The organism is Marinobacter alkaliphilus, from assembly GCF_055394375.1.
On sequence record NZ_AP043751.1, the window covers coordinates 288357 to 345878 of the forward strand.

General features: G+C 56.6%; 51 protein-coding genes, 1 tRNA gene and 1 pseudogene (2 of these 53 running past the window's edge). 34 read left to right on the top strand and 19 right to left on the bottom strand.

Annotated features, from left to right (window positions below; translation table 11 throughout):
• The 4 genes from ACZ5Q2_RS01370 to ACZ5Q2_RS01385 form a co-directional block, all read right to left on the bottom strand.
• Positions 1-294, bottom strand: the start of a protein-coding gene (locus ACZ5Q2_RS01370) for a tetratricopeptide repeat protein (RefSeq protein ID WP_061333552.1). The gene continues 1029 nt to the left of window position 1, outside the view; 294 of the gene's 1323 nt are visible here — the first part of the coding sequence; the start codon lies at positions 292-294; the stop codon falls past the left edge of the window.
• Positions 295-378: 84 nt separating this feature from the next.
• Positions 379-777: a hypothetical protein gene (locus ACZ5Q2_RS01375; protein WP_061333551.1), complete on the bottom strand. Its 399-nt coding sequence runs from the start codon at positions 775-777 to the stop codon at positions 379-381.
• Positions 774-1475 carry an anti-sigma factor family protein gene (locus ACZ5Q2_RS01380; protein WP_227510288.1) on the bottom strand — a complete coding sequence of 234 codons (702 nt, stop codon included), beginning with the start codon at positions 1473-1475 and terminating at the stop codon, positions 774-776. The genes ACZ5Q2_RS01375 and ACZ5Q2_RS01380 overlap by 4 nt, the downstream gene beginning before the upstream one ends.
• A 10-nt stretch (positions 1476-1485) precedes the next feature.
• Positions 1486-2073 (bottom strand): RNA polymerase sigma factor, encoded by a 588-nt coding sequence (locus tag ACZ5Q2_RS01385; RefSeq protein ID WP_082780644.1) that lies wholly within the window; start codon positions 2071-2073, stop codon positions 1486-1488.
• Between the two features lie 304 nt (positions 2074-2377).
• Between ACZ5Q2_RS01385 and ACZ5Q2_RS01390 the strand changes: the two genes are divergently transcribed.
• Entirely contained in the window at positions 2378-3208 is an 831-nt protein-coding gene (locus ACZ5Q2_RS01390; protein ID WP_432210529.1) for a DUF4382 domain-containing protein, read from the top strand.
• A 57-nt stretch (positions 3209-3265) separates the two neighbouring features.
• Here ACZ5Q2_RS01390 and ACZ5Q2_RS01395 read toward each other — a convergent pair whose 3' ends face one another.
• Both ACZ5Q2_RS01395 and mrcB read right to left on the bottom strand, forming a co-directional pair.
• The gene (locus tag ACZ5Q2_RS01395) at positions 3266-3847 is read right to left on the bottom strand and encodes a tetratricopeptide repeat protein (protein WP_061333549.1); all 582 of its coding nucleotides are present in this window, start codon (positions 3845-3847) and stop codon (positions 3266-3268) included.
• On the bottom strand, positions 3844-6162 hold the full coding sequence (gene mrcB, locus ACZ5Q2_RS01400) for a penicillin-binding protein 1B (protein WP_432210528.1): 2319 nt from the start codon (positions 6160-6162) through the stop codon (positions 3844-3846). The genes ACZ5Q2_RS01395 and mrcB overlap by 4 nt, the downstream gene beginning before the upstream one ends.
• A 133-nt stretch (positions 6163-6295) precedes the next feature.
• On the opposite strand from mrcB, the gene ACZ5Q2_RS01405 reads away from it, so the two are divergent.
• The 3 genes from ACZ5Q2_RS01405 to ACZ5Q2_RS01415 are packed head-to-tail and all read left to right on the top strand — an operon-like array spanning position 6296 to position 8662.
• Entirely contained in the window at positions 6296-7882 is a 1587-nt protein-coding gene (locus tag ACZ5Q2_RS01405) for a bifunctional aminoglycoside phosphotransferase/ATP-binding protein (protein ID WP_197463884.1), read from the top strand.
• Between the two features lie 43 nt (positions 7883-7925).
• Entirely contained in the window at positions 7926-8294 is a 369-nt protein-coding gene (locus ACZ5Q2_RS01410; protein ID WP_061333546.1) for a pentapeptide repeat-containing protein, read from the top strand.
• The gene (locus tag ACZ5Q2_RS01415) at positions 8291-8662 is read left to right on the top strand and encodes a Rieske (2Fe-2S) protein (RefSeq protein WP_061333545.1); all 372 of its coding nucleotides are present in this window, start codon (positions 8291-8293) and stop codon (positions 8660-8662) included. Before ACZ5Q2_RS01410 ends, ACZ5Q2_RS01415 begins: the two co-directional genes overlap by 4 nt.
• On the opposite strand, the gene sfsA is transcribed toward ACZ5Q2_RS01415, so the two are convergent.
• Positions 8646-9377: a DNA/RNA nuclease SfsA gene (gene sfsA / locus ACZ5Q2_RS01420; RefSeq protein WP_061333544.1), complete on the bottom strand. Its 732-nt coding sequence runs from the start codon at positions 9375-9377 to the stop codon at positions 8646-8648. The two genes, ACZ5Q2_RS01415 and sfsA, sit on opposite strands and share 17 nt — an antisense overlap.
• Before the next feature lie 178 nt (positions 9378-9555).
• On the opposite strand from sfsA, the gene dksA reads away from it, so the two are divergent.
• The 11 genes from dksA to pgi all read left to right on the top strand — a co-directional run bounded on the left by dksA (position 9556) and on the right by pgi (position 21555).
• Complete coding sequence (dksA, locus tag ACZ5Q2_RS01425; RefSeq protein ID WP_058090703.1) at positions 9556-9996, top strand: RNA polymerase-binding protein DksA; 441 nt, start codon at positions 9556-9558, stop codon at positions 9994-9996.
• Positions 9997-10043: 47 nt separating this feature from the next.
• Positions 10044-10961: a tRNA glutamyl-Q(34) synthetase GluQRS gene (gene gluQRS / locus ACZ5Q2_RS01430; protein ID WP_432210527.1), complete on the top strand. Its 918-nt coding sequence runs from the start codon at positions 10044-10046 to the stop codon at positions 10959-10961.
• Between the two features lie 4 nt (positions 10962-10965).
• Entirely contained in the window at positions 10966-11142 is a 177-nt protein-coding gene (locus tag ACZ5Q2_RS01435; protein ID WP_058090701.1) for a hypothetical protein, read from the top strand.
• Positions 11132-14095: an ATP-binding protein gene (locus tag ACZ5Q2_RS01440; RefSeq protein ID WP_058090700.1), complete on the top strand. Its 2964-nt coding sequence runs from the start codon at positions 11132-11134 to the stop codon at positions 14093-14095. The genes ACZ5Q2_RS01435 and ACZ5Q2_RS01440 overlap by 11 nt, the downstream gene beginning before the upstream one ends.
• Before the next feature lie 7 nt (positions 14096-14102).
• Complete coding sequence (locus ACZ5Q2_RS01445; RefSeq protein ID WP_061333541.1) at positions 14103-15500, top strand: sigma-54-dependent transcriptional regulator; 1398 nt, start codon at positions 14103-14105, stop codon at positions 15498-15500.
• 396 nt (positions 15501-15896) lie between these two features.
• On the top strand, positions 15897-16220 hold the full coding sequence (locus ACZ5Q2_RS01450; RefSeq protein WP_286253614.1) for a hypothetical protein: 324 nt from the start codon (positions 15897-15899) through the stop codon (positions 16218-16220).
• On the top strand, positions 16213-17583 hold the full coding sequence (gene pcnB, locus ACZ5Q2_RS01455; protein ID WP_432210526.1) for a polynucleotide adenylyltransferase PcnB: 1371 nt from the start codon (positions 16213-16215) through the stop codon (positions 17581-17583). Before ACZ5Q2_RS01450 ends, pcnB begins: the two co-directional genes overlap by 8 nt.
• Entirely contained in the window at positions 17580-18080 is a 501-nt protein-coding gene (folK, locus tag ACZ5Q2_RS01460; protein WP_061333539.1) for a 2-amino-4-hydroxy-6-hydroxymethyldihydropteridine diphosphokinase, read from the top strand. The genes pcnB and folK (ACZ5Q2_RS01460) overlap by 4 nt, the downstream gene beginning before the upstream one ends.
• A gap of 119 nt (positions 18081-18199) precedes the next feature.
• A complete protein-coding gene (gene panB / locus ACZ5Q2_RS01465; RefSeq protein ID WP_061333538.1) occupies positions 18200-18994 on the top strand; it encodes a 3-methyl-2-oxobutanoate hydroxymethyltransferase in 795 nt (264 codons plus the stop codon).
• The gene (gene panC / locus ACZ5Q2_RS01470; protein ID WP_061333537.1) at positions 18991-19839 is read left to right on the top strand and encodes a pantoate--beta-alanine ligase; all 849 of its coding nucleotides are present in this window, start codon (positions 18991-18993) and stop codon (positions 19837-19839) included. Before panB ends, panC begins: the two co-directional genes overlap by 4 nt.
• 54 nt (positions 19840-19893) lie before the next feature.
• Positions 19894-21555 carry a glucose-6-phosphate isomerase gene (gene pgi / locus ACZ5Q2_RS01475; protein WP_432210525.1) on the top strand — a complete coding sequence of 554 codons (1662 nt, stop codon included), beginning with the start codon at positions 19894-19896 and terminating at the stop codon, positions 21553-21555.
• Here the strand turns inward: pgi and folK (ACZ5Q2_RS01480) are convergent.
• Positions 21538-22053: a 2-amino-4-hydroxy-6-hydroxymethyldihydropteridine diphosphokinase gene (gene folK / locus ACZ5Q2_RS01480; protein ID WP_106694478.1), complete on the bottom strand. Its 516-nt coding sequence runs from the start codon at positions 22051-22053 to the stop codon at positions 21538-21540. The genes pgi and folK (ACZ5Q2_RS01480) overlap by 18 nt on opposite strands.
• Positions 22050-22421 carry a dihydroneopterin aldolase gene (gene folB / locus ACZ5Q2_RS01485; protein WP_106694477.1) on the bottom strand — a complete coding sequence of 124 codons (372 nt, stop codon included), beginning with the start codon at positions 22419-22421 and terminating at the stop codon, positions 22050-22052. Before folB ends, folK (ACZ5Q2_RS01480) begins: the two co-directional genes overlap by 4 nt.
• Positions 22422-22566: 145 nt before the next feature.
• Here folB and plsY point away from each other — a divergent pair, with 145 nt between their 5' ends.
• Complete coding sequence (plsY, locus tag ACZ5Q2_RS01490; RefSeq protein ID WP_058090724.1) at positions 22567-23160, top strand: glycerol-3-phosphate 1-O-acyltransferase PlsY; 594 nt, start codon at positions 22567-22569, stop codon at positions 23158-23160.
• A 12-nt stretch (positions 23161-23172) separates the two neighbouring features.
• On the opposite strand, the gene tsaD is transcribed toward plsY, so the two are convergent.
• Positions 23173-24228 carry a tRNA (adenosine(37)-N6)-threonylcarbamoyltransferase complex transferase subunit TsaD gene (gene tsaD / locus ACZ5Q2_RS01495; protein ID WP_106694534.1) on the bottom strand — a complete coding sequence of 352 codons (1056 nt, stop codon included), beginning with the start codon at positions 24226-24228 and terminating at the stop codon, positions 23173-23175.
• A gap of 234 nt (positions 24229-24462) precedes the next feature.
• On the opposite strand from tsaD, the gene rpsU reads away from it, so the two are divergent.
• The 7 genes and pseudogenes from rpsU to secD all read left to right on the top strand — a co-directional run bounded on the left by rpsU (position 24463) and on the right by secD (position 33727).
• Positions 24463-24678 (top strand): 30S ribosomal protein S21, encoded by a 216-nt coding sequence (rpsU, locus tag ACZ5Q2_RS01500; RefSeq protein ID WP_007153483.1) that lies wholly within the window; start codon positions 24463-24465, stop codon positions 24676-24678.
• A 153-nt stretch (positions 24679-24831) separates the two neighbouring features.
• Positions 24832-26568, top strand: a complete 1737-nt coding sequence (dnaG, locus tag ACZ5Q2_RS01505) for a DNA primase (RefSeq protein ID WP_138436774.1) — start codon at positions 24832-24834, stop codon at positions 26566-26568.
• 150 nt (positions 26569-26718) lie between these two features.
• The gene (rpoD, locus tag ACZ5Q2_RS01510; RefSeq protein WP_058090688.1) at positions 26719-28566 is read left to right on the top strand and encodes an RNA polymerase sigma factor RpoD; all 1848 of its coding nucleotides are present in this window, start codon (positions 26719-26721) and stop codon (positions 28564-28566) included.
• Positions 28567-28626: 60 nt separating this feature from the next.
• Positions 28627-28703, top strand: a tRNA-Ile gene (locus ACZ5Q2_RS01515).
• A gap of 466 nt (positions 28704-29169) precedes the next feature.
• Entirely contained in the window at positions 29170-30102 is a 933-nt protein-coding gene (locus ACZ5Q2_RS01520; protein ID WP_197463860.1) for a calcium/sodium antiporter, read from the top strand.
• 333 nt (positions 30103-30435) lie between these two features.
• Positions 30436-30600: pseudogene (locus tag ACZ5Q2_RS01525) on the top strand (transposase domain-containing protein); the annotation flags it as partial.
• A gap of 604 nt (positions 30601-31204) precedes the next feature.
• On the top strand, positions 31205-33727 hold the full coding sequence (gene secD / locus ACZ5Q2_RS01530) for a protein translocase subunit SecD (protein WP_058091248.1): 2523 nt from the start codon (positions 31205-31207) through the stop codon (positions 33725-33727).
• Between the two features lie 168 nt (positions 33728-33895).
• Here secD and ACZ5Q2_RS01535 read toward each other — a convergent pair whose 3' ends face one another.
• The 3 genes from ACZ5Q2_RS01535 to ACZ5Q2_RS01545 all read right to left on the bottom strand — a co-directional run bounded on the left by ACZ5Q2_RS01535 (position 33896) and on the right by ACZ5Q2_RS01545 (position 38107).
• Positions 33896-34162: an EAL domain-containing protein gene (locus ACZ5Q2_RS01535; RefSeq protein ID WP_081496573.1), complete on the bottom strand. Its 267-nt coding sequence runs from the start codon at positions 34160-34162 to the stop codon at positions 33896-33898.
• 133 nt (positions 34163-34295) lie between these two features.
• Complete coding sequence (locus ACZ5Q2_RS01540) at positions 34296-35456, bottom strand: NAD(P)/FAD-dependent oxidoreductase (RefSeq protein ID WP_041654924.1); 1161 nt, start codon at positions 35454-35456, stop codon at positions 34296-34298.
• Positions 35457-35488: 32 nt separating this feature from the next.
• On the bottom strand, positions 35489-38107 hold the full coding sequence (locus ACZ5Q2_RS01545) for a helix-turn-helix transcriptional regulator (protein ID WP_058091247.1): 2619 nt from the start codon (positions 38105-38107) through the stop codon (positions 35489-35491).
• 222 nt (positions 38108-38329) lie between these two features.
• Here ACZ5Q2_RS01545 and ACZ5Q2_RS01550 point away from each other — a divergent pair, with 222 nt between their 5' ends.
• From ACZ5Q2_RS01550 to ACZ5Q2_RS01575, 6 genes are all read left to right on the top strand, one after another.
• Positions 38330-39553 (top strand): alkane 1-monooxygenase, encoded by a 1224-nt coding sequence (locus ACZ5Q2_RS01550; protein WP_197463861.1) that lies wholly within the window; start codon positions 38330-38332, stop codon positions 39551-39553.
• 137 nt (positions 39554-39690) lie between these two features.
• On the top strand, positions 39691-40209 hold the full coding sequence (locus tag ACZ5Q2_RS01555; RefSeq protein ID WP_011783984.1) for a rubredoxin: 519 nt from the start codon (positions 39691-39693) through the stop codon (positions 40207-40209).
• A 51-nt stretch (positions 40210-40260) separates the two neighbouring features.
• Entirely contained in the window at positions 40261-41715 is a 1455-nt protein-coding gene (locus ACZ5Q2_RS01560) for an aldehyde dehydrogenase family protein (protein ID WP_058091245.1), read from the top strand.
• Between the two features lie 27 nt (positions 41716-41742).
• On the top strand, positions 41743-43341 hold the full coding sequence (locus tag ACZ5Q2_RS01565) for a GMC family oxidoreductase (protein WP_058091244.1): 1599 nt from the start codon (positions 41743-41745) through the stop codon (positions 43339-43341).
• A 37-nt stretch (positions 43342-43378) separates the two neighbouring features.
• The gene (locus tag ACZ5Q2_RS01570) at positions 43379-45064 is read left to right on the top strand and encodes a long-chain fatty acid--CoA ligase (protein WP_236040830.1); all 1686 of its coding nucleotides are present in this window, start codon (positions 43379-43381) and stop codon (positions 45062-45064) included.
• An 84-nt stretch (positions 45065-45148) separates the two neighbouring features.
• Positions 45149-45820, top strand: coding sequence for an OmpW/AlkL family protein (locus tag ACZ5Q2_RS01575; protein ID WP_008170303.1), 672 nt, complete (start codon positions 45149-45151; stop codon positions 45818-45820).
• Positions 45821-46718: 898 nt separating this feature from the next.
• Here ACZ5Q2_RS01575 and ACZ5Q2_RS01580 read toward each other — a convergent pair.
• From ACZ5Q2_RS01580 to ACZ5Q2_RS01600, 5 genes are all read right to left on the bottom strand, one after another.
• The gene (locus tag ACZ5Q2_RS01580; RefSeq protein WP_008170306.1) at positions 46719-47744 is read right to left on the bottom strand and encodes an IS110 family RNA-guided transposase; all 1026 of its coding nucleotides are present in this window, start codon (positions 47742-47744) and stop codon (positions 46719-46721) included.
• A 286-nt stretch (positions 47745-48030) separates the two neighbouring features.
• On the bottom strand, positions 48031-49281 hold the full coding sequence (locus tag ACZ5Q2_RS01585) for an NAD(P)/FAD-dependent oxidoreductase (RefSeq protein WP_041654915.1): 1251 nt from the start codon (positions 49279-49281) through the stop codon (positions 48031-48033).
• 88 nt (positions 49282-49369) lie between these two features.
• A complete protein-coding gene (locus ACZ5Q2_RS01590; protein WP_225316732.1) occupies positions 49370-51007 on the bottom strand; it encodes a GMC family oxidoreductase in 1638 nt (545 codons plus the stop codon).
• Between the two features lie 17 nt (positions 51008-51024).
• Complete coding sequence (locus tag ACZ5Q2_RS01595; RefSeq protein ID WP_041654913.1) at positions 51025-52437, bottom strand: cytochrome P450; 1413 nt, start codon at positions 52435-52437, stop codon at positions 51025-51027.
• A gap of 14 nt (positions 52438-52451) precedes the next feature.
• Positions 52452-52772, bottom strand: coding sequence for a 2Fe-2S iron-sulfur cluster-binding protein (locus ACZ5Q2_RS01600; RefSeq protein ID WP_008170311.1), 321 nt, complete (start codon positions 52770-52772; stop codon positions 52452-52454).
• Positions 52773-52901: 129 nt separating this feature from the next.
• Here ACZ5Q2_RS01600 and ACZ5Q2_RS01605 point away from each other — a divergent pair, with 129 nt between their 5' ends.
• Positions 52902-53969 (top strand): AraC family transcriptional regulator, encoded by a 1068-nt coding sequence (locus ACZ5Q2_RS01605; RefSeq protein WP_014422290.1) that lies wholly within the window; start codon positions 52902-52904, stop codon positions 53967-53969.
• Positions 53970-54014: 45 nt separating this feature from the next.
• Here ACZ5Q2_RS01605 and ACZ5Q2_RS01610 read toward each other — a convergent pair whose 3' ends face one another.
• Positions 54015-54629 carry a TetR/AcrR family transcriptional regulator gene (locus ACZ5Q2_RS01610; protein WP_014422289.1) on the bottom strand — a complete coding sequence of 205 codons (615 nt, stop codon included), beginning with the start codon at positions 54627-54629 and terminating at the stop codon, positions 54015-54017.
• A 258-nt stretch (positions 54630-54887) separates the two neighbouring features.
• Between ACZ5Q2_RS01610 and ACZ5Q2_RS01615 the strand changes: the two genes are divergently transcribed.
• The 4 genes in view from ACZ5Q2_RS01615 to ACZ5Q2_RS01630 are tightly spaced (at most 46 nt apart) and all read left to right on the top strand, a layout consistent with a single transcriptional unit that may run on beyond the window.
• Complete coding sequence (locus ACZ5Q2_RS01615) at positions 54888-55373, top strand: PaaI family thioesterase (protein WP_014422288.1); 486 nt, start codon at positions 54888-54890, stop codon at positions 55371-55373.
• On the top strand, positions 55370-55861 hold the full coding sequence (locus ACZ5Q2_RS01620) for a PaaI family thioesterase (RefSeq protein ID WP_014422287.1): 492 nt from the start codon (positions 55370-55372) through the stop codon (positions 55859-55861). Before ACZ5Q2_RS01615 ends, ACZ5Q2_RS01620 begins: the two co-directional genes overlap by 4 nt.
• Entirely contained in the window at positions 55851-56753 is a 903-nt protein-coding gene (locus ACZ5Q2_RS01625; protein WP_014422286.1) for an alpha/beta fold hydrolase, read from the top strand. Before ACZ5Q2_RS01620 ends, ACZ5Q2_RS01625 begins: the two co-directional genes overlap by 11 nt.
• 46 nt (positions 56754-56799) lie before the next feature.
• On the top strand, positions 56800-57522 hold the 5' portion of the coding sequence (locus tag ACZ5Q2_RS01630) for an efflux RND transporter periplasmic adaptor subunit (RefSeq protein ID WP_227510245.1). Its footprint extends 321 nt past the window's final position; the window shows 723 of its 1044 coding nt (coding positions 1-723); its start codon is at positions 56800-56802; its stop codon lies beyond the right edge, outside the window.

Here is a 57522-nt window from a genome sequence, read left to right on the forward strand (position 1 = left end):
AAGATTGTAACGGGCAAGAGCCTGATTCGGCCCTTCCAACAAACGGGAAAAGAGAGCTTCGGCGGCCGGGTAGTCACCGGTTTTATAATAGGTAACCGCCAGGTTGTAGGTCAGTGCCGGGCTGTCGTAACCCAGCGCCTTGGCCGCTTCAAACTGCTGCCGTGCGGCGGGATAGTCGCCCTGTTGAAACTGCTCAATGCCAAGGGCCATGGCCTGCTGCGCGGATTGATCCGGCTCGGCAACAACGACAGCGGAGATGGCCAACAGGCCCACGAAACGAAGGGTCTTGAACAACCGAAAACCTCAGGCTCGACATCAACGAAACCGGCCGGGGCAGCCCCGTTCCGGGCGAGCACTGAGGTTAACACAGATAACAGGTCAGGGCCGTGACGGTGGTGAAGGTAGCTCAGGCCTCAGTTCGTCGAGATCCCGTACGGTTTCAGGCAGACTGTCGCGCCCGATCTCCGGTTTTCCACCCCGACCTTCCCGGGCACGTTCAGAGACAGACTGGCCAAAATCCCGCCCCCGCTCTCTGGCGTCCTCTGCCGTTTCCCTGCCTGGCGCCAAGGTATTACCGCGCTCATGGCGACGCAAGCCAGGCAGCTCCGGCAAGCGTATTTCCCGGGTAACGGCACCGGTCAGATCTTCGCTGTCGTCCACCATTCTCATGGTCACATCAAGGTCGTCAGCCAGCGCCAAAGGGGCGCTCACTACCAGCACGGCCGCCAGCATCAAGCGGGAAGAGCTGGCCCGCCACCAGGATTCACAAAAGCTCATGTTGCAGGCTCCTCGTGATTGGTCCGACTGCTGGAGGCTGCCGGGCCATCATCGCTCGGGTACTGGGGCACCATCGCCCTGAAGACTTTCTGACGGCCGTTCGCATCGAGTTCTGCAATCAACTCGCCGGCGCCGGGAAACAGAATCGTCAGGGGTAATTCCAGCACGTTGTCGCCCTGTACAAGACTTACCTGCCAGCTGACCCGATGCTGACCGGGCAAGCCTGACAACTCTACATGGGGCGGAAGATCCAGTGTCAAGGTGACATCATCCAGGGCTTCACCCGCATTAAAGGCCAGCCGTACCGTCCGTTCCACCGGCACCATCTCTGATGGAGCCGCCTCTTCAGTCAGGTCCGTGGCTGCCACTTCCGGCTCAAGCCCGGGCTTACCTCCCCCCTGGCCGAGCATCAGACCCAGCACCAGTGCGGCCGCAACGGCACCGCCCCAGGCCAGATGAACCTTGCGATTGGAAGCCTGCGCGGGGAGCTGGCCGAACACCCGGTTTTCAAAGCCCGGCGACGGTTCTGGGAGCCTGCAGCGGGAAGCCAGTTCGGACATCAGCGAGCGCTCGAACGCCTCGTGCTGCTGGCACGGAGCACAACTCTCCAGGTGCACGCGCACCACCTGCGACTCATCGGCGGGCAGCTGGCCCCGAACATAGTCGGGCAATTGTGATTGGATTTGCCGACAGGACATAGTTATCACCTCAATGTTCCAGACGCCCGGAATCATCATCCGGTTCCATTGCCAACTGAAGATGCTTCCTCAAGGCAGCCCGACTGCGATGCAGCCGGGATTTGACGGTTCCGATGGGCACGCCCAACACTTCCGCCACATCTTCCTGGCGCCAGCCATCCACATCGTGAAGCAACAGCAGGGTGCGCTGGTCCGGTGACATCTGTTCCAGCGCCCGGTCGAGCATTGGGCCAAGCCGTTCTTTGTTTAGCTCCAGCTCGGGCGACTGATCGTCCGACATCTGGCTGTCGAGCCAATCAGACTGACTATCCGCCTCCATCAATTCGCTCACCGGACGATCGGCCTGGCGCCCCTTCTTTCTGACGGAATCGATGAACTGACGGTACAACACCCGGTTTAACCACGGCCTAAGCTGATCCACGGATTCCAGCTCATCCAGGCGCGGGTAGAGCTTCACCACCACATCCTGCACCAGATCCTCGGCGTCCTGAAGGCTACCGGTTAATCGATAGGCAAAGCTGTGCAACGCCGTCAGGTGCGGCTGCACCAGGCGCTGAAATCGCTTTTGGGCGGATGGGCGAAACGGAAGAATGGCCAAAAAGTACTGCCTGATGACGGTTTACGGAAGCGCGCAGTCTATAACAGCCCTGCCCTTATCGGCGAATTATGACCAACTCATGTGTAAATATTAATCAAATCGAGGGGAACTCGCAGCGATTCCGGATCGTGAAGTCATTACTGGCGATTGCAACGCCGGATAAACAACGAAACGGATACGAACCGGAGGATTTATGAAGCGTTCAACCCAAGTTTTCGCGGTCTCCGCCCTTGCGGCCGCATTGGCCGCCTGTGGTGGGAGCGGTGACGGCAGCCTCTCTTCTGGGCAAACAGGGACGGTATCCATGGGGCTCACTGATGCTCCCACCATGGATCTGAGCAGCGTGAACGTGGCGTTCAATGCGATCCGGCTCAAACCGGTGGATGGACAGTGGCAGGAGTTCAGCCTGGACGAAGTCGGGATTATTGACCTGCTCACCCTGCAAGGCGGCGTGACCGAGCCTCTGATTACCGACGAGGAAGTACCTGCCGGTGAGTATGAGGAAATCCGCCTGATCGTCGATACTGAGCAGTCTTGGGTGACCAAGGAATCCGAAGGTGATGCCCGCTATACCCTGGCGGTGCCCTCCGGCGAGCAAAGCGGCCTGAAACTCAAAGGCAGTTTTGTTGTTGCCGCCGACACCAGCCAGAGCTTCACCATCGATTTTGATGTTCGCAAATCCATTGTGAACCCTCCCGGAAAGGCGCTGGCGGATTACATGCTCAAGCCGGTACTTCGCCTGGTCAACAACCTGGAGGTGGGCCAGCTGACGGGCGAGGTGGATTACACCACAATCCTGCAAGCTCGCAGTGAAAACCCGGAGCGGCTTGACTGCAGTCCGAACTATGAAGGTGCAGTCTATGTCTACGAAGGTGAGATTGACGAACCGGTAGACCTGAACGTCGAACGGGACGGCCTCAATCCGCTGATGGTGGTTTCGGTCACTGAGCAGGAAGATGGCAGCCTGTATGAGTGGACCGCCGCCTTCCTCACCGAAGGCACCTACACCATCAGCTACAGCTGCCAGCTGGATGATAACGAGACCGACGACGAGATCGAGTTTGAGGGTACCCAGACCCTCGACGTTATCGCTGGCGAAACCACCGTGGCTGACCCCATCCCGCTGCAGCCTTAATAGCGCTGCATTGACGCAAAGGCCAGGGACGGCCTTTGCTCTCCTGACACTCTTCTATCACAACGCTCCTGCACGGGCCTCAGCCTGATCGGCCCCGGCCACATTACCCCTGGCCCGACGAATATCCGCCAGCAGCAACCAACCCGAGCGCTGCATTCTCGAATCGTTTCCCGCCAGCGACAGACCTTTCAGCGTGAACTGTTCCGCCGCCCCCAGATTGCCACCAGACACGTAGGCTTCCGCCAGCTTGAAATAGACCTCTGAGGAACGCGGCGCTATGCGTTGTGCCCGCTCCAGACGGGCGACAGCGCCGGCAGAGTCCCCCTGCGCCAGGCGCTGGTCGGCATCACGGATCAGGCTGACCGCTGCGGCCGGCAGTTCGTCACCGGACTCCCGATAACTGGGCGAGCGGGTAGCGGGCGCCTCCGGCTCACTCACCTCGGGCTGCTCGCTCTTGCGCCATACCCGGGGCTCAGACTCTTCTTGCGGTTCTGCGGTTCTTGGCGGTTCCGGCGCACTCGAGCGATCATCGCCGCCCATAGGTACGTAGATGGAGCCACCGCCGGGGCCGCTGGCGCAGCCTGCAAGGCCCAGCGCCATAGCCAGGCAACCGGCGCGGGTAATCGTTGTTTTATTCATCGGAACAATCCTTCAAACCAACTGCGTATTTGCCGGCCGAACTGCCCTTCGCAGTCCAGGCGCTGCCGGGGCTCACTGCCGGCGATAAATGGCACCAGACGGGCATCCTCACACCGCTCTCCCGTCAATGCCTGCTCCCGGGCATTGACCCAATGATACTGGACACCGTCCGGCATGACCGGTGAAAAGCCATGCTGTGGCAACTGCGCCATCATTGCAGACCACACCGGCAAGGCGCCAGAGGCGCCGGTCAATACCGTGGGGCCGTTATCGTCACGCCCCACCCAGGCCACCGCCAGATAATCACCACTGAACCCGGCGAACCAGGAGTCCCGACCCTGGTCTGTTGTACCGGTCTTCCCAGCCAGTGTCAGTCGATCTGGCAGGGTCCGATAAGCTGAGCGGCCGGTGCCCTCCTGCATGGTTTCCTGCATGGCGTACTGCACCAGGTGCACCGCAGCGGGGTCGGCAACCCGGTCGACTTTCAGGTTATAGCGCGATAACGGCTCGTTGCGGGCATCGGTCACTTCCCGGATGGTCCGCAAGGGTGTGTTGAAACCGGAGGTAGCCAGCCCCTGGTAGAGCTGGGCTACTTCCACCGGCGCCAACGACATGGAGCCAAGCAGCAGCGAGGGATAGTCCGAAATCGGTGTGGCCACCCCAAACGCCCTTAACACTTCCTGCACGCGCGGGATGCCGACATCCAGCCCTACCCGCACTGCCGGGAGGTTGTAGGACCGGGACAGGGCCAGGTGCAGGGGCACTTCGCCACGCTCCTCACTATCAAAGTTCTTGGGCTGCCACAACCGGCCGTCGTCAAACTCCAGGGTAAACGCGCGATCCTGTACCGGCGTAATCAAGGTATACCGGTCGGCCTGCTCCAGAGCTGCCAGGTAGGTAAACGGTTTGATCAGCGAGCCAATCGGCCGGCGGGCGTCTACGGCACGGTTGAAGCCGGCAAACTCAGGGTCTTTGCCGCCCACCAGCGCCAACACCTCGCCGGTGTCCTTGGCGGTGACCACCAGAGCCGCCTCCAGGGCCTCGCGGGTGTCACCACGGGCAAGTCTCGGCAAGGTATCGCGAACCGCCTTTTCCGACGCATCCTGAACCGCTGGGTCCAGAGTCGTGAAGATGCGCAAACCTTCGCTTTGCAGGTCTTCTTCCCGGTAATCCCGCGCCAGATGCCGGCGTACCAGATCTATATACGCCGGGTAACGGTTGTCGGTATAGGACGGCCGGGCGCTCACCCCCAAGGGCTGGCGGGTGGCTCGGGCCAACTCGTCAGCGTTGATCAGCCCGGCTTCGGCCATTTCCGTCAGTACCAGGTCTCGCCGAGCCTTGGCGCGCTCCGGATGTCGGCGCGGATTGTAGTAACTGGGGCCTTTGACCATGCCGATCAACAGGGCAATCTGATGAACGTCCAGATCTTTCAGGGGCTCCCCAAAGAAAAACTGGCTGGCCAGGCCAAAGCCGTTGATGCTGCGGTTGCCTGCCTGGCCAAGGTAGACCTCGTTCAGATAGGTTTCCAGAATGTCGTCTTTCTCGTAATGCCATTCCAGCAGGATCGACATCAAGGCTTCATTGCCCTTGCGTACCAGGGTCTGGTCGCGGGTCAGGAAGAAGTTCTTCACCAACTGCTGGGTCAGGGTACTGCCACCCTGCACAATCTGCCCCGCCTTTATGTTTGCCAGCATGGCCCGGGCAATAGACAAGGGCGCAACGCCGTAATGCTCGTAGAACTGTCGGTCCTCAATCGCCATCAGCCCAAGGGGCAACAACTCCGGCACCTCATCCAGCCGAACCAGCACCCGGTCCTCCCGGTGGGAGGGATAGATACCGCCGATCTGGGCCGGTTCCAGCCGGACAATCGGGGAATCCGGGCCGGCGACCACCGAAAACGACTGAACACGGTCTCCCGACACCACCAATGACAATCGGCGCCTGGGCTCTTCACCATCGGGGAACCTGAAACCACGGGCGCTGATCATAAACCGCCCGCCATTTCGCTGATAAGTCCCGGCCCGAACGCCATCTCCGGCCCGGTAGCCGGCCAATTCCAGCTCCCGGGCAAGGCCTGCCGCGCTCACGCTCGCGCCATCATAAAGCTCCAACGGCCGGGCGTAGACACGGGACGGCACTTCAAAACGGCGGCCCTCAAAACGGGAGGTTACAACCGCATCCAGGTACACCATCCAGCCGGCCAGAAGCACCAGGCCCAGGGCCCCGACACGAAACATGAAACGCCAGAAACCGCTGCGTTTGGCCGCTGGCCTGGATTTGGACGATTTTTTACGGGGGGAACGAGATTTGGTCATGGCCGGATTATAACGAAGCGGGCGACCCCTTCGGCAGGTCTGTTGTGTGTTATTTCTGTAATCCGCCCGTTATAGTAGGCCAATCAGAACAGAGCGATAAAAATCAATGAGTTCAGGGAACCAGGAGCACACCGTGAGCGCGACCCCATCGGAAACACTGATCAAGGCACTGCAAAACCCGGCACTGTATGACCACCCGGTACAGGGCTTCCAGGTCATTGAAACCCATATTTCACAGGTGTTACTGACCGGCAGCTACGCCTACAAGATCAAAAAACCGATGGATTTCGGCTTTCTGGACTTCTCCACCCTGGCGCGCCGTAAGCACTTCTGCGAGGAAGAACTCCGACTCAACAGCCGCCTGGCCTCGGAACTATACCAAGACGTTTTGCCCATTACCGGCACACCGGAGCAACCTGTTATCGGCGGCGAGGGAGAAGCCTTTGAATACGCCATCCGCATGCGCCAGTTCGACCAGGACCAGCTGTTCGACAAGCGCCAGGAGCGCGGTGACCTGCCACCGGAGATGCTCACCAACCTGTCCCGCCAGGTAGCGCAGTTCCACGATAGCTTGCCTGCCGTTGCCGAAGATAAACCCCTGGGCACCCCGGAAGCGGTGTACGCCGCGATGCAGGAAAACTTCGACCAGATTCGCCCGATGCTGGACGACAACACCCTGCTGCTGCAGCTGGACAATCTGGAAGAATGGACCCGGACCACCTTCGAGCGGCACCGGGAGCTGATTGCCAGCCGCAGGGCCAAGGGCATGGTGCGGGAATGCCATGGCGACTTGCACCTGGCCAATATTACGGTGTTCAACGATCAGGTCACGGTGTTCGACTGCATCGAATTCAATGAGCCGTTCCGCTGGATTGATGTCATCAACGATCTGGCGTTTCTGCTGATGGACCTGGAATCCCGCCGTGAACCGCTGCTGGCCAACCTGGTACTGAACAGCTATCTGGAATACCGGGGCGATTTCGAAGCCTTGGCGCTGCTCCCGCTCTACAAGGCTTACCGGGCGATGGTCCGGGCCAAGATTGCCTTGTTCACCATGGCTAACCCCAGCCTGGGCGAGGGCGAAAAAGCCGGCCTGATGCAACGCTACCGGGATTACGCCCAGTTGGCGGAAGATTACGGCGAGATCCCCAACCATTACCTGCTGGCCACCACCGGGCTTTCAGCCAGCGGCAAAACCTGCGTCAGTGCCGCCATGGCCGGCGAGCTGAACCTGATCAGGCTGCGCTCAGATGTTGAGCGCAAGCGGTTGCACGGCCTTGGACCGCTGGACGACAGCAAATCCGGCGTTGGCACGGACCTGTACAGCCCGGAAGTCACCGAACAGACTTACCAGCACCTCGCCAATCTGGCCCAGGACCTGCTGGCCTCCGGGCTTTCTGTCATCGTGGATGCCGCCTGCCTGAAAGAACGCGAACGCACCCTCTTTGCCAAGGTGGCCGAGGCCCAGGGCGTGCCCTTTGCGCTGCTGCACTGCGAGGCCCCGGAACAGCTAAGGCGGGAGTGGGTGCGCAAACGCAAAGGCGATGCCTCGGAAGCCACCGAAGACCTGCTGGATGCACAGCAACGCTGGTTCGAGCCACTGACGGTGGAGGAGAAAACCCACACCGTGCACCTGCATACCGACCAGGAGCATGTAGCAGAAGCAGTTGCAGACCGAATTCGGCAGCACTTTGGCTTGCCACCGAGCCAAAGCGTCTAAACTTACCTGCGTACGCTTGGCATCATTCCATTCGAGGTGTGAGATGGACGACATTCAGGAACACGAACTGCATCAGATTGATCACCCGCTGTATGACATACTGCGCAGCGAAGACATCAAGGCGTTCAATGCCGAGAAAGCAAAACTGAGCGACCTGCCCAGTTTTGCCCATGGCGACTTCCGGGGGCTGGATTTACGCGGCCTCGACGCCAAGGGGCTGGATTTGCGCCACGCTTACTTCCGGGGCGCCGACCTGCGCGGCATCGACTTTTCCAAATCCCGGATGGAGGGTGCCAGCATCGCTAGCGCCAAGATCTCCGGCTGCTATTTCCCCCATCGCCTGGAGGCCGATGAAATCGTGATGTCACTGAACCACGGCACCCGCATGCGCTACGCCCTGCTGCCAAAATGACGGAACAGAACCATCCCTGGGAGACCGTTTGCCCGGCAACGGAACTGGTTCCAGGCCGGTTTATTGAATTCCGGCTGAAACAGAAAGCCCGTGAACCGGAAGGCATGCCCCTGACCGGTTTTGTGTTTCTGGATGGTAGCGAGCCGAAAGCCTACCTGAACATCTGCCCGCACCTGGGCATCGAACTGAACTGGATGCCGGGCAAATTCATGGACGCCGACAACCTGTTTATCCAATGCTCTACCCACGGCGCGTTGTTCAAGCCCGGCACCGGTGAATGCATTGCGGGCCCTTGCCAGGGCGATGCCTTGACCGCCCTGGAGGTACGCCAGAACGGTGACCAGATCGAAATCAGGCTTGAAGACTGACCGGCACCGCTTCGGTCAGGTCCAGCCTGCCTCCCGGGTTGCCATCCGCTCCCGACAGCGCGGCGCGATAAGCCAGCACCTCGACCCCGGCGGCCTTCGCCCGGCGTAACAACTCGCCATAGTGGGCATCAATATGATCCGCCGGGCGCACCCTTTCGATTCCTGTGTGGTTAACCACAAAGAAGAGTACCGCCCGGTCGCCTTTTGCAACCTGCGCCATCAGTTCCCGAAGGTGCTTCTGGCCCCTTTCGGTCACCGCATCCGGGAAATAGCCGCTTGAACCGTCCGCCAGCGTGACATTCTTCACCTCAACCCAGGCGTCTGGCCGCGCCGGATGGCCCGACAACAACAAATCTATCCGGCTTTTCTCATCACCGTAACGCACTTCTGCCCGGCACTCTGTGTAACCGGCCAGCTCCGGCACCCGCCCGGCTTCAATGGCCTCCCGTGCCTGGGCGTTGGGACGGGCGGTATTCACGCAGGCAAATACCGCCGGGGCGGTTTCCACCAGCTCCCAGGTGTACTTCAACTTGCGCTTGGGATTATCGCTACGGCTCAGCCAGACCCTGGCGTTATCGGGCTGGCAGCCCAGCATGGAGCCGGTGTTCGGGCAGTGGGCCGTTACCTCCTCGCCATCGGGCAATCGCACATCGGCAAGGAAGCGTTTGTAGCGGCGAATCAGCCGCCCTTCCACCAAAGGTTCAGCAAACTTCATGTGATCTCCGCAAAAAGTCGTTGTCACAAGGCTGGCCACCCTGAGACTAATCTGCTATTTTCCGCAAATTCCCGTTTCAGGACGAATGCTTTTATCCAGGGTTAAACCGCGCAGCAACCGTGCTGGCGCGGCGGAAGCAAAGCGTTCTTGTAGTAGTACAAACAAGAGGCCGGGTTCAATGGCAAACACTGCAGAACAACCACGCGAACGTTTTACCAATTTCACCCCTTATGAAATGAAAAAGGGTGAAGACTACATGAGTGCTGACATGCTGCAGCACTTCAAAAATCTGCTCCTTCAATGGAAACAGGAGCTGATGGAAGAAGTGGACCGCACCATGCATCACATGCAGGAAGACGCCGCAAATTACGCGGATCCCAGTGACCGTGCAACCCAGGAAGAAGAATTCAGCCTGGAACTGCGCACCCGGGATCGTGAGCGCAAGCTGATCAAAAAGATTGACCAGACCATCGACCGCATCGACAAAGACGACTACGGTTTCTGTGATCAGTGCGGCGTGGAGATCGGCATTCGTCGCCTGGAGGCTCGCCCGACGGCTACACTGTGCATTGACTGCAAGACCCTGGCGGAAATCCGCGAGCGCCAGACTGGCATCTGAGCCCCACCGAGAGCCGGCCGCATAAGCAGCCGGCTTACTGAGTCTCTATGGAGCAACCACGGTACCGTGGGCGTTTTGCCCCTTCCCCGACAGGACCGCTGCATTTCGGCTCCCTAGTAACCGCCCTGGCCAGTTGGCTGGAAGCCCGCACCGCCGGTGGCGACTGGCTGGTTCGCATCGAAGACCTGGACCCGCTACGGGAGCCCCCCGAGGCCACCGGCCAGATTCTCCATTCCCTGGACTGCCACGGACTGTTTCCCGACGAACCGGTACGATTTCAATCCCGGCGCCACGACGCCTACCAGGCCGCCATTGACCAGCTCCTGGCGCAGCATAAAGCCTATCGATGCCGGTGCTCCCGAAAACTGCTCCAAAAGCACGGCGGTTATCATCCGGACCACTGCCGAGATGGCCATCCAGCACCTGGAGATACCCCCTACGCTATTCGATTTGCCCTGACCGACGAAGTCAGCCACTGGCAGGATCTGCTGCTGGGCGATCAGCAACAGAAAGTAGCGGCAGAACTGGACGACCCGGTGCTACTGCGTAAGGAGGGCTTCTATGCCTACCAACTGGCAGTGGTGGTGGACGATATCGACCAGAACATCAGCCACGTGGTGCGGGGCTCCGACTTATTGGACATGACCGCGCAGCAGCAACAGATTTTCCGTGCTCTTGGCGCCCAGCCACCGCAGTGGCTGCATATACCGGTCATCGTGAACGATCGGGGCCAGAAGCTGAGCAAACAGACCCATGCTCCGGCGTTGGATGACCAACAGCCCACCGCCAACCTGGTCAACGCACTGGCAGCCCTTGGCCAACATCCGCCGTCCGTGCTTCTGAACGCAACGGTGGACGATGTGCTCGCCTGGGGCCGGGAAAACTGGCGCCGGCACGCTATCCCCCTGACATCCCGGCAGGCCCGTGGTATAACCCCAAACACACACTTGCGTCCGGACCACTGAGCCGATGTATATCTACCGCCTGGTCTTTTTGCTGGTACTGGCCATTTATATTTTTTCTCCCAACATTCTGGACTGGTGGACCTCACCAGATAACGCCTGGTACAGCCCCTACGTGATCTGGGGAGGCCTGATTGCCATCGGCTTCTGGCTCGAATGGCGGCGAGACCCCAATGAGTTTTAGCGCCAGCGGCCTGCTACTGGCCAGCCTCCTGTACCTGATTCTGTTGTTCGGCATTGCCTGGAGTACCGAACGGGGCACCCTGCTGCGCCAGTGGGTGCGGCATCCTCTGGTTTATACCCTGAGCCTTGGCGTCTACGCCGGCATCTGGGCAGTCTACGGCGCCATCGGCATGGCGGCGGAATCCGGTTACGGCTTTCTGGCTTACTATCTGGGTATCTCCGGGGCCTTTCTGCTGGCGCCGGTGTTGCTGAACCCGATCTTGCGCATCGGCCGCGCTTATCAACTGACGTCCCTGGCTGACCTCTTTGCCTATCGTTATCGCAGCCAGTGGGCCGGCACCCTGGTGACACTCTGCTCAGCCGCCGCCATTCTGGCGCTGCTGAGCATGCAGATTCAGGCTGTTGCGGTATCGGCGTCCCTGCTCGCGCCTGACACCTCGCCCAAAGCCATCAGCGTGATGTTCAGCCTGATCGTCGTGCTGTTCACCATGCTCTTTGGCGCACGCCGGCACCAGAGCTCTGGCAACCATCAGGGGCTGGTGCTGGCCATCGCCTTTGACTCCCTGGTCAAGGTGGTTGCCCTGCTGGTGCTGGGTGGTGTGGTGTTATTCGGTGTGTTCGGCGGCACCGACGGGCTTGAAGAATGGTTGGCCCGGGCCTCACACCCCGAGGCAACCATGACCATGGCGATCAATGATGGCAGCTGGCGGGCCCTGCTGCTGATGTCGTTTGCCGCCGCGCTGGTCCTCCCGCACATGTACCATATGACCTTCAGCGAGAACCCCTCGCCAAGGGCCCTGGCGAAAGCCAGCTGGGGCCTGCCCCTGTATCTGCTACTGCTTGGCCTGCCAGTGCCCCTGATTGTCTGGGCCGGCCAGGCCCTGGGTGTTGTTGTGCCCCAGGCGTTTTTCAGTATCGGGGTGGCCCAGGCACTGGAGAGCCCGGCGCTAACACTGTTGATGTATATCGCAGGGCTTTCCGCCGCCAGCGGGCTGATGATCGTCAGCACCCTGGCGCTGTCGGGCATGGTTCTCAACCATGTGGTGCTGCCCCTGAAAACTCCCAAAGACCAGGGCGACATCTATCAATGGCTGCAGTGGGTAAAACGCCTGCTCATTGCCGTTATCCTGTTTCTGGCGCTGCTGTTCCACGAAACCATTGGCCAGAACCTGGACCTGTCCATCCTCGGAGCCATCTCGCTCTCCGGCACCTTGCAGCTGCTACCAGGCGCCCTCGGCGTTATCTACTGGCCGGAGGGCAACCGGCGCGGTCTGATCGCCGGACTGCTGACCGGCCTGGCCATCTGGATGACCACCCTGGTGCTGCCGTTTTCCTACGCCGCCGACCTGCTGTCCTGGCTGGATCTTCCGGTCACCCCGGGTTATGACAATTGGCACCTGTTCACTTTCATCAGCCTGACGGCCAACATTTCGGTGTTTGCACTGGTCTCAATCCTGAGCCCCGCGTCTCCGGAAGAAACCAGCGCGGCACAGGCCTGCTCCCTGGGTGCGCTGTCTCGCCCACAGCGCAGGGAACTGCTGGCAACATCCTCCAACGACTTCGTTCAACATCTGACCGACCCGCTGGGCCCGACCGTGGCCCGACGGGAAGTAGAGCGTGCACTGGGGCAATTAAAGCTGCCCAACGTGGAGTTTCGCCCCTACCAGCTCAGGCGCCTGAGGGATCAGGTTGAAATCAACCTGTCGGGCTTGCTGGGCCCCGCCGTAGCCAGGGATATTGTCAAACGCCATCTGGGCTTCAAACCCCTGACCCACGGCGGCACCGGCCAGGACATCCGCTATGTGGAGCGGGCGCTGGGCGACTACCAGAACCAGCTTACCGGCTTGGCCGGGGAGCTCGACAACTTGCGGCGCCACTACCGGCAGACCCTGCAGAACCTGCCGATACCCGCCTGCTCTGTCGGTGAGGATGGCGAAATCCTGATGTGGAACCACGCCATCGAATCGCTCACTGGCATTTCTGCCGACGAGGTGGTCGGCGCCAAACTGATGGCCCTGCCGGAGCACTGGCATACCCTGCTGGACGACTTCAACCGGGGCGACGACCTGCACCGTTACAAGCACCGGCTCGACCTGCGCGGCAAGCCCCACTGGCTGAACCTTCATAAGGCTGCCCTGAGCGGGCCGGACCATCCGGAAGGTGGCTCGATCATTCTGGTGGAAGACCAGACCGAAACCCGATTACTGGAAGACGAGCTGATGCACAGTGAACGGCTGGCCTCCGTGGGCCGACTGGCCGCCGGTGTTGCGCACGAGATTGGCAACCCGGTCACCGGTATTTCGTCGCTGGCCCAGAACCTGAAACTGGAAACCGACGACCCGTCCATTCTGGAAACCGCAGACCAGATACAGCAGCAAACCCGACGCATTTCCGCCATTTTGCAGTCACTGATGAACTTTGCCCGAACCGGCAACCACGCCCATGCCAACCGCTATGAGCCGGTCAGCATCCACCGCTGCGTGGAAGAATCCATCAACCTGTTGTCGCTGAGTGACAAGGGCATGGGCATCCAGTACCGGAACGAGTGCCCGGAAAACCTGCAGATACTGGGGGATGAGCAACGCCTGGTGCAGGTCTTCGTCAACCTCCTGGCCAACGCCCGGGATGCCTCGCCAGACGGCGGTACCATCCGGGTCAGTGGAAAGGGCGATGGCTACTCCGCTATCATCGAAGTGATTGACGAAGGCACCGGCATTCCCGCTGACCAGCTGGACCATATCTTTGAACCGTTTTACACCACCAAAGCACCGAACAAAGGTACGGGCCTTGGGCTTTCACTGGTGTACAGCATTGTTGAAGAACACTATGGCAACGTACAGGTGGAAAGCCCGGCAGATACCGAACGCCAGCGGGGAACCTGTGTAAGGTTACGCCTGCCCGCCTACGAGCCAGACACCGATACCGGCAACAGCACCCCGAACGAAAGGTCGTGAACGCGATATGCCCCGTATTCTGATAGTTGAAGATGAAGACATCATCCGCTCTGCGGTCCGCAAGCTTCTGCAGCACGCCGGTTACGAAGTGGCGGATGCCGTCTCCGTTGAGGAAGCGGACAACCTGGAACCCGACGGCTTTGACCTGATCATCACCGATCTGCGCCTGCCCGGCGCCGCGGGTACCGAGATGATCAACCGGGCGCCCAACACCCCGGTGCTGATCATGACCAGCTATGCCAGTCTGCGCTCAGCCGTGGACTCCATGAAACTCGGTGCCGTGGACTACATCGCCAAGCCCTTTGATCACGATGAAATGCTCGCAGCCGTTGAGAACATCCTGGCTCGCCAGAGTGCGCAGCCTGATGAGCCCGGCAGTGGCGAGAGCGCCGGGCAGCACCAGGCGACCGAATCCGACCCGGCAGCCATCATGTATGGCCAGTGCGAGCCCATGCAGAAGGTGTTCACGCTGATTCGCAAGGTGGCCCCGACCGAAACCACCGTCCTGATACAGGGCGAGTCCGGCACCGGTAAGGAACTGGCGGCCAGGGCCCTGCATCTGCTCAGCCCCAGGGCCACCAAGCCGCTGATTTCAGTAAACTGCGCAGCCATCCCCGAAAGCCTGATTGAATCGGAGTTGTTCGGCCATGAGAAAGGCGCATTCACCGGTGCCGTTTCCGCCCGTACCGGCCTGATTGAAGCCGCCGATGGCGGCAGCCTGTTCCTTGATGAGATCGGCGAACTGCCAGCGGAAGCCCAGGCCCGGCTGTTGCGTGTGCTGCAGGAAAGCGAGATCCGCAAGGTCGGCTCCACCCAGAGCCGGAAAGTGGATGTGCGCATGATTGCCGCAACCCACCGAAACCTGAAAGCCATGACCCGCACCGGAGAATTCCGGGAAGACCTGTATTACCGCCTTAACGTAATGCAAATCCGAATTCCGCCCCTGCGAGAACGCCGGTCAGACATTCTGGGCCTGGCCCGCCGTTTCCTTAAGCGGCAGGCAGAGAAGCTCGGACGGCCGGAGCTCAGTCTCAGCCCGGAGGCCATGCAGGCGCTGGAGCGGTGCCGCTGGCCAGGAAACGTACGGGAGCTGGAGAATGCCATCGAACGGGCGTCCATTCTCACCGACGGCGACATCATTACCCCCGCAGTGCTGGACCTCGATAACGAGGGTAGTGACGAGTACATTCCGGAAACCCTGGTAGAAGGCAACAACGAGCAGACCCGCACCCGTGAGCCGGACTCCGCCAACGACCTGTCTCTGGAAGACTACTTTCAGCATTTTGTGCTGGAGAACCAGGACCGGATGAGCGAAACCGAGCTGGCCCAGAAACTGGGCATCAGCCGGAAATCTCTGTGGGAACGTCGCCAGCGTTTGGGTATTCCCCGCAAGAAAAGTTCCTGAACAAAGAAATGAACCCGAAATCATTTGTTACCCAGCGTTCCCCAAGGTAACACTTCCGACTCAGGTTACGTGAGACAGGTAACACTTTAGACGTATACGGGGTAACACTTATTTCTCACAAAAACATAACCCCATGTTAATTAAAGGTTTTCAAAAACTGGCACAGCCTTCGCACTCTTATTAGCGCACAACAACAAAAACAAAAGTGACAACGCAGCGGCAAAACAAAAACAAAAAGCTGCATGAGCATCCAGCAACAAAAACAAGAACAGGATGCAAGCGAACTGAGTGTTTTGGGTACTTTGCTTTTTAGTGGTCCCCAGGCATGTGCGAGTTGTAGATGTAGAGAAGAATCGCTCCTGAAGCGGCACTGCAACTACCCCGATAACCCGCACCTTGCTCCTGACCGCTCTATGTATTCAAAGCTTTCCGTTTGCGTTATTTGATGTCCTTACTGTTGGGACAACACGGTGGGGTAGAAAAATCAAAAAGAATCCCGGCAACAACAAAAACAATGCAGATCGTCAACGCTTTCAGGGCGGGTTCGTGAAAACGAATCCGCCTTTTGATTATCTGGCCTACAGACTCACCCTGACCGCCCCAACCCCTGAACAAAAATCACCTTTTCTATTTCCGTTTCTGCCTAAACATGTGCAATTCCTGCGCAAACCGTTAAAATCCCCGTCTTTGCGCATCGCAATCACGGAATTTCATGCCTAAACGACTTGTAGAAAAACTACGCTCCTTCATTCCCGGCAACGGGAAAAAGAAAGCCCGACGCTACCAGCGGCAGGAGATCCCCCGGGATCAGCACACCGTGTCCCGCTCGATGATCAGCGAGCCCGCACGAAAAGTCCTGCATCGGCTTAACAAAGCCGGCTATGAAGCTTATCTGGTGGGCGGTGGCGTGCGCGACATCCTCCTGGGCGGGCAGCCAAAGGATTTCGACATTGCCACCGACGCTACCCCTGAGGAAGTTCACGACCTGTTCCGGAATTCGCGACTGATCGGGCGCCGGTTCCGGATTGTGCATGTGGTATTCGGCCGGGAAATCATCGAGGTGACCACTTTCAGGGGCAACGCCCGGGACACCGAAGACGAACCGGCAGCCGATGAGCACAGAACCAGTGAGCATGGCCTGCTGTTGCGGGACAATGTCTACGGCAACCAGGAAGAAGACGCCCTGCGCCGTGACTTCACTATCAACGCGCTTTACTACTGCATCCGCAACTTCACGATCATCGACTACGCCAACGGCGTTGACGATCTGAAAAATCGCCAGATCCGCCTGATCGGTGACCCGGAAACCCGCTACCGGGAAGATCCGGTTCGCATGCTTCGCGCCATCCGCTTTGCCGCTAAACTGGGTTTCGAAATTGAACCGGACACCGAAGCTCCCATCCGGGAACTGGCGCCATTGCTGACTCACATCCCCTCGGCCCGGCTGTTTGATGAAGTGCTCAAGCTGTTCTCGGCGGGCCATGGCGAAGCTACCTACGACTTGCTCAGCGAGTACGGCCTACTGGCGCCCTTGTTCCCGGAAACCGCCAAGGCCATCGACGCCGGGGAATCCGACGAACTCATTCGCCAGGCACTGCGCAATACCGACGCCCGGATTGCCCAGGGCAAATCCGTCACGCCTTACTTCCTGTTTGCCGCCATGCTCTGGCCGGCCCTGCAAGTGGAATGGCGCCGCCGCCAGGATAATGGCGACCCGGTGCAGCCCGCCCTTCATGGCGCCATCGGCAAAGTCATTGGCCGGCAGGTGCAGGCCACAGCCATTCCGAAACGCTTCTCAGGCCCGATGAAAGAGATCTGGGAAATGCAGATACGCCTGCCCAGGCGCCAGGGCAAGCGAGCTTTTGGCACGCTGGCCCACCCGCGCTTCCGGGCTGCGTACGATTTCCTGCTGGTACGTGAATCCGCCGGCGAAATCGAACCGGGCCTCGGCGACTGGTGGACGGAATTCCAGCGCCTGGATGAACGCGGGCAGGAAAAAATGCTGTCTGAGCTAGGCTCCGCCAGCACCCCGCGTAAACGGCGCCGCAAACGCAGCCCAGTCAAAAGGCCACCCCAAGCATGACGGTAGTGGCCTATGTTGGGCTGGGCAGCAATCTGGAAGACCCAACCGCCCAGCTGGCACGCGCGGTTGCCGAACTGGCCAGCCTGCCCAATACCACCCTGCTGGCACAGTCTGCCTTCTATGCCAGCCGGCCGGTTGGCCCCCAGGATCAACCGGACTTCGTGAATGGCGCCGTGCAATTGTCCACGGAGCTGACGCCGCACCAGTTACTGGATCATCTTCAAGCCATCGAACAGGCTCACGGCCGGGAGCGACTGCGCCACTGGGGGCCCCGAACCCTGGACCTTGACCTGCTGCTTTACGGCAACGACAGCATCCACGACGAGCGACTGACCGTACCCCATGCCGAGCTGGCCAACCGGGACTTCGTGCTGCAGCCCATTCTCGACCTGAATCCCGAGCTGACGCTGCCTGATGGCCGAAGCATTGAAACACTGCGACAAGCATGCCCGGACAACCAGCTTCGATTATTGCCCCCAAAGGCCGGAAGTCACTGACCCCAAGCCAGACTCCCATGCTACTCTTGTGTCAGATATACCCCGGCATTAATCTATCGTTCTGAACTCGGACGACCCCGAGCCAGAACCGGCCCATCCACCCAAAAGGCAAGGATCTTATGGCAGTTACCATCAATACCCTGCGGGAATACAAGCAAAAGGGCGAAGCCTTCTCTGCCCTGACCTCCTACGATGCCACCTTCGCACATGTGGTCAGCGAGGCCGGCGTTGACGTTATCCTGATTGGTGATTCGCTGGGCATGGTTCTGCAGGGGCATGACAGCACCCTGCCAGTCACAATGGAACAGATGGTTTACCACACCAGCTGCGTTGCCAAAGGCAACCAGGGTTCACTGATCATGGCCGATATGCCCTTTATGTCGTACGGCACCGTGACCGACGCCCTGGACAACGCCGCAGAACTGATGCGAGCCGGTGCCCACATGGTCAAGCTTGAGGGTACTGACTGGATGAAAGACACCATCGAAGCCCTGAGTGAGCGCGGTGTACCGGTTTGCGCCCACCTGGGGCTGACGCCACAATTCGTTAACAAGTTTGGCGGCTACAAGGTTCAGGGCCGTGACGAAAAGGCTGCCGAAGCCATGATCGAGCATGCCTGCGAGCTGGAAGCGGCCGGCGCCGATGTCATCCTTCTGGAATGCGTACCCGCCCCTCTCGCTGCCCGCATCACCCAGGCCGTCCGGGCCCCGGTGATCGGCATTGGCGCAGGCGCAGACACCGACGGCCAGGTGCTGGTGCTCCACGATATGCTGGGCATCACCACCGGTCGCAAACCCCGCTTCGTGAAAAACTTCCTGGCGGAAACCAACTCTATTCCAGAGGCCATCGCCGCCTACGCCCAGGCCGTCAAGGCGCGTTCATTTCCGGCCGAGGAGCATACGTTCAAGGCATGAGAACCGTACATTCACTTAAAGAACTCCGAACCATTCTGCGCAGCTACCGGCAGCAGGGTAAAACCATTGGCCTGGTGCCCACCATGGGCAACCTGCACGAGGGCCACGTTTCGCTGGTACGGAAGGCGGCAGAGGCTGCAGATATCGTTGTCACCAGCATTTTTGTCAATCCGATGCAGTTCGGCGCCAACGAAGACCTGGACACTTACCCCCGCACACTCGCCGACGACCAGGACAAGTTGGCCGCCGCTGGCAACACCCTGGTGTTCGCGCCTTCGGCGGACGAGATTTACCCCGAGGGCCTGGCCCGACAAACCAAAGTGGTTGTGCCGGAAGTCAGCGAGGGGCACTGCGGTGCCAGCCGGCCAGGGCACTTCGAAGGTGTGGCAACGGTCGTTACCATGCTGTTCAACATGGTTCAGCCCGACCTGGCCGTGTTCGGCGAGAAAGATTTCCAGCAATTGGCGGTCATCCGCAAACTGACCCGGGACCTGATGATTCCGGTTGAAATTATTGGCGCCCCCACTGTTCGCGAAGAGGACGGGCTGGCGAAAAGCTCCAGAAACGGCTATCTCAATGAAGAGGAGAGAGCCATTGCGCCGGTGGTGTATCAGACGTTGACCAGCGTGGCTGCGCAGCTGGAACAGGGCCGCTCCGATTTTGACGATCTGGCACGGGAAGCGAACGACACGCTGGCCAAAGCCGGGCTACGCCCGGACTATTTCAACATTGTGAACAGCCAGACGCTGAAACCCGCCAGCGAAGCAGATCGGGAGCTGACGCTTCTGGTCGCGGCGTTTTTAGGGACGACCCGGCTAATCGACAACCTTAGCGTCACCCGATAACACCAGGAACCACCGCCTGAAGACTGCCCGGCGGCGAACAGAAAGGAACCTCTGATGCCCGACAAACCGGCACCACTGACTCATCTCCCGGAATGGCGGGTTCTGGCCCAACTCAAGGATCTGCTGGCCGGAACGCCGATACGGGATCTGTTCAGGGACGACCCGCAGCGAGCCCAGCGGTACCTGGTGAGCGGCGCAGGCCTGACCCTGGACTTCTCCCGCAATCGGCTTACCGATGCGACCTTCAACGCGCTGATGGACCTGGCCCAGGCCTGTGGCCTGGAGCAGCAGCGAAACGCGCTGTTTGATGGCGGCATCGTCAATCGAACGGAAAACCGCCCCGCCCTGCACACGGCATTGCGCCAACCCCGCGGCCAGGACGTTCGGGTACACGGTGAAAACATTATTCCGGAAGTGCACGCCACACTCGACAGAATGGCGGAGCTGGTGTCTTCCATCACCGAGGGCCGCCATACCGGCTATACCAACAAACCCTTTACCGACGTGGTGAGCATCGGTATCGGCGGCTCGTTCCTCGGCCCGAAACTGGTGGTGGAAGCCCTGAAACCCTTCTGGCACGGCCAGTTGAACTGCCACTTTGTTGCCAACATTGACGGCACCGATATCGCCGAAACCTTGAGGTCGCTGAACCCGGAAACCACCTTATTCCTGGTGCAGTCGAAGTCGTTCCGCACCCAGGAAACGCTGGATAACAGCCTGCTGGCCCGCCAGTGGTTTCTCGACAAGAGCGGCAGTGAGCCCGCGGTGGCCCGGCATTTCCTGGCGGTTACCGCCAACGTGGACGAAGCCATCCGGTTCGGCATCGACCGCAACAACGTCTTCCCCATGTGGGACTGGGTCGGGGGGCGGTACTCCCTCTGGTCGGCCATCGGCCTGCCCATTGCCCTGACCATCGGTATGGAGCACTTCCGGGCACTGCTTGAGGGTGCTCACGCCATGGACTGTCACTTCCGTGAACAGCCAGCGGCCAGCAACCTGCCGGTGATCATGGCCATGCTGAGCGTCTGGTACAACAACTTCTGGGATGCACAGAGCCACGCCGTTCTACCGTATGACGAATACCTCAAGCATCTGCCGGAGCACTTGCAACAGCTGGATATGGAAAGTAACGGTAAGCGGGTAACGCAGATCGGCACCGCCGTGGATTACGAAACCGGGCCAATCCTGTGGGGCGGCGTTGGCGCCAATGGCCAGCACGCTTACCACCAGCTGATTCACCAGGGCACACGGCTGATCCCGGCTGACTTCATCATCCCCTTGCAGTCCCACAATCCGGTGGAACATCACCACGCTACCCTGTTTGCCAACTGCCTGAGCCAGGCCAGCGCGATGATGGCCGGGAAAACCCGGGCCGAGGCGGAACAGGAACTGTTGCAGGCGGGCTTGGCCTCGGCTGACGCAAAAGCCCTGGCACCCCACAAGGAAATCCCAGGCAATAAACCCAGCAATATTCTGGTGATGGACAAGATTACCCCGACAACCCTTGGGGCCGTGATCGCGCTGTATGAGCACCGCACCTTCGTGCAAAGCGTGATCTGGGATATCGATTGCTTTGATCAGTGGGGCGTGGAACTGGGCAAGCAAATTGGCAACCAGATCCTGCCCCGGCTGCTTGGGGATAAATTCGAAGGCACCGCCGGCGACAGTGCCACCGACCAGATGATCCGCCTATTCAGGTCAGCCAACCGCCCGTGAAATCTGGCACCCCTGCCAGCTGAAGTCGACCGGCCAGAGCTTCTGGTCACGCTGGTAGTCCTGCCAGAGCTGCTGGTAAGTTTGCCGGCAGGCCGGATGCATTTCTGCCCCGGCAATGTCTGCCAGCGGCCGCAACACGAAAGCATTCTTGAGGATCTCCGCCCTCGGCAGCTCGACACCGTCGACCACCCCGACAGAATCATCATAGGTCAATATATCCAGGTCCAGGGTTCGAGGGCTGAATTTGGGCGCAGATCGGGTTCGGCCGTTGTCGGCTTCCAACTGCTTGAACCGGCGGGACAGCTCACCCACCGAAAGCCCGGTGTCGATTCCCACCACAAGATTGAGGAAATCGGAACCTTCAAAACCGACGGATTCACTCTCGTAAACCGGCGAGATGGTCAAATCTCCAAACCACCCGGCCAGCGCGTCCAGTGCAACAGTGACATGGCGGTAGCGCTCGATGTTCGTGCCAATACTGATGTAAACCCGGCTCATGCCCGCGTTCCCCGCTCAATCCGGACGCCCACGGAGCGCGCAGCCGGCACGGCCCCGGGCTTGTTCAGGGTCAGCCGTAGCCAGCGCACACCAAATTCCGACTGCAACAGCGCAGCAATCTCTTCCGCTGCCCGTTCCAGCAGCTGGGGTTTCAGGGTTTGCAGGCATTCACTCACCCGCTCACTAACGGCCGCGTAATCCAGTGCATCGGCGACATTGTCGCTGGCCCCGGGCACACGGTTGTCCCAGGCCATTTCCAGATCCACCAGTATCCGCTGGGTGATTTCCCTCTCCCAATCGTAAACGCCGATCACGGTGTCCACTGCCAGGCCCTCGATGAGCACTGTGTCTACCAAACCTTCTGCCAAACCGGACTCCCAGTGTGTTCCACTCAAGGCTGATTGAATAATGTGCAGGCAAACGATAGTGTGGGAGTTTGCCTGTGTACTGAGCTTCAGGGCGGGCATTTTCTCACAGAACACCCGGCGCCGTCTGCGCGCCCGTGATATGGCCATGAACCTGACCAGTAACCCAGTTCTGATTGTCGCACTCTGCTTCGGCGCCTACCTGGCCGGCTCCGTGCTGTTTGCCATCCCGGTATGCAGGCTCTGGCGCCTGCCTGACCCAAGAGCCCTGGGCTCCGGCAACCCCGGTGCCACCAACGTATACCGGGCGGGTGGCTGGCAACCGGCGGTGGCTACACTGGTACTGGATGCCTTCAAAGGCTGGCTGCCAGTGTGGCTATCACACGTTGCGGGTATGTCGATACTGGTTCAGGCCATGGTGGCACTGTGCGCGGTCACCGGCCACATGATTCCCCTGTTCTATCGTTTCAAAGGCGGCAAGGGCGTGGCCACAGCGCTCGGGGCCGGTTTGGCGTTGGCGCCGGTGACCACCGGTATCATGGCGCTGCTTTGGCTGCTGATCATGTGGCGCTGGCGCATTTCAGCGCTGGCCTCCCTGGTAGCGGTTACCAGTGGGCCGGTTATCAGCGCGCTGATTGAGCCGGAAACCCTGCCACTGTTCGGGCTGCTGACCCTGCTGATCGTGGTGCGCCACCGCAACAACCTGATCCGCCTCGCCCAGGGCCGGGAAACCGGGCTTTAAAGCCCGGCCGGGTTAATCGACCAGGCCATTCGCCCGCGGCTCGTTAACCGGCGGCAATGTATTCATCGGCCAGCGCGGCACCGAAACAATGCGCTCACCGTCCCTTTGACCGCTCTGGAGCCGCTGGGCACCGGCATACGCAATCATCGCGCCGTTGTCAGTACAGAACTCTGGGCGGGCGTAAAACACCGAGCCATTGAGTTTCGCGGTCATCTTTTCCAGCCCTGCCCGCAACCGCTTGTTGGCGCTTACTCCACCGGCAATAACCAGGCGCTTGCAACCGGTTTGCTCCAGCGCCCTCCGGCACTTGATGGTCAGGGTATCCACTACAGCCGCCTCAAAGGCCAGGGCGATGTCTGCTTTTACCTGCTCATCGAAGGCATCGTTATCTTTCGCATCGTTCACCGTGTTCAGGGTAAACGTTTTCAAACCGCTGAAGCTGAAATCCAGCCCGGGACGATCCGTCATTGGCCGGGGAAAACGGTAGATTCCCTCCCGGCCCTTCTCCGCCAGCGCCGCCACCCGGGGGCCTCCGGGGTAATCCAGCCCGAGCATCTTGGCGGTTTTATCAAAGGCTTCGCCGGCGGCGTCATCCACCGATTCACCCAGCATCTGGTACTGCCCGATACCATCCACCCGAACCAGCTGGGTGTGACCACCGGACACCAACAGAGCAACAAAAGGAAACGCTGGCGGATTGTCTTCTAACATTGGCGCCAGCAAATGCCCTTCCATGTGGTGAACACCCAGCACCGGAATGCCCAGCGCGAAACCCAGAGCATGGGCCACGGAACCACCCACCATCAGCGCCCCAACCAGCCCGGGGCCGGCGGTGTAGGCTATCCCTTCAAGATCGTTACGATCCCTGCCAGCCTTGGCCAATACCTGGTCACACAGCGGCAACAGCTTGCGAACATGGTCACGGGACGCCAGCTCAGGCACTACCCCGCCATAATCCGCATGCATAGCAATCTGGCTGAACAGCGCGTGGGCCAGCAAGCCCTGCTCGGTGTCATACAGGGCAACGCCGGTTTCGTCACAGGAGGTTTCAATACCAAGAATCAGCATAGTCTGGGCCGCGTCCGAAATGGGAATGAGGAACTGGCGGCATTTTAGCAGAAACCCGAAAGGCTCCGGCAGTTTCATTGAACAGTCATTGACCTGAACATATCCAACGGCTATCATTGCCGCCCTAAATTATGCACTGGTCGAGTTTTAGCCAATCTGACCAGGTATCGAGCCCGCGTGGCCAAGGCCGGCGGAACCAATTGAAACCGAATCTATCAGGTAGGTGATTTTCGAATGCCAGCTGTTAAAGTGAAAGAGAATGAGCCGTTTGATGTAGCACTGCGTCGCTTCAAGCGTTCCTGCGAGAAGGCCGGTGTACTGTCTGAAGTACGTCGTCGTGAGCACTACGAGAAGCCGACCGCTGTTCGTAAGCGTAAAGCAGCTGCCGCCGTTAAGCGTCATCTCAAGAAGCTTCAGCGTGAGCAGCGTAAGTTCGAGCGTCTGTACTGAGTTCAGCGCGCATCGACAGCAAGACTGATTGCCGGAACGGCGTTTCGCCTTCTCCGGCAAACTGAAAATGCCGCCGAGGCCTGGCTTCGGCGGCATTTTTGGCTATGGCGAATACCGGTTTGTATCAGGCACCCCGACTGAAGTGGAGCCACCATGAGCGGACTGATCCCTCAACGATTTGTTGAAGACCTGCTTGATCGGATTGATCTGGCAGAGCTGATCGGTAGCCGCATCACCCTCAAAAAGGCTGGCGCCAACTACAAGGCCTGTTGTCCGTTTCACGACGAAAAAACACCGTCGTTCAACGTTCGGCCAGATAAAGGCTTTTACCACTGTTTCGGGTGCGGCGCTCATGGTGATGCCATCAGCTTTATCCGCGAATTCGAGGGGCTTGGCTTTACCGAGGCTGTCGAAGAGCTGGCCAAACGGGCAGGTCTTGAGGTGCCCTATGATAAAGCCGCGCGCCAGGAAATGCAGCAGGCCAGATCCCTGACCGACGCCCTGGATTTCGCCAGCCGCTTCTACCACTCGGCTCTGGGCAGCCAGCAAGGCGCTTACGCTCGGGACTACCTGAAACAGCGCGGCCTGGACGATGCCATCATCGAGCAGTACCAGATCGGCTTTGCGCCCGGCACCGGAACGGCGCTTTTTGACGCGGCGCCGAAAGACCTGAAAGAGCCATTACTGGAAACCAAAACGGTTTCAGACAAGTACGGCCGGCCAAGAGATCTGTTCCGCAATCGGGTGATGTTTCCGATCCGGAACACCCGGGGCAAAACAGTGGCCTTTGGCGGCCGAACCCTTGGAGACGACAAGGCCAAATACATCAACTCCCCGGAGTCGGATGTATTTCATAAAAGCCGGGAGATCTACGGCCTTTATGAGGCCCGGCAAGCCATCCGCCAGCTGGACAAATTGCTGGTGGTTGAAGGCTACATGGACGTGATCGCGCTGGCCCAGCACGGCATACACGATGCCGTTGCAACCCTGGGCACCGCAACCAACCAGGACAGCCTGACCGCCCTGCTAAGGCAAGTCCGGCACATTGTGTTCTGCTTTGATGGCGATCAGGCCGGTTTCCGTGCTGCAGACCGCGCCATGGAGAACGCCCTGGAACTGATGGCCGACGGCCTGCATCTGCAGTTTCTGATGCTGCCACAGGGTGAAGACCCGGACACACTGATCCGGAAGGAAGGCGCAGACGCCTTCAGGGAGCGGATTGAAGCGGCAACGCCCCTGTCGCGTTACCTGTTCGACCGGCAGAGCGAGGGTTTGAACCTGGAGCTGCCGGAACACCGGGGCGAACTGAGAGCCCGTGCAGAACCGCTTCTGAACAAGATGCCCCGCAGCACACTGCGGGACGCCATGTGGCACGAAATGATGCGCCTGTGTGGCGGCCGGAAGCCCTGGCAGGAACGGCCCAAAGGCAATGACTTCAAAGCCCGCGGATGGCGCGGCGAGCGGCAGAACCGGCCGACAGAAGAACGGATAGATGTGAAGCTGAGCAAAGACAGCACGCTTTGCCTGGCACTACTGGAAGCACCGGAAATGGCGGCGGAAGTCAAAACATTGGCTGACAGCAACCGCCAGCTGGAGCAGGCCGGGCGGTTCGCCCGCTGGCTGATGGAACAGAATATCAGTACCCGCAAGGCATTAGTCTCGGGGCTGGCAACGGACAAACAGGCCAGAGACAGGTTCTACAACCTGTTTGATGGACTGGAGCACATACCGGCCCGGGAAAGCATACTGGCAGCCGCCAGAGAACTGCTGAGCCCGAACGAAGAGGCCGCGCGCCAGCAAAGACTGGCAACCCTGCTCCGGAATCTGGCCACGCTCACCCCGGAACAGCGGGAAGAGCTGAGAACGCTCAGCAAGGGCAACGTAGATTGAAATCTGCGTTATATCCCGTTGCTGGGGCATGACCACTTGAAACTGACGCCACTGATCACCATCTAACCATTCGGTGGCACAGCAGATACGCGGCAGCTATAATGGCTGTTTAACTTTTTTCCTCTTTAAAAGCGAGTTCACAGGGTGTCTATGTCAGGCAATTCGCAGAAATCACGTTTGAAAGACCTCATCGCACGAGGCAAGGAACAAGGTTACCTGACTTACGCCGAGGTAAACGACCACCTACCGGAAGATATCGCAGATCCGGATCAGGTTGAAGACATTATCCGGATGATCAACGACATGGGTATCCAGGTGTGCGAAGAAACACCCGACGCCGATACCCTGTTGATGACCGAAGGCGACTCCACCGCCGACGAAGCCGCCGCCGCTGAAGCCGCCGCCGCTCTCGCCGCCGTGGAAACCGATGCCGGCCGCACCACCGACCCGGTGCGCATGTACATGCGTGAAATGGGCACCGTTGAACTGCTGACCCGTGAAGGCGAAATCGTGATCGCCAAGCGCATTGAGGAAGGCATTCGCGACGTCATGGCGGCCGTAGCCCACTTCCCCGGCACCGCCGGCACCGTGATTCAGGCTTACGATCGCATCATCGAGAACGAAGGCCGCATCAGCGACATCGTTACCGGCTTCCTGGACCCGGACGACGCCGAGCCGTTCATGGGCGAAGACACCAGTGAAGACACCTCTGCTGACGACAGCGACAGCAGCGATGATGACGACGACACTTCAACCGAGGAAGAAACCGATAACGGTCCGGACCCGGAAGAAACCCGCCTGCGTTTTGAGTTGCTGAAAGAAAAACTGGATGCCGCCGACAAAGCCTTGGCCAAGCACGGCCGCAGCCACAAGAAAACCCAGGAAGCCCTGAACGAACTGGGCCAGGTGTTTGCACCATTCAAGCTGGGCAACAAGGCGTTTGACGAACTGGTGAACGTGGTTCGCTCCACCAACGATCTGGTGCGGGAGAACGAACGGGCCATCATGCAGATCTGCGTACGCGACTGCAAAATGCCGCGCAAAGATTTCATCAAATGGTTCCCGGGCAACGAGACCGACCTGGAATGGGCGAAAGAAATCGCGGCCACCAAGAAGCCATACGCCGCCGCCATTGGTGAACGCATCGACGAGATCGTGCGCCTGCAGAAGCGCATCCAGAACGTCCAGACCGAAGTGGATCTGGACGTAGTCGACATCAAGGAAATCAACCGTCGGGTGTCCATCGGCGAAGCCAAGGCCCGCCGCGCCAAGAAAGAAATGGTCGAGGCTAACCTGCGACTGGTAATTTCCATCGCCAAGAAATACACCAACCGTGGCCTGCAGTTCCTGGACCTGATTCAGGAAGGCAACATCGGCCTGATGAAGGCCGTGGACAAGTTTGAATACCGTCGCGGCTATAAGTTCTCTACCTATGCCACCTGGTGGATTCGCCAGGCCATTACCCGCTCCATCGCGGACCAGGCCCGTACCATCCGGATTCCGGTGCATATGATTGAGACCATCAACAAGCTCAACCGTATCTCCCGCCAGATGCTGCAGGAAATGGGCCGCGAGCCCACGCCGGAAGAGCTGGGCGAGCGCATGGACATGCCGGAAGACAAGATCCGCAAGGTACTGAAGATCGCCAAAGAGCCGATCTCCATGGAAACCCCGATTGGCGACGATGAAGACAGCCATCTGGGCGATTTCATCGAAGATATCCAGGCCCTGTCGCCGGTGGATTCCGCCACTGCCGAAGGCCTGCGCGAGGCGACCCGCTCGGTGCTGGCCGGGCTGACCGCTCGCGAATCCAAAGTCTTGCGCATGCGCTTTGGTATTGAAATGAACACCGACCACACCCTGGAAGAAGTCGGCAAACAGTTCGACGTAACCCGGGAGCGTATCCGTCAGATCGAAGCCAAGGCCCTGCGCAAACTGCGCCACCCTTCCCGCTCCGATCACCTGCGCGGCTTTATTGACGACCAGGGCAACGGTTAATCCGCAAGACAGTAGCGGGCGCCACCCCTCGTGGGTATAATGGCGCCCGCTTCCCTTTTAGGGCCTATAGCTCAGTTGGTTAGAGCAGAGGACTCATAATCCTTTGGTCCCTGGTTCGAGTCCAGGTGGGCCCACCATACTTCAAGCAGTTACATCACTTCCTGGTCATGCCACCATAAGTTGGCCGGAACGGCCACATTATGGTGACTTATGTCGGGAGTTTTGGCCGCTGTTCCGTTGTTACGCAGCTCTTGATGGTCACGAAACCATAAGGTTGCCTTAGATTGATTCCATAAATTGGTCGCTCGGGTCGCAAAGCGAACATTCAGGCGGATAGACCAGCACTCACCTTTGGAGAAATTCAGCCTCTTTTTTGGCATGTCCGCAGTAATGGGGTAGAACCCATGATCTAACCTGAAAGTATCAGTTTTGCCGTTGCCAACTACAGTGCTGTTTTCGTCGTTATTCCGGCGCCCGGTATACGAGCGGGCTGAACAGACACGGCAACAGCTTTTGTGTAAGGTAACCGACGATTGGACACAGAACGAGCCGTGATTAAGCCCCCAGTAATATAAGTGGTCGATCAAATTGCTAGCCAACCTTGTGTATATCGCGTTCGCACTTGTCCTCCTTTTCGTTGGGGCAGAGGGCCTTGTCAGGGGCAGTTCATCACTGGCACTGCGGGCGGGTCTCAATCGCCTGATGGTGGGCTTGACCATCGTTGCATTTGGAACCAGCTCACCGGAACTGGTGGTAAGCGTGGAAGCTGCGCTTTCCAACCAGGGAGATATCTCGGTGGGCAATGTGGTGGGCTCAAATATTTTCAATATTGCTGTGATTCTTGGAATAACAGCATTGGTGTGCCCTATTCCGGTTCACCGCCAGGTTATCAAGATAGACGCTCCTGTCGCCCTGGGAGTCGCCCTCCTGTTGGTTTTGCTACTACTGAACCAAACTCTCAGCCGCCTTGAGGGCGTGCTTCTGTTTTCAGGAATTGTCGCCTACACATGGATGAGCGTCATTTTGGCCCGCAGAGAACCTCCCCCCGCCAGTGCGGATGAGGAAAACATTCTGGCAGTCAATACATCACGTCATTGGTGTGTCGATATTGCTCTGATCCTGGTTGGGCTGGCGATTCTTGTGGCTGGCTCCCGCCTACTGGTTGAGAATTCTGTGGCATTGGCGGTCAGTTTCGGAATCAGTGAAGCGGTGATCGGTCTGACGATTGTCGCGGCGGGGACCAGCATGCCGGAATTGGCAACCTCGCTGGTTGCAGCTTTCCGAAAGCAGCCTGACATCGCAATAGGCAATATCGTTGGCTCCAATATATTCAACGTCCTTGGAATACTGGGGGTGGCGTCGATTGTTTCGCCTATAGAAGCACCCGGGATTTCGACTCTGGATTACGGAGTGATGATTCTCTTTACGGTTTTGCTGATCCCGCTTCTGTATACAGGGCGCATGCTGCACCGGGTAGAGGGTGCTGTGCTGCTGGCGCTGTATTTCGGTTATCTTTTTCTCCTCTGGCCCGACTGATGGCCGAACAGGTGACTACGGATCGACGGCATGCCTAAAACAAGTTGAATCGCGTCACGGTGGACTTTCATTGGAGCTGAGCGTGTAAATCAGTTTTATCCACAGCAGGATAAGCCAGCCCCGGTGACCATCTACCTCTTAGAGTACGATCTTGCTGAAAAATCGTTCAATCCACTTTAACCGGGTCGTCGGCAAGGGAAAGTCGGCCCCGACTGAGCAATGGGAATATTGAGTTATTAAAAGGTGCGAGCCCTCGGCCTACATTTAAGGAGATAGAGAAGACCGGCGGTCGCAAAGCGGACATTCAATCATATTGGAGCAGATTCACTTTTTGGCTTTCTTTCTAGTAGTCAGCGTGCTGCTGCTGTTATGACACTGATCCAGCCAGCAAAGCTGAACGGGCATGATCCCTATGCCTACCTGAAGGGTGTGCTGACTCGACTGCCGACGCAGAAGAACACTGCCATCGTCGAGCTATTGCCCCACAACTGGAAGCCGACTATTTCCGACAAGGTATGGTGGCTTGACGCTGACGCTACTCCATCCTCCAACCCTGCCAGGCAACTTCTTCAACCGGCCACATAAACTCGTTGACTTCGGTTAGTCCGCGTTTCAAGATTCATTCGACATTTTGAGATAGCAGCATGACCAACGACAATCACCCTCTCCCTCGCGGACGGTTCCAAGTGCCTCTTGTAGTGCTTTCACTACTGGCATTGCTGCTTGTCTTTATCTCCTCAATTACCCACCAGCAAGCCTCAGCTACTAAGGCCAACCATGGTTTTATCGGAACCGTGGATCATCTGGTTGTTGCGAGTCATAACGAGTCCATCAGGGTACTAGGTGGCAATTCTGAGAACGATGCCGCAGTGGGTGGTGATCCGGACCTTTCCGACTGGTGGCCTGCCAGTCCGATGGTGCTAGGCGTCGGTCTTTGCCGCAGTAACTGCATCATCACCGCAGGAGCGGGACATCCCCCTGCATCTCCTCGTTTTTTAATCCCGCTTCTTCGCGCACCCCCTCTGGCGTAGTCCTCCGCTTTATCATGGCTGTGCATCTGGGCAGTCATACCGGTTAGTGAAGTTTTCTTCGAGGATTACCCATGAAATCGTTGCATACACGGGCCGTCGTTTACGGCCTGGTGATTGTGCTCGGGTTGTTGAGTGCGTTGCCGAACCTTCTTTCCCCTACAATGTCCGGGAAGCTCCCGGATTGGTACCAGCAGAATACGGTCTCCCTGGGGCTTGACCTTCAAGGTGGCTCACACCTGCTTCTGGAAGCGGATATCCAGGAACTGTTTGCCAGCGAGCACGAAGCGATGGCCGGCGAGTTGACCAACTCCCTGCGTGAAGCGGACATTCGATACGGGCGCATCCAGATGACTGATAGAGGCATCGAGCTACCGGTGCGCCAGCCCGAACGGGTGTCTGAAGCAGCCAGCCTTGCTCGAAAACTGGCAACGGATACTCCGGATGGCACGCGTCGGTTCGACGTTGATATCAACGGCGGACGGCTGGTGCTGACGCTGACCGAGTCCTGGCGTGCAGGTATTTCCCGAGATGCGGTGGAGCGAAGCCTGGAGGTAGTCAGACGGCGACTGGATGAAACCGGACTGGTGGAGCCCAGCATCACTCGCCAGGGTAGTGACGGCATTCTGGTACAAATGCCGGGCGTCGCCGACCCGAGCGAGATTCGTGAATTGCTCGGTACCACCGCGAAAATGACGTTTCACTGGGCAGCCCGGGCAACGGCGGAGGAAGATATCGCAACCATTATTCTGCCGGGTGCCTACGAAGACAGAGACTACAAACTGGAAGAACGGGTTGCCATAGCAGGCGAGCACATCCGTGACGCACGCATGGCTTTCAATCCGGATACCAACGAGCCGGTGGTCAATTTCAAACTGGATGACAAGGGTGCCCGGCTGTTTGGGGATATGACCCGGAACAACATTGGCCGGCCCCTAGCCATTGTACTGGATGGTGAAGTGATTACAGCGCCGGTAATCCGCAGCGCCATTGGCGCTAGTGGAGAGATCAGCGGTGGATTTACCACAACAGAAGCCAGTAACCTGGCTCTGCTACTGCGAGCTGGTGCCTTGCCCGTGCCCCTGTATGTGGTCGAGGAACGTACCGTGGGCCCTGACTTGGGCAGTGACGCCATCGCCATGGGGCTGACCACCGGTTTGCTGGGCGCAGCCATGGTGATTGCCTTCATGATCGGGCTTTATGGACGTTGGGGACTAATTGCCTGTGTCGGGTTGACGGTGAATATTGGGCTGGTGTTCGGGATATTGAGCTTGCTGGGGGCTACCCTGACTCTGCCAGGTATTGCTGGAATTATCCTCACCATTGGCATGGCGGTGGATGCCAATATTCTGATTAACGAGCGTATCCGTGAAGAATCCCGCCAGGGCAAGCCTGCCTGGATGGCCCTCCGAGAGGGGTTCGGCAAGGCCTACAGAACGATTCTGGATTCCAACTTCACGACACTGATCGCGGTCAGCCTGTTGTTCCTGTTTGGCAGCGGGCCGGTCCGGGGCTTTGCCGTCACAATCGGCATAGGCCTGGTAACGTCGTTGTTTACGGCAATAGCGGTCACCCGCCTGATCATGGAGTGGCGCATCCGGGGCCGTGCACGGGAACCGTTAGTGATTTCTGGCATAGCCCTGCTTGACCGCCTGAGTGAGCGGGGCGTGAACTTCATGCGCGGTCGCGTGATCGGTCTCATGGTATCGGCGGTGTTCTCCATTGCGGCAATCGCTCTGTTTGTGCAGCCGGGACTGAAATACGGCGTCGATTTTACCGGCGGTACGGTAGTGGAGGTACAGGCCCAGGGAGTCACTGTTGATAAGTTGAGAACCACGCTTCAGGCGAAAGACCTAGAGGACGCCGCCATTCAGGAAGCAGGCGCGGATGGGCGCTTCCTTATTCGCCTGCCAGCAGAGCAAGGAGTACCGGGGGCGACCGCGGAGCAAGTGGCATTGCTCAAAACCGCTGTTACCTCTGTCGAGCCAACGGCGGAATTCCCGAAAGTGGATATGGTAGGGCCTAAAGTCAGCGGTGGCTTTAGTGATGCCACCATTCTGGCTATTCTGTTGGCCGGTGTTGGTATGTTGGCGTACCTATGGTTCCGATTCGAGTCCCATTTCGCCTGGGCCGCCACACTGACCATTGCGCTGGATCTCACCAAAACCATCGGTTTCTTCGCCCTCGCCGGCGTGGAGTTCAACCTGACGGCAGTTGCGGCACTGCTCGCGCTTATGGGATATTCGGTCAACGATAAGGTGGTAGTGTTTGACCGCATCCGGGAAAACATCCGCAAGACGCCGGACCGCCCCATGCTGGAACTGCTGAACGATAGTATTTCATCGACGCTTACCCGCACTGTGTTTACCTCGGTAACGACCTTTCTGGCGCTGCTACCCATGGGCATTGCGGGTGGAGCCGCCGTTGCGAGTTTTGCCTTGCCCATGCTGTTCGGAATTGTAATTGGCACCAGCTCCTCGGTCTTTATCGCGTCGCCAATCCTTTATTATCTGGGGCAGCGACGGTCGAGGAAAGGGCTTGCTCAGTTGCGGCCGACTGCCGAGGAAATTCGCAAGGAACTGGAACTCATACCCTAGGGAGGTTACTGATGCCAGGGCAGACGCGTTTACAAAGGGGGATGATGAATGTTCGCCATTGTTTAGGTGCCCCTGGTCGCAAAGCGAACGTTCAGATGGTGCGATAACGCCGGCGCACACTAAGCGTTCGGTGATCCCAAATTGATTCGATGACCACCATCGGGCCAATTAAACCCAGTCAGTAACTTGTAGGTACTCCTCGCACCTTTTGACTGAGAGCGGCTTAGCATATAGATAGCCTTGTCCCGCATCACAGCCAAGGATTCGGAGATGGTTTTCTTGCTCTTTGGTCTCAATTCCCTCGGCCAGTACATCGAGTCCTAGGCTATGTCCCATCTGAATAATCGCTTTGGCAATTGCTCCACTTTCCTGGTCGTTAGGTAAGCCCCGGGTGAATGACTGGTCACTGTGGCCATCACAGCTGGGCTGGGCGATTCTGTATCTCCTGCTCTACAGCAGAGCTTGTGGGAGGGCCAGAATCCCCCTGCAGCTGGATATGCTCAGTCACGAGGCTCGACACATAGAAATCTCAGAGATGAGAATGAGTTGCATCCCATCTCGCTTACACTTACCCGGAGAGAGCTTTAGATAGCTTGGCTTGCCGGGTGGGAAGATTGACCGTTTCAGCTGCGATCATCCGGTCTCCGGAAAAGAGCCAGAATTCACAGGCATTGTCACTCTCTGTGGGACGCCGCTGAATTCGGTCGTATCCAGTGGCGATTCCAATACACTGGACTTTCATGCCGTTGAGATCTGACCAAAAACGAGGAGGAGAGGCAGGCGGAGACGGTTTACCACAAATATGAGCCGCCGCAATTTGTGCTTGAAGCATGGCATTGTGAATAGTTTCTATTCGGATGGGTGTATTGGTGGAAACGTTGACGGCTTTAGCGCAATCTCCGATCGCAAATATGTCAGGGTCAGAGCTACGCATGCCGCTGTCTACTATAATACCACCGTCGCAATCCAGGTTTGCGTCTTGCGCAAGTTCAGCATTGGGGATGGCTCCTATACCGATAACAACGACGTCTGCGGGTTTCGTAGTGCCGTCGGACAAACGGATACCGGAAACTCGGTCTCCCTCAGTGAGAATCTGGTTGACGCTAGCATTGAAGTAGAACATTACGCCGGCGGAGGCCATGCGGTTTCTGACAAAATTACTTGTTAATGGTGACGCTACTCGACACATCGCTCGGCTGTTGGCCTCAAACACAGAGACTTGTTTTCCCTGTAGATTGGCAGCGGAGGCGACTTCAAGCCCGATAACACCCGCGCCGAGAATGGCCACCTTCTCGCATTCCGGGGCTAACAGGGCATTACGTAATGCGGCGGAGTGGTCAAGATTCCTGAGATAGAAAACATTTTTTGCGCTCTCACCAGGTAAATCAATAGGACGTGGCCTCGCTCCTGTTGCCAAAATCAGCGTGTCGTATTTAATTTTCCTGCCGCCTTGAATCACTACTTGCTTTGCCGATCGTTCAAGCGCTATTACTTTACCGCCTTGTTCAAATTCAACTTTGTTGTCCCGAAAGAAATTAGGAGAACGGATCGGAGTTGGCGAGGGCAACTCATCTGAGGTCAAATAGGCTTTGGACAACGGGGGACGCTGGTAAGGCAGCGTGTTTTCCTCGCCCAAAATGGTAATCGTTCCGTCGAATCCATTCTGGCGGAGAGCCTCTGCGGCGGTCAGGCTGGCTATTCCAGCGCCAATGATAACTATTTTTTGCATATTCGCTCGATTCCTCTTTTGTTTTTGTAGCACTATAAAAGTCCGCGCAGTCGAGCTTCAGTGACTGCCTGAACCCGGTTGGTTACTTTAAGTTCGCTGAAAATCTTCTTCATATGCCATTTGACGGTATCCTCCGTCACGAGAAGCCGTTCAGCGATCTCTCTGTTGGTCATTCCGTTGCTTACGCATTTCAACAGAGAAATCTGCTTTATCGTGATAGTTGAGTGGGCATTGCCGGGCACAGGTGGCACGCTGGAGTCTTCTATTCTGACATCGGGATCCTTCGTAGCTTTAGCTTCAGAGTCGTCTGGCAGATCGTTAAAAAGATCCTGAGCAAGGGGGCTAAGAGAAAGTAGCGCTTCTTTGATCCAGAGCCGTGTGAAGTGACAGTTCAAATGTTCCGAAAGTAGGTTTGCATCAAGAATCATGCGCTTCGCCGATTTTGATGAGCCGAGGGCAAACGCTGCCAGGGCCTGACAATAGTGGGCGGCGATCCTGGTTCTAGCGTCTGAAATTGCGCTGGCGCTTTGTAGTGCTTGTTTGGCATATTTTTCGGCGACACCAAACTGTTTCCCAAGCCGTAGTCTATACATTGAGGTTACCAGGGCCATACGTGCTTGAATGGCCTGGTTTTGATTTGGCAGGAACGTCAGCTCACATTCATCGGGGAGTATGGGTGGACCCAATTCCTCGTTGTTCAGGAGAGTAAACTCAGCTAACTGAACTTTAGTCAGGATATTTAGACGAGAGAGCTCTCGCTCGCAGGAGGCTAAGCGGGATTGTTCCAACAAGGCCATGGCTCTATCTCGGAACCCTTGGTGGTACAGAAAACGGCTGTAGGCCTGTGTACACCCCCACAGAATATCTGTAACGCCATAGTTCAAAGCGAAATCGAACGAAGCCTGTGCAGATTCCTGGGTAACCAGGTGATGGTTCTGTTCGTGCAGGATTTGTAACTCAAGGGTGCCAAACATTTTATTTAAAAAAGTTTTTGGCACCTGAATCTTTTCTGCTGTTTTATTCGCCTGGATCAACACACTCATTGCTCGGGCGATGTCACCCTTGAACAGTTCAGCCTGAATTTCTGCAGTTTTAAGCCAGATAAAAGCGTAATGTTGATTGGATGACTGGATGGCCACAGCCGCTCGATGGGACAATCGCTCCAACTCTTCAAAATGGCGTCCACTGGAGGCAATGAATGCCTGGCAAGTAAGTGCTGCGCCTTTGCCAACCATGTTACGGTCGCCAAAGGCGTCTATCCATTTTTGACAGAGAACCTGACTCTCCAGTAATTCATCCTGTGTAGCTTTGCCTATCGCATTAACCAATTCCCGCCATCCTTCCTCATCAAGATTGCTCGCCCCCCTGGAGCTCGGATGAAGCGAACTAGCCAGTATTTCGTCTGCTTGACGAGCTTGTTGGCTGAAATACAAAATCCACGCGTAACCTATGCTCAAGGCGGCAATTTTTTTTATCGTGCGAGCCGGTACTTTTCCAAACCAGGTGCGAAGTACTTCGATTTCACCCTGTCTGAGTGCCACGTCCAGGATAATGCTGTCACTTACGACGCGAGCCCATCGATGGTCACTGGCTTCCAGAGCTGCATTGATTGAATGGAGGTACTCTCCCCTACGCCAATGCCAGAACGCGACCCGTTTCAGTACATACGAGCGACGTTCTCGTTGGGTGGTGTTAAATAAACTACGCAAATACTCTCGCAGCACAGGGTGCATATCCATACGATCAGCAGAAGTCCCGGTGGGAGCTAAAAGAGCATAATGTTCGTTAAGAAACGTAATTTCCCGGTCGGCCTCTTCTGTCTTATAGACATAGCCATAGCATTCAGCGCTGATTACTTCGAGCATCGCTGCATTGCAAAGAAAGGTCCTCGTACTATTGGGTAACGCAGTTAAGAGGTTGTCCCTGAAATACGAGCGAGTTTCCGGCCAAGTCGCTGCGGGGAGATTTGGGTTTGGGGTTCGGCACATAAGCCTGACAAGTGCTGGCCATCCACCGGTCGCTTTTATGATGTTGCTGGCTTCGGGGCCACCCATACCAGATAATTCACTAACCTCCTCTTCTGTAAATACAAGTTCATCAGCACCATACGTTACAACACCCGCCATCATAGACAAACGTGGCAACGCCCCGACGCGACTCGGTGCAATGAAAAATTTCACATTGCTCGGTGTTTCACAGATTAAATCCTCAATCAAATCCGCGGTATGTTTAGCCTCGCCAACCCCATCAAGGCAAATTCTTATCGTCTTTTTTGCATTACACAGTGCGTTTCGAAGAACTTCGATGGTGTCGATGTCACTTTTTATCATGCGCCAGGATTCAACTCCTTCGAGTTGATATAAAACTAACGCTGCAAACAAACTGCCATTAACGTCACATGAGTCAGGGCACGACCGGGTATTGATATAAACGGCGCTCTCACGTTCCAGTTCGCGAGTGTTTGCTGCCAAGGCCACTTGTACAGATTTTCCATAGCCTGGCGGGGCCCGATACAGAACTACCTTTGATTCAGGCGTAGCAGAAGGCCTCAGGCAATAGCGGTCTAAACACCCTTGAGTAATGAAATACTGACGAGCCCACATCCTTTCAGACATCCTCCGACACCAGTCTTCCAAGCTATGGCGGGTCATGACAATCCGATCTCCTGCTTCGTCTCCCCGAAACGCGAGGGCGCTATGGGGTGAAAGCATATTGATAGATGTCTAGTGCGAAAACTACCCCTTAGAGTAGTTGTTTGATCTCCGGTTCTGGCCAAACCTGTTCATGCCTACAACTTGTCCGTTCACCTGAGGGACTCGGTGTTCGCACAATGTAGAAAAATGATCAAGCTGAAAAACAATAAGGTGATCCTAATGTCAATGTCAGAAAATGTCTTAACAACAGAGTCTCTTCAGAGAGACCCTGATGCCGAAGGTTATGTGGACAGAAAACGCCACCTGTGGGTCCTTTCTGTGCTGTGGCCAGCGACGCCTCTTATTGGCCTTTATTTGGTATCCCAGACTGGATGGAGCATTTGGTACGGATTGGTGTTGATCCTTTGGTATGGCGCAGTTCCCTTGATTGATGCCATGTTTGGAGAGGATTTTTCAAACCCCCCTGAGTCGGCTGTGCCTCGGCTTGAACAGGATCGTTACTATCGGGTACTGACCTACTTGACGGTTCCTATTCACTATGCCGCCTTGATTGTCAGTGCCTGGTGGGTATCCACGCAACCAATGAGTGTTTTCGAGTTTCTGGCATTGGCCCTTTCCCTGGGAATCGTGAATGGCCTGGCTCTGAACACAGGCCACGAACTTGGCCATAAAAAAGAAACGTTTGACCGTTGGATGGCGAAGCTTGTCCTCGCCGTGGTCGGATATGGTCATTTCTTCATTGAGCACAATAAGGGGCATCACCGTGATGTGGCTACGCCGATGGACCCGGCGACATCCCGCATGGGTGAGTCCATTTACTCATTCTCACTGCGTGAAATTCCCGGTGCTTTCAAGCGGGCATGGGATTTAGAGGAACAGCGCCTCAGTCGTTGTGGAAAAAGTGTCTGGAGCCTGGAGAACGAAGTTCTTCAGCCTATGATTTTGACCGCTGTGCTTTATGCGGGATTGCTGGCGTTTTTTGGCCCGTTAATGCTGATCTTTTTGCCCATTCAAATGGCCTTTGGCTGGTGGCAGCTGACCAGCGCCAACTACATTGAGCATTACGGATTGCTGCGCGAGAAGATGTCGGATGGACGTTATGAGCGTCAACAACCGCACCACTCATGGAACTCAAACCATATTATGTCGAACCTGATTCTGTTTCATTTGCAACGACATTCCGACCATCACGCCCATCCTACAAGGTCCTATCAATCGCTTCGCGACTTCAAAGACCTGCCTTCCTTACCATCGGGATATCCCGGGATGTTCCTGGCCGCAATGTTTCCCTCATGGTTTCGTTCGATAATGGACCACCGGGTGCTGGATTGGGCTAAAGGAGATCTCGATAAGATTCAGATTCAACCCGGCAAGCGTGAATTCTATGAGCGTAAATTTGGTGGGACTGATTCTGAATCAGTCGATACCGCCGCGGCTAAATGATCGGCTAATCGGAACTTATATACCTCGTTTACTTTATTTACGTTGCAGAAAAAGAGCCTCTGACGTGCACCTGAAAGAGGGTGCGCGTCGGGCGCTACCAAAACAAAGACAATAATATCGTTTGAAAGGTGCTCTAGATGGCTAAATATCAATGCCCTGATTGTGGTTATGTATACGACGAAGTGGTTGGTGATCCGCACGAAGGCTTTCCTGCAGGAACGACATGGGAAAAAATTCCTGAAGACTGGTCCTGTCCAGACTGTGCCGTCAGGGATAAGGTTGACTTCGTTGCGCTTCAAGAAGCGAACCCGGAACTTTCGGTGTCCGCAACCAATACAGCGGTCCGCCCTGCCAGCCAAGCTAAGACCGAGGGAGCATCGCAGAAAGCAACGGGCGCATCTACTCCTTCAGCTAAAAATAAAACAAAGCCCAAAGCGAAACCCAAGCCTAACTCTTCAAAATCGCCGAAAGACTCGACTCAAAAAGATACCTATCGGAAGTGGGTCTGCATCACTTGCGGCCATATCTACGATGAAGCTCTCGGAGATGAAGCCGAAGGCTTCCCTGCCGGCACTCGTTTTGAAGATATTCCAGACGATTGGTGCTGTCCGGACTGTGGTGCCACAAAAGAGGACTATGTCCTCTATGAAGACTAGTAATCCGATTGAAAATAACAACAGTCTCGTTCGGCAAGAGGTGATTTTATAATGCAGATTGCTAGTCTGGCGGAGGTTGGGGTGACCAATGTGTCAACCAGCGATACGATTGATTCAACGTTCGCGGCCCTACAGCGGGCACAACTTGCGCGTCGCGGAAGCTTTACCTTGGAGGCTCGAATAGCGCAGCTCGACCAGCTGCGGGATTCAATTAAACGCCACGAATCAAACATCATTGCGGCTTGCGCGGCGGACTTTCGAAAACCCGCTCCAGAAGTCAAATTAACTGAACTCCTGCCGGTGCTTCAGGAAATTCGACACACTAAAAAACACTTGCGTAAATGGATGCGTCCGAAGCGAGTGGCTGCATCCGTTGGTGTTCTGGGCACGAAATCTTATGTTCGGCCAGAACCAAAGGGAGTGTGCCTGATTATTGCACCGTGGAATTATCCGCTCAATCTTGCGCTCGGGCCTCTCGTCTCAGCGTTGGCTGCAGGGAACGGAGCCATCATTAAACCCTCGGAAATGACACCACATACCTCAAAGGTGATTGCCAACATTGTCGCCGAAACCTTCCCTCCCGATCTGGTTTCCGTGATTGAGGGTGATGCCGCGGTAGCGCAGAAACTGTTGGCCTTACCCTTCGACCACATATTCTTCACGGGCAGTCCTGCGGTAGGCAAGGTGGTCATGGAGGCTGCCGCCACGAACCTTTCCTCAGTGACGCTGGAATTGGGGGGTAAGTCCCCGACCATTGTTGGCCCAGATGCCAACATAAAGAGGGCTGCAAGAAACATTGTCTGGGGTAAGTTTGCCAATAATGGACAGACCTGTATCGCCCCAGATCATGTTTTTGTGCACGTTAATATCGCAGATCAATTCAATGAAGCACTTAAAACGGAAATTGGGCGAGTCTATGGAAAAACACCAGAAGCCCAGAAATCGACCGCCGACTATTGCCGGATTGTAAATCGACGTCATTTCCAGCGAGTTTCAAACCTGATAGATGATGCCAAAAACAAAGGTGCAAGAGTCTTTGAGGGCGGTGTTACAGATGCTGAAGAGAATTTTATTGCTCCGACGTTGATTTCAAATGTATCCAGCGACATGGATATTTCACGTGAGGAGTTATTCGGCCCGATCTTACCCGTTATTGAATTCGACGATATTGATCTGGTTATCAAGAAAATCAACGATAACCCTAAACCGCTTGCGCTTTACATATTCGACAAAAACGAGTCTTTTGCCACGGATATTATCGAGCGAACGAGCTCCGGCGCTGTAGGAGTCAACCTTACAGTTGTGCATTTTCTACATCCGGGTCTGCCGTTTGGTGGAGTTAATAATTCCGGGATAGGGGCGGCACACGGTGAATACGGTTTCCGCGCTTTTTCGCATGAAAAGGCGTTGATGGAGGATAAACATTCTCTTATGCATCTTCTTTTTCCACCCTATACAGCCTGGGTCCGGCGTCTTATAGAGGCTGCTGTTCGTATTCTGGGCTGAGCATAATCAAATAATAAGAGAGTTATTATGTACGATTACATTATTGTCGGTGCGGGATCGGCGGGCTGTGTATTGGCCAATCGGCTTACGGCGGACTCTTCAAAGCGAGTAGCGTTGCTAGAAGCGGGCCCAAAGGATAAAAATCCACTCATACATATGCCTATAGGTATAGCACTCCTTTCCAATAGTAAAAAGCTGAATTGGGCTCTTGAAACCGAACCTCAAGAACATCTAAAGGAGCGCCGCCTGTTTTGGCCTCGTGGGAAAACACTTGGCGGGTCCTCTTCTATCAACGCCATGGTCTATATCAGAGGTCACAAAGCCGATTATGACCACTGGGGTCAAGTTGCCGGGACAGACCTCTGGGGATGGGATCGCGCTTTAAAATTGTTTCGTCGACTGGAAGATAATAAACGTTTTGGCGCAGATTCTTACCATGGGGAGGGCGGTGAGCTCACCGTAAGTGAACTCAAATCAGTCAATCCGTTGAGTCGAGATTTTGTTCGAGCGGCACCTCATGTAGAGCTCCCGATAAACACGGACTTTAATGGAGAGACGCAAGAGGGATTGGGACTCTACCAGGTGACACAAAAAAATGGTCGCCGTTGGAGTTCAGCGCAGGCATTTCTGCGTGTCGCGGAGAACCGGCCTAATCTTGATGTGCTAACGGACGCGCGGGTAACCCGGGTGGTAATGGACGGTAAGCGGGCAGTCGGCGTGACACTGAACCAGGGGGGCGAATATCGCCAGCTTAGACTCAATAACGGCGGTGAAGTCATATTGTCTGGTGGTGCGGTTAATTCACCACAACTACTTATGCTTTCGGGAATCGGTGATAGCGAAGAGCTTGGAAAACACGGGATCCCCCTTGTGCATCATCTCCCTGAGGTCGGCCAGAATCTGGTTGATCATTTGGATATTACGATCATGCACGCGGCGAACTCACGTTTGCCCATTGGCGTTGCTCCCAGTTTCCTGTTTCGGGGCGTGAGCGCATTATTCTCATATATCTTTGCGCGACGTGGATTTCTTACCAGTAATGTTGCCGAGTCCGGAGGCTTTGTTAAATCCGAGCGCTCGTGCGAACGGCCAAATGTGCAATTCCACTTTTTGCCAACTTACCTGAAGGATCATGGACGAAAAGTGATGGCCGGGTATGGGTACACCTTGCATATTTGCGATCTAATGCCCAGAAGCCGCGGTTTTATAGGTCTCAAAAGCCCTGACCCATTGGCCGACCCGTTGATTCAACCCAATTATCTCAGTAACCCCGAAGACATCAAAACAATGATCTCGGCCGTTAAATTTGGACGACGGATACTCGGGGCACCAACAATGGCTTTACATAGTAAACGAGAAATTAAGCCCGGAAACTCGGTGTCTTCGGACGGTCAGATTGCGGACTTTATCCGGGAAAATGCAGAGACTATTTACCACCCCGTTGGCACTTGTCGTATGGGCGCGGATCCGGATTCAGTCGTTGATCCGGAATTAAAAGTCAGAGGGATTGAAGGGCTAAGAGTTGTCGATGCCTCGATAATGCCCAGTTTGGTTGCCGGTAACACCAACGCACCCACCATGATGATTGCCGAAAATGCAGCCGACATCCTCTTGGGAAATGTTTAGGTTCAAACCCGGATTATGCCTTCTACATTGGACCTTAATGACGCCAGATACTCGCGTCAACCAACTACAAAAACGACAGGAGATAAACGTGCTTGGCCAAATGATGAACATGGAGCTCACCGTGAATTCCTTGATCGACCATGCTGCTCGCTACCATGGAGACGCTGAGATTGTGTCGATAGGAACGGATGGAAATCCCAGTCGATCTGACTGGGCAACTGTTTCGGAGCGGTCGCGACAACTTGCGTCAGCGCTTCGAACGGCAGGCTATGTCCAGGGGGATCGGTGCGCGACCATTTGTTGGAATAACGTGGGGCACCTGGAATGTTACCTTGGCATCTCTGGTGGCGGGATGGTGTGTCACACCATTAACCCGCGACTGTTTCCAGAACAACTCGTTTACGTTATCAACAATGCTCAAGACAAAGTCATATTCTTTGACAAAACGTTCCTTCCCATTGTTTCAAATATCCGAGACCGACTGGAGACGGTTGAGAAATTTGTATTGATGTCCGAACCGGACGAAGAAATTGCAGCGCAATTTCCAGGATTGTTGTTTTATGAAGAGTTTCTCCAGCGAGGAACGCCTAACGCGAATTGGCCTGAAATCGCCGAAAACCAGGCTTCAAGCCTCTGCTATACATCGGGCACCACTGGAAATCCCAAAGGGGTGCTCTATTCACACCGCTCCACCGTTCTGCACGCGCTGGTAGCTGCTCAACCCGACGCACTGAATTTATCGGCACGGGACGTGGTGATGCCGGTTGTTCCTATGTTTCACGTAAATGCGTGGGGGGTACCCTACATTACGGCGATGGTTGGAGCCAAACTGGTGTTGCCTGGTCCTGGCCTGGATGGACAAAGTTTGGTCAAGCTGATCGATTCAGAAAGCGTAACGATTGCGCTGGGTGTGCCTACAATTTGGCAGGGACTTCTCTCGGCTTTGGACGAGCTTGGCTCCTCGGCACAGTCGCTTAAACGGACGGTGATAGGGGGTAGCGCTTGTCCGCCCTCAATGATGTCGGAGTTTCGTGGTAAGTATGGCGTAGAAGTTGTCCATGCATGGGGAATGACAGAAACATCACCGATCGGAACCGTCAATGCACTGCTGTCGAAACACAATACTCTTTCGGAGGAAGGAAGAAACAAAATCCGTGAAAGCCAGGGACGGCCTCCCTACGGGGTGCAGCTCAAAATTGTGGGTGAAGACGGCCATCAACTGCCCGAAGATGGCATTGCTCAGGGAAATCTCCGCATCCGTGGTCATTGGGTGGTAGCCGATTACTTCGGTGTTGAACCAAATCAGACTCTTGAGGAAGACGGTTGGTTCGAGACAGGTGATGTTGCTTCGATCAATGATGATGGATTTATGACAATACGTGACCGCTCAAAAGATATTATTAAATCTGGTGGTGAATGGATATCTACAGTCGAATTGGAGGGAATCGCAATGGGCCATTCTGCCATCAATGAAGCTGCCGTAGTGGCGGCCTCCCATGATAAATGGGACGAACGACCGATCCTGTTGGCAGTAAAAATACCCGACGCAAATATTACTGAGGAGGAACTTCTTGCTCATTATCAAGGGAAAGTCGCCAAGTGGCAGATCCCGGATCGCGCGATCTTTGTGGAAGGATTGCCACGCAATGCCACTGGGAAAGTATTAAAAAACAAGCTGCGTTCTGAGTATGGGGAAGTATTAGTCAATAAACCGGCAAGCTAGCTTCAATGAGTGGCATTTGTGTTACGAAAAATTGCAGTTTTACCTAAAGCCAATTTGTTTTAATACCAAAAAGGATAATAAAAAATGAAACCTAAAATAATTAGTAAAGTCTCGTTAGTGGCGTTCCTTTTACTTTCACTTGCTGCGAGCCTGGCCAACGCTCAATCTGAGCCGGTTTACAGTAGAGGCGACTGGGTGGTTGGGCTGAATGCCACTAGAGTTCTAACCGATGAAGATTTGCGATCAGCCTCTGCGGGGAGTGCCCCCGTTCCAAATTCCAACCTGTCTATTAACAACGATACGACCGTATCATTCGACGTGTCGTATTTTCTGAGTAATCAGCTGGCATTTAACATTTTTGGCGGCATTCCCGCTAGTGCGGACCTCCAGGGCGAAGAGTCTCTCTCCGGTCTTTTTCTTGGTCAAACAGATTATGGTCCGGTAATTCTTTCGCTTCAGTATCATGTTTTGACGGGTAGCAACTTCTCTCCGTACTTTGGAGCGGGTGTAGGACGGATTCTCTTTTTAGATGAGAAGGATCGCGCACTAACCGACTTCGACGTCGAAGATACATGGGCCCCTGCGGTTCAGGCTGGTTTTCGCTGGAGGATACACAATAACTGGTCGGCAAATTTTGACGTTAGATATGCACCCTTCGAGGCGGATATCACCGGTAACCTGGGCCCGGCCCCTGTTCAGGCAAAAGTGGAAGTGGACCCCACTATCGTGAGCATCGGTGTTGCATATCGCTTTTAAATGCCAAGTATACCAACCGTCTGCATTTGCTGGTCGCTTTCAGCAACCTGCTGATTGATAAAAAACCTGCAGCGTAAGACCAATGCGCCCCTTTTCCGCCAAGATTGCGGAAAAGGGGCAAAAACCAGCGGTTATTCAGATCTTCCTTAGGTATATAGCCCCAGCCTTATGCATCATTTAAAGGTCTCGTATCGTTTAGTCGAGTAGTATATAGCCATCAGGACCGGCACGTCCTTACTATAGAAAACCTTTTCAGTAGTCCCGCAAGTTTCATTTAATCGAGCAAGTGTCTTAACATTAATACCGCTCGTAACTATCGGTTCTTGATGTCCACCATCAATAAGCCGGAATCTTACTGTGTTTGATTTACACACCGCTTGAAGCTTGCAGTCTGAAAAGCCCTGTCTTGGCTGCCACCACCCATCCGCATGAAAAAGCATATGCTCAGATGAACCAAAACAAGAGGTCGACACCGAATGGGCGATGTTGCTTATGAAGGATTGAGTGATCGGAACCTCTACCCATAATGGCCGATAGAGACTTCGCTTTTTCTTTGTGGGTAAAATCAAGTTCATATTTTCGTCGGTAATTGCAAGGTGAGGTTATTAGTGGGACATATAGAGAATTATTTCACCTACATGGACTCCCCCTGCGGTCAAGCAACGCCATTTGAATCCGAAGCGGTTTGAGACTGCGGCTCTACATTCGGCCTCTTTGTGGGCGTTTTTGCCCGGGCCAGGATGATGATGCGTGTGAGCGGGGACCTTATTCGTTAGTCGGCTTCGCTGAGCCGCAGAAATAAACAGGTTCTCCCACTCTCGGTCTGACCGTTCCGTCATCGCTTGCCGTTGCAAGACTCTTCTGGCAGGCTTGTTCTGCCTGTCGTTGGTGCTCGGTTTTAGCCCTCCACAGGCTGTGTCTTAAACTCGGTTTGATTCATGAGTAGTGCCCATATAATCCGGGCGTTCTTGGCCGCCATCGCAACGGCGGCCCGCTTGTATCCACGTCGTTCCACCAGGTCTTTGGCCCAGTCACTGAGTCGATCATTCTTATCCGGTAATTTTGCAATCACTGCCCGGGTGCCATGGATCAGCAGCGTTCGCAGGTATTTGTCCCCGCGCTTGGTGATTCGGCCAAGTCGCACCTTGCCACCGGTCGAGTATTGTCGGGGCACCAGACCCAACCATGCGGCAAAGTGTCGCCCACTTTTGAACTGTCTGGGGTCAGGCGCACTGGCCAGCAGGGCTGTTGCGGTCTGTGGTCCGATACCCGGTATGGCCATAAGGCGCTTGGCCTGCTCATCGCTCCGGGCCATCGCTTCGACCTCCCGATCGTAAGCCAGGATTTCTTCATCGAGCTGTCGAATGCGTTGGTTGATGTTGTTGATTAAGCGGCGAGCGAGCATGGGTAAGTCGTTTTCGGCATCCTCCAGGATTTCGGGAACCCGGCGCCGTGCGGCGTAACGGCCCTGGGGAATGATCAGTCCGAACTCGGCCAGCAGCCCACGAATCTGATTGATCTGCGCGGTGCGTTCTTTGGTCAGTCCACGGCGAATACGATGCAGGCACAGTACGGCTTGCTGGTCTTCGGTCTTGATTGGAACAAACCGCATATTCGGCCGACCTACTGCCTCACAGATGGCCTCGGCATCGTTGTCGTCGTTCTTGCTGCTCTTGCGATAGGGCGCGACAAACCGGGGTGCAATGATTCGGACATCGTGGCCGAGTTTGGTCATTTCCCGAGCCCAATGGTGGGCACCCGAGCAGGCTTCCATGCCAATCAGGCAGGGTGGGAGCTGAGCGATATAAGGCAACAGCTTGGGCCGGTTCAGTCGTTTGCGAACCACGACCTTGCCGTGTTGATCGGTGCCATGAATACTGAACACAGTTTTCGCCAGATCGATGCCAATGGTTGTAACATTCATGATGACTCCTCCTGCTTTTGATTGAAGATGTCAGACACCTTCAATGTGGCACATCGATGCCGTGGGAGCAGGGGGAGTCCATATCATTCGCTATGGTGCTCTCGGTTTACCAGAGCAACAGTAATGTGTCTGGCTACGGGAAATTCCGCCGGTTGTGGCTCACGCATCCTTTGCGCTCACTGAAAGCTGTCGGTCGTAGGATATGATATCCATAGGCCGTATGAGTTGTGCATTGCTTTCGCAATTTTGGGCAAACTAAGGGCACAGCTCTACTCGGTCGTCAATTTCAATTTATGGACTGACCGCTCACCAAGGACTTCAGTTCAATATCCGGATCCTTCAACATTTCAGGATTGACCTGCCTGCGTTGTTGAACGAGGGTCTTGCCGACCATAAAAGCGATGGGCAGGTTGACCGCATCAACAGCAATGACACAGCCATCGCGGAGATAGAACACCGCAAATCCCTTGTCTTCCGGGCTTCCGCGCAGCACACGCTGATCATGATATTGCGACAACCCCACCATCTGCAGACGCACGTCATACTGGTTCGACCAGAACCATGGAGCGCTATTATAGGGTTTCTTCTCGCCCATCAGGGTTGCCGCCACTGTCCGGGCCTGATCAACCGCGTTGGCGACAGATTCAAGGCGCTGCATCTTCTCGAAGAAAAGATTCCGGTGGCGGGTACAGTCGCCGATCGCCAGGATGGCTGGATCTTCTGTGCGGGTAAACTCGTCAACAATAATGCCGTCATCACAGGGCAGGCCGGCGGCCTCAGCCAGCGCGGTTTCCGGCACAACACCCACTGAAACGAGCACGATGTCGGCCGGTACAGTGCCGCCGCTCGCCAATGTCACGCCAGCCACATGCCCCTGATCGCTAGCTTCGAAACCGGTTACCGCCGTGTTCAGGCGTAGATCCACGCCAGCGTTACTGTGTTTGGTGTAAAAAAACTCCGACATTTCCGGGCCTGTTACACGCTGCATAAGACGCTCGGCCGCTTCCAGTACCGTGACATCAACGCTTTTTTTGGTAGCGCTGGCTGCCACTTCAAGGCCAATGTAACCACCACCCACGATGACCAAGCGTTTCCCCGGAACCAGTTGTTCACGCAGGGCATCCGAGTCAGCTATGTCATGTAGGTAATGAATGCCCTTCAAGTCAGCCCCGGGTGCGTTCAGGCGTCGAACGTGTGACCCCGTGGCCAGGACCAGTCGATCGTATTTCAATGTGCTCTGGTCCGACAAACTGATGGTCTTGTTGTCCCGATCAATTTGTTCGGCACGTACACCGAGCCGCAACTGATGGCCGGCGTTCTCGTACACCGAGCGCGGCTTGAGGTACAGCGACTCCTGATCCACCTCGCCTGCCAGGTAGTTCTTGGACAGGGGCGGCCGCTGATAGGGTGGATGTGGCTCTTCGCCCACCAGGACCACCTCATGTTGATATTTCTTTTGCAGCAAGGTTGTCAGGAGCGCACCTGCTGCGTGCCCGCCGCCAACGATGACTGTCGTCTCTTTCTGTTGGTTTGCCATAGCCTGTCTCTTTCTACTGTTCTTTGGAATCAGATTGATCAGAAGTCCAGATGCCAACTGAGCCCTGTGACGCCCGCGCGCGCGGAGCTCAGCCGACCATCTCCCCGGCATCCTCAAGTATCATCGCGGCACCTTTCTCGCCGATCATGGTTGCCGGCTGATTGGTGTTTCCGCCGACCAGCGTCGGCATGATGGAGGCATCGACCACCCGCAGGCATTGCAGGCCATGCACGCGCAGGCGCGGATCGACCACCGCCATCGGATCAACACCCATCTTGCAGGTGCCAACCGGGTGGTACGCTGATTCACCGCTGCGCCGTACCCATGCGGCGAGATCGTCGTCATTCTGCAGCGCCGGCCCGGGCAAGACCTCAACCTCGTGGTGCGGGGCAAACGCCGCCTGCGCCAGGATCTTGCGCACCAGGTGGACACCGCGCACCAGTCGCTCGACATCGGCGGACTCGGCCATGTAGTTGGGGTCGATCAGCGGCGCGGCAAACGGGTCGGCACTGTGCAGACCGACGCGCCCGCGCGACGACGGCCTAAGCCCGTAGATCATCACCGCGTAGCCATAACCGCTCATCGCGGTCTTCAGGTCTCGCCCGTGATCGTCGTACAGCATTGGCGCGAAGTGCAGCTGCAGGTCGGGTACCGGCTCCTCGGGCCGGGAGCGGATGAACCCGCCGGCCTCGGCGCCGTTGCTCGACAGCACGCCCCGCCGACCGCTCAGATACGTCAAAGCGCCCCACAGCCCCTTGAGCCAGTAGCTCGGATGCATCGAGATGCTTTGGCGGCTGCGGGCGCTGACGCGCACGAACACGTCGATATGATCCTGGAGATTCTGCCCGACGCCCTCCAACGCATGGCGCAGTTCTATGCCATGCCGGGACAGCTCCTCCCGCGGACCGATCCCGGACAGCATCAGCAGTTGCGGCGAGTTGAACGCGCCGCCGCAGAGCACAACTTCGCGCCCGGCACGAACCTGCGTCAGCCCCTTTGTATCGCGGTATTCGACACCGGTGGCGCGGGTGTCTTCGAGTAGCACCCGGGTGACATACGCGCCGCTGCAAACCGTCAGGTTGGAACGCGCCGTGGCGGGTTCGAGATAGGCCCGCGCGTTGCTACAGCGTGTGCCGTCTTTCTGGTAGGCGTAGTAGAAGCCCACGCCCTCCTGCTCACTGCCGTTGAAATCTGTATTGAGCCGGTACTTTGCCTGGGTCGCCGCCTCGACAAACGCCGTGCTCAGCGGATTGGTATAGCGGCGCTCGGCAACGTTCAGCGGACCACCCTGACCATGAAATTCTGCCTCATTCGGCGTAAGTTTGGGCTCGAAATGTTCCGATCGGCGGAAGTAGGGCAACACCTCGGCGTATGACCACCCTTTGCACCCCAGCCGTGCCCACTCGTCGTAGTCCCGGGCATGCCCGCGAATATAGACCTGCGCGTTCATGCCGCTGGAACCGCCAAGCATCTTGCCCCGCGGCTGAAAAAGCGCCCGGTCGTGCATGTGACGCTGCGGTTCGGTATTGAACTGCCAGTTGTAGCGGCGGCTGAACATTAGCTGCAGGAAACCCAGCGGCATGTTCACGAAAGGGTTGCGGCGGCTCTCCGGACCGGCTTCAAGCAGCAGCACAGAATGGCGACCGCTCTCCGACAGGCGGCTGGCGACAGCACATCCGGCCGAGCCCGCGCCAACCACGACATAGTCAAATTGTTCGGTCGTCATCCTGGTTAGCCTGTTCATTAACTTTTTGGTGTCAGCTGGACCATCAGCTCCGAATAGCCCCGCACGAAGTTGGACTGCACGCGCTCCGGCTCGCCGACGACTTCGATCTTGTCAAAGCGTTTGAGAATCTCTTCCCATAGGATACGCAGTTGCAATTCGGCCAGGCGGTTGCCCATGCAACGGTGAACACCGTAGCCAAATGACATATGGTTTCGTGCGTCCTTGCGATCGATAATGAAGTGATCGGGGTCTTCGAACTTGCGCTCGTCACGGTTGCCCGAGGCGTACCACATCACAACGCGATCGCCCTTTTTGATGGTCTGGCCGCCCAGCTCAACATCTTGCTTGGCGACTCGGCGCATATAGGCCAGCGGCGTTTGCCAGCGGATGATTTCCGACACCATGTTCGGAATCAGTTCCGGTTTTGCCTTCAGTTTTTCGAGCTCCTTTGGGAATTCGTTCATGGCCACCAGGCCACCACTCATTGAGTTGCGAGTGGTATCATTGCCGCCAACGATAAGCAGCGTCAGATTGCCGATAAACTCCATCGGGCGATTGATCAGATCTTTGGTGTCGTCGTTGCTCTGTAGCAGGCTGATCAAATCGAAACCGGGCTCTTCGCCCGCCGCGCGGCGCGCTTCCTTATCCCTCCAGAGCCTGGAGAAGGACCAGGCCATGTCAGCCGCGTCGTCAAACATGATCTCTTCATCGGCATACTCGCCGCCGGTTGCCGATGCTGCCCCGGCCATCCGATCCGACCACTCAACCAGCTTGTGACGTTCCTCGTAAGGAAAATCCAGAAGGGTTGCGAGCATGCGACCGGTGAGTTCCTTCGATACAGTGGGCACCCAGTTGAAGGGCTGGCCCAGAGGCAGGCTGTCAAGCACATCGCCGGTACGCGATCGGATCAGCTCCTCCATTTCCTTCAGGTTCTTCGGTGCCACCACGCCTTGAACCGAGCTGCGCTGCACATCGTGTTTTGGCGGATCCATGGCTATGAACATTTCCACCGACAGCCCCTCTGGAGGGTCACCCAGAATGATTTGCGGCTCGGCGGAAAACAGGTCGTGACTCTTATCCACGAACATGATGTCTTCAAAGCGAGTCACCGACCAGAAGGGGCCGAAGGGGCTGTTCTTCTGGTAATGGACCGGAGCCTCATCACGCAACCGTTTGAAATAGGCGCGCCACTGATCCTGCCGATATAAAAACGGATTGCTGACATCGATGTCCTCAAGGGCCAGCGTGTTAACGTCCGGGATGGCTGATTCAACAAATTCGGGCACGGGCCGGCGTGGGCCGAAGGCCTTCTTCTTGGCGCCCATTAACAGTTTCAGCCCCTGGATCTGCCTGTGCATCGGCACCACCCTGGAGGTAGCATTAATCACTCGGGACTGAATGTCGTCAAATGTTTTGGACAGTGTTGGCATGCGTCCTCCTATGATCACATCTGGAACTCGGGTAAATGCACGGTCATGCCGTCCATTTCATCAGTAATGACCACCTGGCAGCCCAGGCGCGAAGTGCTTGCCCGCTCCGGGGTCATTGACAGCATTTGCTCTTCCTCACCACCAGGCGTACCTGTCTTTCTGAACCAATCGTCCGAGACGATCACGTGGCAGGTACCACAGGCACACTCTCCCCCACAATCCCCGTCAATACCGGGAATCAGATTGTCAACGGCGATTTGCATTACCGAGGAACCAGCTTTGAATTCAGCAACATGTTCAGTTTGATCATGTTCTATAAAAGTAATCTTGCCCATTATTGTTCTCCTGCCAGTAGTGTTCAGTAATAGATATTGTCTGTCTGACGACACTCCTGTCAGGTCATTTCTTGACAAGCTGAGGTCATTTAAAGACAAAATGACGATCATTTAGGACGGGGAAGATCGATGATGACGACGCAGAAGACGGGTGATTTGCAAAAATCCGGTCCCGGTATTCCATCGAATTACTCACGGCTCATTGCACGTGAGCTCGATTTAACAGCCAAACAACTGCCACGTCTGCTGCTCGGCACCGGGCTTGGTGTGACGCAATTCCTGAGCGAGGAAAGCCTGCTTACCGCAGCGCAGCAGGTGCGGATTCTGCGCAACGCACTGGATTTGTCCGGCCAGCCGGAATTAGGGTTATGGCTAGGCAAGCGACTGACCCCGGCAACCCATGGTGCGATGGGATTCGTGGCCTACAGCAGCCCCGACTTTCTCACTGCGCTGCAAGCGATTCATACTTTTCTGCCCACGCGCGCGAGCTTCATCCAACTGCATTTGCGGCAAGTCAACGAGCGCCTGGAATGTATTCTGGACTACCAGGAGTCGCTGGACGATGACATACAGCGGTGCCTGTCGGATGCGATGGTTAAGGCCCTTTTTGAATTTGGCGAGTTTATAATTGGTCGCCCTTTGCATGAGGCTGAAATATGCTTCGCTCATCCTGAACCCCCGTATCAGGCAATGTATGCCGATTTTTTGCCCGGGCAGATTCGCTTTGATTGCGACCAGTTAAAACTTACGTTGCCGATGTCGTTGTGTCAGGAACCGAATGCCTCCGCCAATCACGAAAACTATCGTCTGGCCTTGCAACAGTGTGAATCGATGCTTGCGCAACTTCAGTCGGATAAACCGAGCTATCAGACCCAGCTGAAGATGATGATGTTGTCCCGACCGCCCGGAACGCTCAGTGAAGACGAAGCAGCAGCCTCGTTGTTCATGAGCAAACGCACCCTGGCACGCAAACTCAAACAGGAACGCAGCGGTTTTCGGAAAGTTCGCGACGAGATTCTGTCCCAGCAGACAGCGACCTACTTGCGTGACAGCCAGCTGTCAATCGAGGCCATTGCCGCGTTGATGAACTATCACGACAGTGCCAATTTCAGACGCGCCTTCAAGCGCTGGTTTGACCAGTCGCCTGAGCAGTTCAGGCAAAATGTCAGATCACAAACCGTGCATCCGCATGATTAGCGATCATAAACAGAGGCTACTTGCTTGCGTTTGTGAAGCCAGAACCTATGCCTGCCCCCCTTTATTGATCACACCGTCCATAGCGATCTGCCAGATCAAGTCGCCAATGGTGTCGAGTGAATGAGCCCCGTTCGGGTCGAACCAGGTTGCAACCCAGTTGAGCGCCCCAAGGCCGATCAGGCGAAGCAGGCGGCCATCAATATTCTTGCGGACCACGCCCTGCGCAATCATTGTTTCGAGGATACCGGCCCACAGGGACTCGTACTGGTCACGCAGTTCGATGATTTCCTCGCGAGCCTCCGGGCCCAGCGCCCGCCATTCAAACAGCAGCACGTAAACCGCGTCCGAATCGACCAACAGGGCTCGCAGATGCGCGTTGATACAAAGACGTAAACGCTCAACCGGGTCATCCGAACTGGCGTAAGCCGACTCGACCTCTGCGGTAACCAGGTCCACCCCCCGGCGCATCAGCTCGACAAGCAGCGCTTCCTTGCTGTTGTAACGATAATACAGACTTCCGGGCAGCATATTGCAGGCCTCGGCAATCTCCTTGAGCGACGTCCTTTCAAAGCCTTTCTCACGAAAAAGCCTGGCTGCGTTAGACAAAACGTCGCCCTGGTCGCCCAGTTTGCTTGGAGGAGCCATCTGTCTGTTAACCATCGCTTAAGTATCTCCTCAGCAAGCCAGTTCGTTATTCATCAGAGCGGCCACCACCTGACTTGTTACACTGATCGTACGCCATTGCACGGGTGGCGTGCCATTTGCCTCAACAGATTCTTGACTTTTGGTTGGTTAACCAACCAAAATCCAGCAACAATGTTATTCGGAAGAAACTGACATGGCAATGACATATGACAATCAGCTGTTTCCCGCCACTTCCGCCCCTGTGCGAAATGCAAACCGGGGTGGGCAGATCTGATGACGGAGTCGAACAGAGCTCAGCACAGTGACGCTGTGACGACGGCGTGGCAGTTCACCGAACAGGTTCCCCACGGCAGGGATCTGGGTATGCAGGTTGTCTCTGTGAACGGAAACCAGGTCTGCATGCGCCTGACCCCACAGCCGTGGATGTTCGCCGAAGAGGATACAAAAGAAATCTGCACCAGCGTGCTCTACTCGCTGGCCGACTCCGCCGGAGGCTTGGCGGTATTCGCGGGGGCCCTGGAGTTGATGCCCATTGCCACGCTGGATCTGCGCATGGATTATCTGCGGCCCGCCATCGGCGACCGTGCCCTCTTGGCGGTGGCCACCTGTCGTCATTTAACGGACGAGGTCGCGTTCATCCATTGCGACATCCTCAGCGAGAGCGATAGTGCACTGTTAGCGACGGCAAACGCCACCTTCATGCGCAACACCCAGGGCCAGCGATTCCAGGCCGGTGGACGAAAAAAGGAGGGCGCATGAGCACGACTGGCGATTCGGCACAACCCATCTCAGGCCCTACCGAAAGCGGGAAAGAATGTTCCGACTGGCAGGCTCTGCTGGAGCGCATTCCCTACGCACGGCACCTTGGGCTTGAGGTTCAACGCGACGATGTAGGTCTAGTGGTTCATATGCCGTGTCGTGAAGCGCTCATTGGCAACTTTATGCTACCCGCCCTCCATGGCGGCGTGCTTGGCGCCCTGATCGAACTCACCGCGCGGGTCGCTGCGCAAAGCCAGGATACCGACAAACGTTGCCCACGCATTCTCGACAGCCACATTAACTACCTCCGTTCCGCGCAGGCCCGATCGACGTTCGCCAGCGCCGAAATTGTTCGACAAGGCAGGCGGAGCAGCCTGGTCCGGGTGACCTGCTGGCAGGGCGATAAGCGCAAACCGATCGCCAGCGGTCAGGTTCAGTTGTTGCTCCCGACAGTGGCGGCCAAAGAAGCAGATCTTCATGAACAATAAGCACAACAACCCTGAACGCGACCAATTCCAGGCGCCGGATGGCGCGGAGATCGCACTGTGGCGCTGGCCGCAATCCAAAGCGCGCCCCACGGTGCACTGGGCGCATGCAACGGGTTTCCATGGCCGCCTGTACCGCCCCCTCCTTGATGGGCTTGCCACGGACGTCAATGTCCTGGCCTGGGACATGCGGGGGCACGGGGCCAGCGCCGGTGCGGCGAACTTTTCGACATTCCGGGGCTGGGAAACCTACTATCGCGACATGACCGCTCTGCTGGGTAGCCTGGACGAGCCGGTCTGGCTCGCCGGCCATTCTATCGGTGCCACCACCAGCATCATGGCCGCTGCCCGACGGCCAGACAAAGTGCTGGGCCTGATTCTGGCGGAACCGGTGATCATGGATCCGGGGCAGGGCCTGAAGTTGTGGCTGGCCAAGCTGCTACGCCAGTCACATCGGTTGTCACTGGCCGCCGGAGCCGCACGTCGGCGCCGGGTATTCGACTCGCACGCTGCTGCGCTGGACAACTATCGGGGCCGCGGTGGCTTCAAGACCTGGCCCGATGCATGGCTGGAGGCCTACATCCAACACGCTTTTCTGCCGCAGGACGATCAAGTTCGCCTGGCGTGTGCGCCGGAGTGGGAGAGCACCACCTTTGCCCATACCGAACACAACCCCTGGCCCGGTATTCGTCAGTTGCGGTGCCCGGTTATCGCGCTGGCGGCGGAACGCGGGTCAACCTTCTCGCCGGCGGCGCAAAAACGTCTGCAGACCTTGTTGCCCTCGGCTGACGTGAGGGTTCTTGAGGGTACGACTCATTTTCTGCCCATGGAACAGAAGGAAGCCGTTCGCGATGCCATCCTGCAACTTGCTTTGTCCAGACACCGCGAGAACTGATACCCACACCTTGATTTTGCCAATCGGGACACCTGCCATGCGCTGTATGCTGACACTGTTTATCTCGCTGCTCATTCTGTCTGGTTGTCAGCAGTCTTCGGAACCGCCCCCAGAGGCCCGCGCCCCTATCCCCTGGGTAAAAACAGTTGAACTAAAGGACGCCGGCCCAACAACGCACAGATTTTCAGGAACCCTGCGAGGCCGCCACGAAGTTCCTCAGGCCTTTCAGATCGCCGGTCGGATTCAACATCGTTACATTGATGCCGGTCAACGCGTGGAAAAAGGCGACTTACTGTTCAAACTCGATACACGAGACCTTGTAGCAACGGCGGAGGGAGCCGCCGCGGATCTGAAGCGTGCAGAAGCGGCCCTGGCAATTACCACCAATGAGCTCCAGCGCCAACAGCAACTTGTGGGGCGTCAGTTTGTCAGCGAACAAACCCTGCAACGCCTTGAATTGGCAGAGCGTGAGGCGCGCAGCCAGGTGCAAACGGCTTCTGCACGCAATCAGCAGGCTCAGAATGCCCTGGGGTATGCGGAACTGAAAGCCGCCCATGCAGGCGTGGTCACTGAGGTCATCGTTGAACCCGGCCAGGTTGTGGGTGTCGGTCAAACCCTTGCCGTTCTGGCCGAAGATCAATCGCTGGAAGTCGAGGTTTTTTTGCCAGAGGGCAGTAGCCCGCCCAGGCGCGGTTATGTTCCTTTACCCAATGGCGAACAGCTTGCTGTGAGCCTGAGAGAGATTGCCGGGGCTGCCGACCCGGCAAGC

What these genes read in the sequence shown, in the direction of transcription:
- sfsA (WP_061333544.1), bottom strand. Translation starts at nt 9,377, where the DNA reads ATGAAGTTTGCTGAACCTTTGGTGGAAGGGCGGCTGATTCGCCGCTAC.
- rpoD (WP_058090688.1), top strand. Translation starts at nt 26,719, where the DNA reads ATGTCAGGCAATTCGCAGAAATCACGTTTGAAAGACCTCATCGCACGA.
- ACZ5Q2_RS01570 (WP_236040830.1), top strand. Translation starts at nt 43,379, where the DNA reads ATGACGCCAGATACTCGCGTCAACCAACTACAAAAACGACAGGAGATA.
- ACZ5Q2_RS01445 (WP_061333541.1), top strand. Translation starts at nt 14,103, where the DNA reads ATGCCCCGTATTCTGATAGTTGAAGATGAAGACATCATCCGCTCTGCG.
- gluQRS (WP_432210527.1), top strand. Translation starts at nt 10,044, where the DNA reads ATGGAGCAACCACGGTACCGTGGGCGTTTTGCCCCTTCCCCGACAGGA.
- ACZ5Q2_RS01540 (WP_041654924.1), bottom strand. Translation starts at nt 35,456, where the DNA reads ATGCAAAAAATAGTTATCATTGGCGCTGGAATAGCCAGCCTGACCGCC.
- folK (WP_061333539.1), top strand. Translation starts at nt 17,580, where the DNA reads ATGACGGTAGTGGCCTATGTTGGGCTGGGCAGCAATCTGGAAGACCCA.
- ACZ5Q2_RS01575 (WP_008170303.1), top strand. Translation starts at nt 45,149, where the DNA reads ATGAAACCTAAAATAATTAGTAAAGTCTCGTTAGTGGCGTTCCTTTTA.
- ACZ5Q2_RS01620 (WP_014422287.1), top strand. Translation starts at nt 55,370, where the DNA reads ATGAGCACGACTGGCGATTCGGCACAACCCATCTCAGGCCCTACCGAA.
- ACZ5Q2_RS01580 (WP_008170306.1), bottom strand. Translation starts at nt 47,744, where the DNA reads ATGAATGTTACAACCATTGGCATCGATCTGGCGAAAACTGTGTTCAGT.
- ACZ5Q2_RS01375 (WP_061333551.1), bottom strand. Translation starts at nt 777, where the DNA reads ATGAGCTTTTGTGAATCCTGGTGGCGGGCCAGCTCTTCCCGCTTGATG.
- tsaD (WP_106694534.1), bottom strand. Translation starts at nt 24,228, where the DNA reads ATGCTGATTCTTGGTATTGAAACCTCCTGTGACGAAACCGGCGTTGCC.
- ACZ5Q2_RS01395 (WP_061333549.1), bottom strand. Translation starts at nt 3,847, where the DNA reads ATGAATAAAACAACGATTACCCGCGCCGGTTGCCTGGCTATGGCGCTG.
- ACZ5Q2_RS01555 (WP_011783984.1), top strand. Translation starts at nt 39,691, where the DNA reads ATGGCTAAATATCAATGCCCTGATTGTGGTTATGTATACGACGAAGTG.
- ACZ5Q2_RS01590 (WP_225316732.1), bottom strand. Translation starts at nt 51,007, where the DNA reads ATGACGACCGAACAATTTGACTATGTCGTGGTTGGCGCGGGCTCGGCC.
- ACZ5Q2_RS01605 (WP_014422290.1), top strand. Translation starts at nt 52,902, where the DNA reads ATGATGACGACGCAGAAGACGGGTGATTTGCAAAAATCCGGTCCCGGT.
- mrcB (WP_432210528.1), bottom strand. Translation starts at nt 6,162, where the DNA reads ATGACCAAATCTCGTTCCCCCCGTAAAAAATCGTCCAAATCCAGGCCA.
- ACZ5Q2_RS01440 (WP_058090700.1), top strand. Translation starts at nt 11,132, where the DNA reads ATGAGTTTTAGCGCCAGCGGCCTGCTACTGGCCAGCCTCCTGTACCTG.
- plsY (WP_058090724.1), top strand. Translation starts at nt 22,567, where the DNA reads ATGAACCTGACCAGTAACCCAGTTCTGATTGTCGCACTCTGCTTCGGC.
- ACZ5Q2_RS01435 (WP_058090701.1), top strand. Translation starts at nt 10,966, where the DNA reads ATGTATATCTACCGCCTGGTCTTTTTGCTGGTACTGGCCATTTATATT.
- ACZ5Q2_RS01390 (WP_432210529.1), top strand. Translation starts at nt 2,378, where the DNA reads ATGGGGCTCACTGATGCTCCCACCATGGATCTGAGCAGCGTGAACGTG.
- secD (WP_058091248.1), top strand. Translation starts at nt 31,205, where the DNA reads ATGAAATCGTTGCATACACGGGCCGTCGTTTACGGCCTGGTGATTGTG.
- rpsU (WP_007153483.1), top strand. Translation starts at nt 24,463, where the DNA reads ATGCCAGCTGTTAAAGTGAAAGAGAATGAGCCGTTTGATGTAGCACTG.
- ACZ5Q2_RS01595 (WP_041654913.1), bottom strand. Translation starts at nt 52,437, where the DNA reads ATGCCAACACTGTCCAAAACATTTGACGACATTCAGTCCCGAGTGATT.
- ACZ5Q2_RS01565 (WP_058091244.1), top strand. Translation starts at nt 41,743, where the DNA reads ATGTACGATTACATTATTGTCGGTGCGGGATCGGCGGGCTGTGTATTG.
- ACZ5Q2_RS01550 (WP_197463861.1), top strand. Translation starts at nt 38,330, where the DNA reads ATGTCAATGTCAGAAAATGTCTTAACAACAGAGTCTCTTCAGAGAGAC.
- panB (WP_061333538.1), top strand. Translation starts at nt 18,200, where the DNA reads ATGGCAGTTACCATCAATACCCTGCGGGAATACAAGCAAAAGGGCGAA.
- ACZ5Q2_RS01380 (WP_227510288.1), bottom strand. Translation starts at nt 1,475, where the DNA reads ATGTCCTGTCGGCAAATCCAATCACAATTGCCCGACTATGTTCGGGGC.
- dnaG (WP_138436774.1), top strand. Translation starts at nt 24,832, where the DNA reads ATGAGCGGACTGATCCCTCAACGATTTGTTGAAGACCTGCTTGATCGG.
- ACZ5Q2_RS01610 (WP_014422289.1), bottom strand. Translation starts at nt 54,629, where the DNA reads ATGGTTAACAGACAGATGGCTCCTCCAAGCAAACTGGGCGACCAGGGC.
- ACZ5Q2_RS01585 (WP_041654915.1), bottom strand. Translation starts at nt 49,281, where the DNA reads ATGGCAAACCAACAGAAAGAGACGACAGTCATCGTTGGCGGCGGGCAC.
- ACZ5Q2_RS01625 (WP_014422286.1), top strand. Translation starts at nt 55,851, where the DNA reads ATGAACAATAAGCACAACAACCCTGAACGCGACCAATTCCAGGCGCCG.
- ACZ5Q2_RS01545 (WP_058091247.1), bottom strand. Translation starts at nt 38,107, where the DNA reads ATGACCCGCCATAGCTTGGAAGACTGGTGTCGGAGGATGTCTGAAAGG.
- panC (WP_061333537.1), top strand. Translation starts at nt 18,991, where the DNA reads ATGAGAACCGTACATTCACTTAAAGAACTCCGAACCATTCTGCGCAGC.
- ACZ5Q2_RS01615 (WP_014422288.1), top strand. Translation starts at nt 54,888, where the DNA reads ATGACGGAGTCGAACAGAGCTCAGCACAGTGACGCTGTGACGACGGCG.
- pgi (WP_432210525.1), top strand. Translation starts at nt 19,894, where the DNA reads ATGCCCGACAAACCGGCACCACTGACTCATCTCCCGGAATGGCGGGTT.
- dksA (WP_058090703.1), top strand. Translation starts at nt 9,556, where the DNA reads ATGGCAAACACTGCAGAACAACCACGCGAACGTTTTACCAATTTCACC.
- ACZ5Q2_RS01410 (WP_061333546.1), top strand. Translation starts at nt 7,926, where the DNA reads ATGGACGACATTCAGGAACACGAACTGCATCAGATTGATCACCCGCTG.
- folK (WP_106694478.1), bottom strand. Translation starts at nt 22,053, where the DNA reads ATGAGCCGGGTTTACATCAGTATTGGCACGAACATCGAGCGCTACCGC.
- ACZ5Q2_RS01415 (WP_061333545.1), top strand. Translation starts at nt 8,291, where the DNA reads ATGACGGAACAGAACCATCCCTGGGAGACCGTTTGCCCGGCAACGGAA.
- ACZ5Q2_RS01600 (WP_008170311.1), bottom strand. Translation starts at nt 52,772, where the DNA reads ATGGGCAAGATTACTTTTATAGAACATGATCAAACTGAACATGTTGCT.
- pcnB (WP_432210526.1), top strand. Translation starts at nt 16,213, where the DNA reads ATGCCTAAACGACTTGTAGAAAAACTACGCTCCTTCATTCCCGGCAAC.
- ACZ5Q2_RS01560 (WP_058091245.1), top strand. Translation starts at nt 40,261, where the DNA reads ATGCAGATTGCTAGTCTGGCGGAGGTTGGGGTGACCAATGTGTCAACC.